At 69.8% G+C, this 57671-nt stretch carries 54 protein-coding genes (1 of these 54 cut by a window edge); 30 read left to right on the top strand and 24 right to left on the bottom strand.

Features of this window, described 5'->3' with window-relative positions; genetic code table 11:
- On the bottom strand, positions 1-163 hold the start of the coding sequence (locus M878_RS70455; RefSeq protein ID WP_023548740.1) for an ATP-binding protein. 284 nt of this gene lie to the left of the window's left edge; only the first 163 of its 447 coding nucleotides appear in the window; its start codon is at positions 161-163; its stop codon lies beyond the left edge, outside the window.
- 186 nt (positions 164-349) lie between these two features.
- Here M878_RS70455 and M878_RS70450 point away from each other — a divergent pair, with 186 nt between their 5' ends.
- The 9 genes from M878_RS70450 (at position 350) to M878_RS70410 (ending at position 10361) form a co-directional block, all read left to right on the top strand.
- Entirely contained in the window at positions 350-1240 is an 891-nt protein-coding gene (locus M878_RS70450) for a hypothetical protein (RefSeq protein ID WP_023548738.1), read from the top strand.
- A gap of 166 nt (positions 1241-1406) precedes the next feature.
- Positions 1407-2144 (top strand): YcnI family copper-binding membrane protein, encoded by a 738-nt coding sequence (locus tag M878_RS70445; protein ID WP_023548736.1) that lies wholly within the window; start codon positions 1407-1409, stop codon positions 2142-2144.
- A gap of 109 nt (positions 2145-2253) precedes the next feature.
- Positions 2254-2907, top strand: coding sequence for an SCO family protein (locus M878_RS70440; protein WP_023548734.1), 654 nt, complete (start codon positions 2254-2256; stop codon positions 2905-2907).
- Positions 2904-3407, top strand: coding sequence for a copper chaperone PCu(A)C (locus tag M878_RS70435; RefSeq protein ID WP_023548732.1), 504 nt, complete (start codon positions 2904-2906; stop codon positions 3405-3407). Before M878_RS70440 ends, M878_RS70435 begins: the two co-directional genes overlap by 4 nt.
- 16 nt (positions 3408-3423) lie before the next feature.
- Positions 3424-5367 carry a copper resistance CopC/CopD family protein gene (locus tag M878_RS70430; protein WP_023548730.1) on the top strand — a complete coding sequence of 648 codons (1944 nt, stop codon included), beginning with the start codon at positions 3424-3426 and terminating at the stop codon, positions 5365-5367.
- An 8-nt stretch (positions 5368-5375) separates the two neighbouring features.
- Positions 5376-6659, top strand: a complete 1284-nt coding sequence (efeB, locus tag M878_RS70425) for an iron uptake transporter deferrochelatase/peroxidase subunit (protein ID WP_023548728.1) — start codon at positions 5376-5378, stop codon at positions 6657-6659.
- Positions 6660-6801: 142 nt separating this feature from the next.
- The gene (gene pheA, locus M878_RS70420) at positions 6802-7734 is read left to right on the top strand and encodes a prephenate dehydratase (protein WP_023548726.1); all 933 of its coding nucleotides are present in this window, start codon (positions 6802-6804) and stop codon (positions 7732-7734) included.
- A gap of 552 nt (positions 7735-8286) precedes the next feature.
- Positions 8287-9564, top strand: coding sequence for a serine--tRNA ligase (gene serS, locus M878_RS70415; RefSeq protein WP_023548724.1), 1278 nt, complete (start codon positions 8287-8289; stop codon positions 9562-9564).
- Positions 9561-10361, top strand: coding sequence for an HAD family hydrolase (locus tag M878_RS70410; RefSeq protein ID WP_023548723.1), 801 nt, complete (start codon positions 9561-9563; stop codon positions 10359-10361). Before serS ends, M878_RS70410 begins: the two co-directional genes overlap by 4 nt.
- 561 nt (positions 10362-10922) lie before the next feature.
- Here M878_RS70410 and M878_RS70405 read toward each other — a convergent pair.
- From M878_RS70405 to M878_RS70385, 5 genes are all read right to left on the bottom strand, one after another.
- A complete protein-coding gene (locus M878_RS70405; protein WP_023548721.1) occupies positions 10923-11165 on the bottom strand; it encodes an SGM_3592 family protein in 243 nt (80 codons plus the stop codon).
- A gap of 99 nt (positions 11166-11264) precedes the next feature.
- Positions 11265-11984: an ABC transporter permease gene (locus tag M878_RS70400; protein WP_023548719.1), complete on the bottom strand. Its 720-nt coding sequence runs from the start codon at positions 11982-11984 to the stop codon at positions 11265-11267.
- 10 nt (positions 11985-11994) lie between these two features.
- Entirely contained in the window at positions 11995-12906 is a 912-nt protein-coding gene (locus tag M878_RS70395; protein WP_023548717.1) for an ABC transporter ATP-binding protein, read from the bottom strand.
- Complete coding sequence (locus M878_RS70390) at positions 12903-13811, bottom strand: ABC transporter permease subunit (RefSeq protein WP_023548716.1); 909 nt, start codon at positions 13809-13811, stop codon at positions 12903-12905. Before M878_RS70390 ends, M878_RS70395 begins: the two co-directional genes overlap by 4 nt.
- Complete coding sequence (locus M878_RS70385; RefSeq protein ID WP_031225387.1) at positions 13801-14796, bottom strand: ABC transporter ATP-binding protein; 996 nt, start codon at positions 14794-14796, stop codon at positions 13801-13803. Before M878_RS70385 ends, M878_RS70390 begins: the two co-directional genes overlap by 11 nt.
- A 246-nt stretch (positions 14797-15042) precedes the next feature.
- On the opposite strand from M878_RS70385, the gene M878_RS70380 reads away from it, so the two are divergent.
- From M878_RS70380 to M878_RS70350, 7 genes are all read left to right on the top strand, one after another.
- A complete protein-coding gene (locus M878_RS70380; RefSeq protein WP_031225386.1) occupies positions 15043-15885 on the top strand; it encodes a M24 family metallopeptidase in 843 nt (280 codons plus the stop codon).
- The gene (locus tag M878_RS70375) at positions 15882-17636 is read left to right on the top strand and encodes an SDR family oxidoreductase (protein WP_031225384.1); all 1755 of its coding nucleotides are present in this window, start codon (positions 15882-15884) and stop codon (positions 17634-17636) included. Before M878_RS70380 ends, M878_RS70375 begins: the two co-directional genes overlap by 4 nt.
- A 123-nt stretch (positions 17637-17759) precedes the next feature.
- The gene (locus tag M878_RS70370) at positions 17760-18707 is read left to right on the top strand and encodes a MerR family transcriptional regulator (RefSeq protein ID WP_023548709.1); all 948 of its coding nucleotides are present in this window, start codon (positions 17760-17762) and stop codon (positions 18705-18707) included.
- Positions 18708-18827: 120 nt separating this feature from the next.
- Entirely contained in the window at positions 18828-19415 is a 588-nt protein-coding gene (locus M878_RS70365) for an RNA 2'-phosphotransferase (protein ID WP_051430102.1), read from the top strand.
- Positions 19416-19437: 22 nt separating this feature from the next.
- A complete protein-coding gene (locus tag M878_RS70360; protein WP_031225382.1) occupies positions 19438-19908 on the top strand; it encodes a hypothetical protein in 471 nt (156 codons plus the stop codon).
- A 42-nt stretch (positions 19909-19950) separates the two neighbouring features.
- Positions 19951-20853 (top strand): LLM class flavin-dependent oxidoreductase, encoded by a 903-nt coding sequence (locus M878_RS70355; protein WP_023548703.1) that lies wholly within the window; start codon positions 19951-19953, stop codon positions 20851-20853.
- Positions 20854-21032: 179 nt separating this feature from the next.
- Complete coding sequence (locus M878_RS70350) at positions 21033-21920, top strand: Cof-type HAD-IIB family hydrolase (RefSeq protein ID WP_023548701.1); 888 nt, start codon at positions 21033-21035, stop codon at positions 21918-21920.
- 46 nt (positions 21921-21966) lie between these two features.
- Here M878_RS70350 and M878_RS70345 read toward each other — a convergent pair whose 3' ends face one another.
- From M878_RS70345 to M878_RS70330, 4 genes are all read right to left on the bottom strand, one after another.
- The gene (locus tag M878_RS70345) at positions 21967-23622 is read right to left on the bottom strand and encodes a sensor histidine kinase (RefSeq protein ID WP_023548699.1); all 1656 of its coding nucleotides are present in this window, start codon (positions 23620-23622) and stop codon (positions 21967-21969) included.
- Positions 23623-23715: 93 nt separating this feature from the next.
- Positions 23716-27315 (bottom strand): thiol reductant ABC exporter subunit CydD, encoded by a 3600-nt coding sequence (cydD, locus tag M878_RS70340; protein WP_023548697.1) that lies wholly within the window; start codon positions 27313-27315, stop codon positions 23716-23718.
- 59 nt (positions 27316-27374) lie between these two features.
- The gene (gene cydB / locus M878_RS70335) at positions 27375-28394 is read right to left on the bottom strand and encodes a cytochrome d ubiquinol oxidase subunit II (protein WP_023548695.1); all 1020 of its coding nucleotides are present in this window, start codon (positions 28392-28394) and stop codon (positions 27375-27377) included.
- Positions 28395-28409: 15 nt separating this feature from the next.
- Complete coding sequence (locus M878_RS70330; RefSeq protein ID WP_023548693.1) at positions 28410-29918, bottom strand: cytochrome ubiquinol oxidase subunit I; 1509 nt, start codon at positions 29916-29918, stop codon at positions 28410-28412.
- Between the two features lie 206 nt (positions 29919-30124).
- Between M878_RS70330 and M878_RS70325 the strand changes: the two genes are divergently transcribed.
- Positions 30125-30502, top strand: a complete 378-nt coding sequence (locus M878_RS70325; protein ID WP_023548691.1) for a cyclophilin-like fold protein — start codon at positions 30125-30127, stop codon at positions 30500-30502.
- Positions 30503-30515: 13 nt separating this feature from the next.
- Here the strand turns inward: M878_RS70325 and hisC are convergent, their stop codons facing one another.
- Positions 30516-31595: a histidinol-phosphate transaminase gene (gene hisC, locus M878_RS70320; RefSeq protein ID WP_023548689.1), complete on the bottom strand. Its 1080-nt coding sequence runs from the start codon at positions 31593-31595 to the stop codon at positions 30516-30518.
- 430 nt (positions 31596-32025) lie between these two features.
- Between hisC and M878_RS70315 the strand changes: the two genes are divergently transcribed.
- From M878_RS70315 to M878_RS70305, 3 genes are all read left to right on the top strand, one after another.
- Positions 32026-33138 (top strand): LacI family DNA-binding transcriptional regulator, encoded by a 1113-nt coding sequence (locus M878_RS70315; protein ID WP_076089901.1) that lies wholly within the window; start codon positions 32026-32028, stop codon positions 33136-33138.
- A 311-nt stretch (positions 33139-33449) separates the two neighbouring features.
- Complete coding sequence (locus M878_RS70310) at positions 33450-34529, top strand: metallophosphoesterase (RefSeq protein ID WP_031225381.1); 1080 nt, start codon at positions 33450-33452, stop codon at positions 34527-34529.
- Positions 34530-34708: 179 nt separating this feature from the next.
- Positions 34709-35569, top strand: coding sequence for a membrane protein (locus M878_RS70305; protein ID WP_023548683.1), 861 nt, complete (start codon positions 34709-34711; stop codon positions 35567-35569).
- Between the two features lie 180 nt (positions 35570-35749).
- Here M878_RS70305 and thiC read toward each other — a convergent pair whose 3' ends face one another.
- Positions 35750-37534 carry a phosphomethylpyrimidine synthase ThiC gene (thiC, locus tag M878_RS70300; protein WP_023548682.1) on the bottom strand — a complete coding sequence of 595 codons (1785 nt, stop codon included), beginning with the start codon at positions 37532-37534 and terminating at the stop codon, positions 35750-35752.
- 242 nt (positions 37535-37776) lie between these two features.
- Here thiC and M878_RS70295 point away from each other — a divergent pair, with 242 nt between their 5' ends.
- Complete coding sequence (locus tag M878_RS70295; RefSeq protein ID WP_031225380.1) at positions 37777-39384, top strand: YibE/F family protein; 1608 nt, start codon at positions 37777-37779, stop codon at positions 39382-39384.
- 164 nt (positions 39385-39548) lie between these two features.
- Here M878_RS70295 and M878_RS70290 read toward each other — a convergent pair whose 3' ends face one another.
- The 4 genes from M878_RS70290 to M878_RS70275 all read right to left on the bottom strand — a co-directional run bounded on the left by M878_RS70290 (position 39549) and on the right by M878_RS70275 (position 41928).
- Entirely contained in the window at positions 39549-39986 is a 438-nt protein-coding gene (locus M878_RS70290) for an SsgA family sporulation/cell division regulator (protein WP_023548678.1), read from the bottom strand.
- A 99-nt stretch (positions 39987-40085) separates the two neighbouring features.
- A complete protein-coding gene (locus tag M878_RS70285; protein ID WP_425347903.1) occupies positions 40086-41027 on the bottom strand; it encodes an IclR family transcriptional regulator in 942 nt (313 codons plus the stop codon).
- Between the two features lie 219 nt (positions 41028-41246).
- Positions 41247-41459, bottom strand: coding sequence for a DUF5326 family protein (locus M878_RS70280; RefSeq protein ID WP_023548674.1), 213 nt, complete (start codon positions 41457-41459; stop codon positions 41247-41249).
- A gap of 151 nt (positions 41460-41610) precedes the next feature.
- The gene (locus tag M878_RS70275; RefSeq protein WP_023548672.1) at positions 41611-41928 is read right to left on the bottom strand and encodes a cupin domain-containing protein; all 318 of its coding nucleotides are present in this window, start codon (positions 41926-41928) and stop codon (positions 41611-41613) included.
- A gap of 59 nt (positions 41929-41987) precedes the next feature.
- On the opposite strand from M878_RS70275, the gene M878_RS70270 reads away from it, so the two are divergent.
- The 5 genes from M878_RS70270 to M878_RS70250 all read left to right on the top strand — a co-directional run bounded on the left by M878_RS70270 (position 41988) and on the right by M878_RS70250 (position 45706).
- Positions 41988-42365: a phage holin family protein gene (locus tag M878_RS70270; RefSeq protein WP_023548670.1), complete on the top strand. Its 378-nt coding sequence runs from the start codon at positions 41988-41990 to the stop codon at positions 42363-42365.
- Between the two features lie 7 nt (positions 42366-42372).
- Positions 42373-42864, top strand: coding sequence for a low molecular weight protein-tyrosine-phosphatase (locus tag M878_RS70265; protein WP_023548668.1), 492 nt, complete (start codon positions 42373-42375; stop codon positions 42862-42864).
- Positions 42861-44009: a cystathionine gamma-lyase gene (locus tag M878_RS70260; RefSeq protein WP_023548666.1), complete on the top strand. Its 1149-nt coding sequence runs from the start codon at positions 42861-42863 to the stop codon at positions 44007-44009. Before M878_RS70265 ends, M878_RS70260 begins: the two co-directional genes overlap by 4 nt.
- A gap of 220 nt (positions 44010-44229) precedes the next feature.
- Positions 44230-45135: a LysR family transcriptional regulator gene (locus M878_RS70255; RefSeq protein WP_023548664.1), complete on the top strand. Its 906-nt coding sequence runs from the start codon at positions 44230-44232 to the stop codon at positions 45133-45135.
- 88 nt (positions 45136-45223) lie between these two features.
- Positions 45224-45706, top strand: a complete 483-nt coding sequence (locus M878_RS70250) for an NUDIX domain-containing protein (RefSeq protein ID WP_023548662.1) — start codon at positions 45224-45226, stop codon at positions 45704-45706.
- 5 nt (positions 45707-45711) lie between these two features.
- Here the strand turns inward: M878_RS70250 and M878_RS70245 are convergent, their stop codons facing one another.
- Positions 45712-47139, bottom strand: a complete 1428-nt coding sequence (locus M878_RS70245; RefSeq protein WP_209445547.1) for a globin domain-containing protein — start codon at positions 47137-47139, stop codon at positions 45712-45714.
- Positions 47140-47333: 194 nt separating this feature from the next.
- Entirely contained in the window at positions 47334-47966 is a 633-nt protein-coding gene (locus tag M878_RS70240; RefSeq protein WP_023548658.1) for an HAD family hydrolase, read from the bottom strand.
- Between the two features lie 150 nt (positions 47967-48116).
- On the opposite strand from M878_RS70240, the gene M878_RS70235 reads away from it, so the two are divergent.
- On the top strand, positions 48117-48983 hold the full coding sequence (locus M878_RS70235; RefSeq protein ID WP_023548656.1) for a GNAT family N-acetyltransferase: 867 nt from the start codon (positions 48117-48119) through the stop codon (positions 48981-48983).
- A gap of 28 nt (positions 48984-49011) precedes the next feature.
- Here M878_RS70235 and M878_RS70230 read toward each other — a convergent pair whose 3' ends face one another.
- Both M878_RS70230 and M878_RS70225 read right to left on the bottom strand, forming a co-directional pair.
- Entirely contained in the window at positions 49012-49431 is a 420-nt protein-coding gene (locus M878_RS70230) for a GlcG/HbpS family heme-binding protein (RefSeq protein ID WP_023548654.1), read from the bottom strand.
- A gap of 116 nt (positions 49432-49547) precedes the next feature.
- Entirely contained in the window at positions 49548-50753 is a 1206-nt protein-coding gene (locus tag M878_RS70225) for an MFS transporter (RefSeq protein ID WP_023548652.1), read from the bottom strand.
- 143 nt (positions 50754-50896) lie between these two features.
- On the opposite strand from M878_RS70225, the gene M878_RS70220 reads away from it, so the two are divergent.
- The gene (locus M878_RS70220; RefSeq protein WP_023548650.1) at positions 50897-51355 is read left to right on the top strand and encodes a MarR family winged helix-turn-helix transcriptional regulator; all 459 of its coding nucleotides are present in this window, start codon (positions 50897-50899) and stop codon (positions 51353-51355) included.
- Positions 51356-51364: 9 nt separating this feature from the next.
- The gene (locus M878_RS70215; RefSeq protein WP_023548648.1) at positions 51365-51817 is read left to right on the top strand and encodes a GNAT family N-acetyltransferase; all 453 of its coding nucleotides are present in this window, start codon (positions 51365-51367) and stop codon (positions 51815-51817) included.
- 79 nt (positions 51818-51896) lie between these two features.
- Here the strand turns inward: M878_RS70215 and M878_RS70210 are convergent, their stop codons facing one another.
- Together M878_RS70210 and dnaB are read right to left on the bottom strand one after the other, a co-directional pair.
- Positions 51897-53282, bottom strand: a complete 1386-nt coding sequence (locus M878_RS70210; RefSeq protein WP_023548646.1) for a serine hydrolase domain-containing protein — start codon at positions 53280-53282, stop codon at positions 51897-51899.
- Positions 53283-53382: 100 nt separating this feature from the next.
- Positions 53383-54861, bottom strand: coding sequence for a replicative DNA helicase (dnaB, locus tag M878_RS70205; RefSeq protein ID WP_031225379.1), 1479 nt, complete (start codon positions 54859-54861; stop codon positions 53383-53385).
- A gap of 481 nt (positions 54862-55342) precedes the next feature.
- Between dnaB and M878_RS70200 the strand changes: the two genes are divergently transcribed.
- On the top strand, positions 55343-56680 hold the full coding sequence (locus tag M878_RS70200) for an MATE family efflux transporter (protein WP_023548642.1): 1338 nt from the start codon (positions 55343-55345) through the stop codon (positions 56678-56680).
- Positions 56681-56819: 139 nt separating this feature from the next.
- On the opposite strand, the gene rplI is transcribed toward M878_RS70200, so the two are convergent.
- The gene (rplI, locus tag M878_RS70195) at positions 56820-57266 is read right to left on the bottom strand and encodes a 50S ribosomal protein L9 (protein WP_023548640.1); all 447 of its coding nucleotides are present in this window, start codon (positions 57264-57266) and stop codon (positions 56820-56822) included.
- Between the two features lie 18 nt (positions 57267-57284).
- Complete coding sequence (gene rpsR / locus M878_RS70190) at positions 57285-57521, bottom strand: 30S ribosomal protein S18 (protein ID WP_003949403.1); 237 nt, start codon at positions 57519-57521, stop codon at positions 57285-57287.
- Positions 57522-57671 lie beyond the last annotated feature (150 nt).

Raw genomic sequence — 57671 nt, 5'->3', positions numbered from 1 at the left:
CATGCTCGACAGCGTTCGCGCAGGCTTCGGTGAGGGCGACGGACAGGTCGTAGGAGATCTCGGGGTCGACGCCGGCCGTCTCCATGGTGCCGATCAGCAGCCGTCGGGCGAGCGGCACGCTCGCGGCCTCGCGGCGCAGATGGAGTGACCACCAGATGCTCATGCTCCAGCCTCCTGGCCGCGGCTCGACATACCGATACGTATTGCCGCCCAAAGCGGGCCGTAAGCACACCGTTGACGTGACTCCGCCCATACAGCCGATGCGCCGCCGGAGGAATCGGTGTATGAGGGGCTATCCCGCGGCCCTGCCGTGGGACGCCGATGGACGCAGTGCGATGATGGGCCCGCCATGACTGCCCCCCACCCGCGCACGGAGTGCCCCGGAGCCGGGCTCCGGATCCTGCGGGCCGCGGTGTTCGCCGCGGTCTGTGTCGCGCTTGCCGCGTGCGGGCACGCCCTCGCCTCCTGTGCGAGCGTGCCGCTGTGGACGCTGGGCGCGGGGTTCGTCGGCTGTCTGCTGCTCGTGGTGCCACTCGCCGGGCGGGCCCGCTCGCTGCCCGGCATCGCCGCGCTCCTCGCGCTCGGCCAGACCGCCCTGCACACGCTGTTCGGGCTGGGCCAGCACGGGGCCGCCATGGTCTCGGGGCAGATGGCGACGGGGTCGATGGGGTCGATGAACCCCGCCGGCTCCACCAGCTCACCGGGCGCGACGGGCTCGCTGGGCTCCTCGCTCAGCGACACCGCGCTGGTCGAGCAGGCCGCGCGGTACCTGTGCGGGTCGAGCCCCGGCGCCCTCACCCCCGGGCGCGCCTTCCACGTCCTGCTCGCCGCGCACCTCATCGACCGCTCCGGCCGGTCCGTGACCGTGCCGGGCGGCCTGTCCCACGCATACGACGTCACCGGCTCCTCCGCCGCGCTGCTGCCTTCGCTGCCGATGCTGCTCGGCCACATCCTCGCGGCCGTCGCCGCCGGCTGGCTGCTGCGCCGCGGCGACCTGGCTCTGATGCGGCTGATCGAGCTGTCGGCGCATGGAGTCGCGGAGGGGGCGCTCGTACGATCCCTGCGCGCGGCGCTCGCGCTGGCGTGCGCCCTGTGCGCCGAGTTGCTGCCCGTCGCCGGGCCCGGCCCGCGCGGCCGTCGCACCGCCGCGGACGAGCCACCCGCCCCGCACACCGGCGCCCTCCAGCACACGGTGATCCGGCGCGGCCCGCCCACCGCCCGCTTCCTTCTCGCCGCCTGACGCGACGCGCGCACCACTCCACGGGAGACCCACAGGAGACCCATGGGAGACCCATGGGAGAGGCCGCCGCCGTCGCTCGGCACGCACGCGTGCGCTGAACGCGCAGAGCAGCAGGGCACGCGCACCCTCTCCGTCACCGGAACTCTCAGAGTGGAGTACCCCTGCCATGCAGGCTTCTCGTATCGCCTCGCGCGTCGCCGCCGCCACCGCTGTCGCGGGCACGGCCGTCCTCGCGCTGTCCGTCCCCGCCTTCGCACACGTCACCGTGCAGCCGGAGGGCACCGCGGCCAAGGGCGGCTACGCGGTCGTCGACTTCAAGGTCCCCAACGAGCGCGACAAGTCCACCACCACCAAGGTCGAGGTCGCCTTCCCGGACGACCACCCGCTCGCCTCGGTCATGCCCGAGCCCGTGCCCGGCTGGAACGTGCAGGTCACCAAGGCCAAGCTGAGCAAGCCGCTGACCATGCACGGCGAGAAGATCGACGAGGCCGTCACCAAGGTCACCTGGACCGCCGCCGACGGCAAGGGCATCCAGCCGGGCTACTTCCAGAAGTTCCCGCTCTCCGTCGGCGCCCTGCCCGAGAACACCGATCAGCTCGTGTTCAAGGCGCTGCAGACCTACTCCGACAACGAGGTCGTGCGCTGGATCGAGGTACCGCAGGCCGGCCAGAACGAGCCTGAGAACCCGGCGCCGGTCCTGCAGCTGTCCACCGCGACCGACGGCCACCACGGCACGGCGGACGCCAAGGGCACCGCCGACAAGACCGAGAACGCGGCCGCCGCCACGGACTCCGGCTCCCATGACACCGACACCACCGCGCGCGTGCTCGGCGTGGTCGGCATCGTCGTCGGCGTCGCGGGCGTCGCCTACGGCGTCCTCGCCGGCCGTCGCCGGACCGCCTGAGCCCACCGTTCCGTACCGCGCACGGGGGCGTACGACGCGTGCGACGCTGTCGAAGCCGTCGTACGACCCCCGGTGCGCGCCGGATTACTCACATCTGGGACATTTTTCTATGCGCAAGAAGACGTTCGCCGCGGCCGCGCTGCTCGCCGCCGCCACCCTGACCCTGTCCGCCTGCGGCAGCAGGAACGACGACAAGTCGCCGGTCTCCGTGGTCTCGGAGGAGTCCGGCTCGGGCAAGGCCGCCACCGTCCTCGACCAGCCCTTCGAGAAGCCGGACCTCGTCCTCACCGACACGCACGGCAAGAAGTACGACCTCCGCAAGGAGACCAAGGGCCATCCGACCCTCGTCTACTTCGGCTACACCCACTGCCCCGACATCTGCCCGACGACGATGAGCAACATCGCCGTCGCCAAGAAGGCGCTGCCCCAGGCCGAGCAGAACGACCTGCGCGTCGTGTTCGTCACCACCGACCCCGGCCGTGACACCCCGGTCCAGCTGGGCAAGTGGCTCAAGGGCATCGACCCCCAGTTCATCGGCCTGACCGGCGACTTCGCCACCATCCAGGCCGGCGCCCGCTCGGTCGGCATCTCCGTGGAGCCGACGACGAAGGACAAGAACGGCAAGCTGGTCTCCGTCCACGGCACCCAGGTCATCGCCTTCTCCCCGAAGACGAACGCCGGTTACGTCCTCTACGGCGAGGACGCCTCGGTCGACGACTACACCAAGGACCTGCCCAAGCTCGTCGAGGGGGCGAACCCGTGAGGCAACCCCTGGGCCGCCGAACCGTCCTGACCGCCGCCGCCCTCGCCGGCACGCTGGCCCTCGCGGGCTGCTCGGACTCCGGGTCGAAATCCCGGTCGAAATCCGGCTCCGGTTCCGGTTCCTCGAAGGCCGAGCTGTCGGTGAGCGGGTCGTACATACCGCAGCCGGTCTCCGCCGACATGGCCGCCGGCTTTCTGACGATCACCAACAAGGGCGGCGCCAAGGACGAGCTGACCTCGGTGACCAGCGACGACGCCGGCCAGGTCACCATGCACAGCACCATGGGCGGCGCCATGCAGGAGCAGAGCTCCTTCGCCATACCCGCCCACGGTCAACTCGTGTTCAAAAGCGGTGGCAACCATCTGATGTTCGAGAAGCTGAAGCGCAAGCCGAAGCAGGGCCAGACGGTCACCGTGAGACTCACCTTCGCCACATCCGGGCCCCTCACCGTCGAGATGCCGGTGAAGTCCGCCACGTACAACCCGTCGACCGGCCACTGAGGGAGGGACCGACACCGTGACGCGGACCATCACCCCCACACGAGGGCGGAGCAGCCTGCGCATCCTGGTGGTGCTGCTCCTCGCCGTCACCGGCGCACTGCTGGCGGGCGCCGGACCGGCCTCCGCGCACGCGGCGCTGACCGGCAGCGACCCCGCGCAGGGGGTGGTGGTCAAACAGGCACCCAGCCAGGTGTCGCTCACCTTCTCCGAGAAGGTGGCGATGAACGACGACTCGCTGCGCGTCCTCGACCCGCGGGGCAAGCCGGTGCAGAGCGGCAAACCCGGCAACGTGAGCGGGACGACGTACGCGGTGCGGCTCAAGAGCGGCCTGGGCAAGGGCACTTACACGGTCACCTACCAGGTCGTCTCGGCCGACAGCCACCCCGTCTCCGGCGCCTACACCTTCTCCATCGGGGCACCCTCGCAGACCGTGGTCTCCGGCACCGGGCCGGTCGCGGGCGGCGGAGTCGTCGGGGGGCTCTACGCGCTCGGGCGGTACGCGTCGTACGCCGGCTTCATCGTTCTCGCGGGCGGCGCCGCCTTCGTACTCGCCTGCTGGCAGCGCGGCGCCGGTGTACGGGCCCTGCAGCGGCTGGTCGTCGGCGGCTGGCTCACACTCACCGCGGCCACCCTGTGGCTGCTGCTCCTGCGCGGCTCGTACACCACCTCAGGGAAGGCCGCCGACGTCTTCGACCTCGGGCTGCTCGGCCAGGTGCTGCAGACCAAGACCGGCGCGGCCCTGGTCTCCCGCCTGCTGCTGCTCGCCGCCGCCGCGCTGTTCATCGCCGTCCTCTTCGGCGCCTACACCAAGCGGGAGGAGGGCCAGGAGAAGCGCGACCTGACCTTCGGGCTCGCGATCGGCGGGGTGGTCGTCGCGGCCGGGCTCGCCACCAGCTGGGCCATGGCCGAGCACGCCTCGGTCGGACTGCAGCCGGGCATCGCCATGCCCGTCGACGTCGTCCATCTGCTCGCCGTCGCCGCCTGGCTGGGCGGGCTCACCGCCCTGCTCGTCGCCCTGTACCGGGCGCCCGCCGAGACACCGGTGGAGGTCACCGCCGTCGCCCGCTTCTCCCGCATGGCCTTCGGCTCCGTCCTCGCACTCGTCGCGACCGGCACCTACCAGTCCTGGCGCCAGCTGGGCTCCTGGTCGGCGTTCACCGACACCCGGTACGGACAGCTGCTGCTGGTCAAGATCGGGCTGGTGGCGCTGCTGGTCGGCATCGCCTCGGTCTCCCGGCGATGGACGGGCCGGCTCGCCGACACGGCCGCCGTCACGCCCGAGCAATCCGAGAGGGAACGGGTCGCCTCCGGCGCGGCCAAACGCTCCACCGGCTCCGGCACGGCCGAGCAGTCCGCCAAGGGCAAGACCAGCGGGGACCCCCGGCGCGCCGAGCAACTCGCCCGGCAGCGGGCCGCCATGGACGCCGCCCGGCAGAAGCGGCTGCGCGACGGTGACACGAACCGCTTCGGACTGCGCCGCACGGTTCTCGCCGAGGCAGGCGTCGCGGTCGTGCTGCTCGCCGTCACCACCTGGCTGACCCAGACCGAGCCGGGCCGCACCGAGCTGGAGGCCAAGGCCGCCGGCTCGTCGTCGAGCCCGGCCACGGCGCCCTCGAACGGCGCGCTGACCCTGGACATGCCCTTCGACACCGGCGGCAGCGACGGCAAGGGCGTCGTCAGCATCGACCTCGACCCCGCGCGCGTGGGCGGCAACGAGATGCACGTATACGTCCAGCGGCCAGGCGGCCAGGCCTTCGACATCCCCGAGGTGAAGGTCGCCTTCACCCTCGAGGCGAAGAAGATCGGCCCGCTTCCCGTGACCCCCGACCACATCACGACCGGTCACTGGTCGGCGAGCGGAGTGCAGATCCCCATGGCCGGCGACTGGAAGATCGCCGTCACCGTACGGACCTCCGACATCGACCAGGTGACCGTCTCCAAGAACGCGCAGATCGGCTGAACGACACCATGCCCGACCAGTCCATCCCCCAGGCCCGCACATCCGCCGAGGTGTCACAGGACCCCGATTCCACCGGCGGCCACGGCGTCTCCCGGCGCGCGCTGCTCGGCACCGCCGGGGCCACCGGGCTCGTGCTCGGCGCGGCCGGCGGGGCCGTGGGCTATGCCGCAGCGCCCGCCCCGGCCACCCCGCTGACCTCGGTCGGCTCCGGCCGGGCGATGTTTCACGGGAAACATCAGCCCGGCATCACCGAGGGCCTCCAGGCGCGTGGCCATCTCGCCGCCTTCGACCTGACGGCGGGCGCGGGCCGCAAGGAGGCCGCGGCATTGCTGCGCCGCTGGTCGGCGACGGCCGAGCGGCTGATGTCGGGCGAGGCCGCGCCGCACGACGACACCGATGTGGCCCGTGACGCCGGGCCCTCCTCGCTGACGATCACCTTTGGCTTCGGGCACGGCTTCTTCGGCAGAACCGGTCTGGAGAAGCAGCGGCCGAGCGCGCTGGACCCGCTGCCGGACTTCTCCTCCGACCACCTGGACAAGGCGCGCAGCGACGGCGACCTGTGGGTGCAGATCGGTGCGAACGACGCCCTGGTCGCCTTCCACGCCCTGCGCGCGATCCAGAGAGACGCGGGCGGCGCGGCCCGGCTGCGCTGGCAGATGAACGGCTTCAACCGCACCCCTGGCGCCACCGCCCACCCCATGACCGCCCGCAACCTCATGGGCCAGCTGGACGGCACCCGCAATCCGAAGCCCACCGACTCCGACTTCGACCGGCGGATCTTCGTGCCCGCCTCGGGCGAGCCGGCTTGGATGGCGAACGGCTCCTACGCCGTCGTACGCCGTATCCGGATGCTCCTGGACGACTGGGAAAAGCTGTCGGTGTCGGCCCAGGAGGCGGTCATCGGACGCCGGAAGTCCAACGGGGCGCCGCTGTCCGGGGGCGGCGAGACGACCCCGATGGACCTGGAGAAGACTGACACCAAGGGCGAGTACGTCGTCCCGCTCAACGCGCACGCCCGGATCACCCGGCCCGACAAGAACGGCGGCGCGGCCATGCTGCGGCGCCCCTTCTCCTACCACGACGGCTTCGACGCGGACGGCACGCCCGACGCCGGCCTGCTCTTCGTCTGCTGGCAGGCGGACCCGCTGCGCGGCTTCGTACCGGTACAGCGCAAGCTCGACCGGGGCGACGCGCTCTCGCAGTTCATCCGGCACGAGGCGAGCGGCCTGTTCGCGGTGCCGGGCGGGGCGGCGAAGGGTGAGTACGTGGGGCAGCGGCTGCTGGAGGGGTAGCCCGGCCTGACGGGGTTCATGAGGTTGCAGGGTTTACGGGGTTTACGGGTTCTCCTGGGCTTTCCCGCATCAAACCACTCGGTCGAGTGGCTCTCGTGAGACACCTGAGCCGGGGCGGCGCGCGGCCATTAGGGTGAGGGACATGCCAGCGAGCTATGCGTATCTCGGCCCCGAGGGCACCTTCACCGAAGTCGCCCTGCGGACGCTCCCGGAAGCCGCCACCCGGGAACTCGTTCCGTTCGTGTCGGTGCAGTCCGCGCTGGACGCGGTGCGGGCCGGCGAGGCCGAGGCGGCGTTCGTACCGATCGAGAACTCCGTCGAGGGCGGCATCACCACCACCCTGGACGAGCTGGTCGCGGGCGAGCCGCTGACCATCTACCGCGAGGTCCTGCTGTCGATCACCTTCGCGCTGCTGGTCCGGCCCGGCACGAAGCTCACGGACATCAAGACCGTCTCCGCGCACCCGGCGGCCCAGCCGCAGGTGCGCAACTGGCTGCGCAAGCATCTCCCGGACGCGGTCTGGGAGTCGGCCGCCTCCAACGCGGACGCCGCCCGCCTGGTCCAGGAGGGCCGCTACGACGCCGCCTTCGCGGGCGAGTTCGCCGCCGCCCGGTACGGCCTCGAGGCCCTGGAGACCGGGATCCACGACGCGGAGAACGCCCAGACCCGGTTCGTGCTGGTCGGCCGCCCGGCCCGGCCCGCCGCGCCGACCGGTGCCGACAAGACCTCGGTGGTGCTGTGGCAGCGCGACGACCACCCCGGTGGCCTGCGCGACCTGCTCGGCGAATTCGCCACGCGCGGCATCAACCTCATGCTGCTCCAGTCCAGGCCGACCGGAGCCGGCATCGGCAACTACTGCTTCTGCATCGACGCCGAGGGCCATATCTCCGACCGGCGGATGGCCGAGGCGCTGATGGGGCTGAAGCGGATCTGCCTCCAGGTGCGCTTCCTCGGCTCCTACCCGCGCGCGGACATCACACCGGGCGAGGCCCGGCCGACGCCGCCGGGGACGTCGGACGGGGAGTTCATGGCGGCGGCGGACTGGGTGACGCGCTGCCAGGACGGCCGTTTCTAGCCAGTCGTACCTGCATATCATCGTTATCCACAGAAGTTATCCACAGGTCCGCTTCTCGACCTGGGGACAAGTCGACAGGGGTGTGTGAGTCGGTCGACAAATCACCTCTCGCAGCCCCCGGGCGGCCACCACTCCACACCTCACCCTTCGTCCACCCGTTTCCGTTGATTCATCTTTTGGGGCGACTACTTTCCACCCAAAAGTGGGTGTGACCCGGGTTTGCCCTGGGAATTCCTCAGTCCGGCGACAACTTCCGGAGTGATCAATTCCGAAGTCCACAGACCTTCCACACAGCCTGTGGATAACTCTTCAGGAGGTGTGGATTTCTGTGGACAACCGGGCCGCGAAGTCCCGCTCTCCACAAGGGAATCCAGTCAATCAGGCGCCTGGGACGTGCCCCGTCCCAGGGAGTGAGACACTTTTCCTTGACGCCGCTCTTATACGTTCCGCATTTTGCCCATAACGGAACGTAAGCGGGCGAACAGTGGCAAATAAGAACTCCGTGGAATAGGGATTCGTGAGCGGCGAGCCCGCACCGGTAGCCTTGGCCTCGTGATTGACCTTCGCCTGCTCCGTGAGGACCCCGACCGTGTGCGCGCGTCCCAGCGCGCCCGTGGAGAGGACGTCGCGCTCGTCGACTCCCTCCTGTCTGCCGACGAGCGGCGCAGGTCCTCCGGCGTCCGCTTCGACGAGCTGCGCGCCGAGCAGAAGCAGCTCGGCAAGCTGATCCCCAAGGCCACCGGCGACGAGAAGGCCGAGCTGCTGGGGCGCGCCGAGCAGCTGAAGGCCGACGTCAAGGCCGCCGACGCCGAGCGGGACGCGGCCGACACCGAGACCCAGGAGCTGCTGCTCCGGCTCGGCAACCTCGTCCACCCCGACGTGCCCGTCGGCGGCGAGGAGGACTTCGTCACGCTGGAGACGCACGGCACCATCCGTGACTTCGGCGCCGAGGGCTTCGAGCCCAAGGACCACCTGGAGCTGGGCCAGACCCTCGGCGCGATCGACGTCGAGCGCGGCGCCAAGGTCTCCGGCTCCCGCTTCTACTTCCTCACCGGTGTCGGCGCCCTGCTGGAGCTGGCCCTGGTGAACGCGGCGATCGCCCAGGCCACGGCGGCCGGCTTCACGCCCATGCTCACCCCGGCGCTGGTCCGCCCCCAGTCCATGGCGGGCACCGGCTTCCTCGGCCAGGCCGCCCAGGACGTCTACCACCTCGACAAGGACGACCTGTACCTGGTCGGCACGTCCGAGGTGCCGCTGGCGGCCTACCACATGGACGAGATCATCGACGCGGACCGCCTTCCCCTGCGCTACGCGGGCTTCTCGCCCTGCTTCCGCCGCGAGGCCGGCTCGCACGGCAAGGACACCCGGGGCATCTTCCGTGTGCACCAGTTCGACAAGGTCGAGATGTTCTCGTACGTCGCGCCCGAGGACTCCCAGGCCGAGCACCAGCGCCTGCTGGAGTGGGAGAAGCAGTGGCTGACCTCGCTGGAGCTGCCGTTCCGCGTCATCGACGTCGCCAGCGGTGACCTCGGCGCCTCGGCCGCCCGTAAGTACGACTGCGAGGCGTGGATCCCGACCCAGGGCAAGTACCGCGAGCTGACCTCGACCTCGGACTGCACCGAGTTCCAGTCCCGCCGCCTGTCGATCCGCGTCCGCGACGGCAAGCAGGTCAAGCCGCTCGCCACGCTCAACGGCACGCTGTGCGCCGTACCGCGCACGATCGTGGCGATCCTGGAGAACCACCAGCAGGCCGACGGCTCGGTCCGGGTCCCCGAGGTGCTGCGCCCCTACCTGGGCGGCCGGGAGGTCCTGGAGCCGGTCGCCAAGTGACCGGCTTCCCCTACCGGCTGATCGCCACCGATCTTGACGGAACGCTTCTGCGCTCCGATGAGTCGGTCTCGCAGCGCACCCGTGACGCGCTCGCCGCGGCCACCGCGGCGGGTGCGGCCCACATCGTCGTCACCGGCCGCGCGGTCCCGTGGACCCAGCACATCCTGGACGACCTCGGCTACGACGGCCTCGCCGTCTGCGGCCAGGGCGCACAGGTCTACGACGCGGGGACGCACCGCCTGCTGACCTCGGTCACCCTGGACCGGCAGCTGGCGGGCGTGGCCCTGGCCAAGATCGAGGCCGAGGTGGGCCCGCTGTACCTGGCGGCCAGCCGCGACGGCCTCGACGGCGACGTCTTGATAGGCCCGGGCTACGCGGTCACCGGTTCCCTCCCCGCCACCCCGTTCACGGACGTCTCCGACCTCTGGACGGCTCCGCTGAACAAGATCTACATACAGCATCCGACGCTGTCCGACGACGATCTGGCGGACGCGGCCCGGCGAGCGGCGGGTGGCTTCGTCAACGTGGCCATGGCGGGCGAGGGCATCGTGGAGCTGCTGCCGCTCGGCCTGTCCAAGGCCACGGGGCTGTCTCTGGCGGCCCGCCGCCTGGGCCTGAAGGCGGCCGACACGATCGCCTTCGGCGATATGCCCAACGACATCCCGATGTTCGCCTGGGCGTCCCGGGGCGTGGCGATGGCCAACGCACACGACGAGCTCCGCGAGGTCTCTGACGAGGTCACGGCCTCCAATGAGGAGGACGGCATCGCGGTGGTACTGGAGCGACTGCTGGCATAGCCGCGGGGCCGCGCCCGGCCCGCCCGCGCCCTGTTGGGTCTGCGGTCCATCGCCGAGTGCGGGTGCGTCGTGGCTTGTCGCTCCCCCATCGCGGCGGAGCCGCATATCGATACAGCCCCGCGCCCCTAGGGGTTGCACTGCTGTCGGCTGCACAGCGCCGATGTCGCTGCGGGCAGTCGTGCCGCTGGGGCGGCACGGGTGGGCGCAGGGGCACCTCGTGGCGCCGAGTTGCGCGACTCACCCGGCCACCCCAGCGCAGGGTGCCCCCTAGAACTGGGGGCCACAGGGAAGGCGGCCCACGCAAGCGCAGCGCATGCGCTCGCGTGCTCGAAGCGGCCGCCCCGGGCTGCCCCTGGGGCTCGACGGTGGGGTAACTACACCGGAGCCGGCCTCGGGCTGCCCTGGCGGGAGCTGGGCGTACTGTCGTGCATCGACATCGCCCGGCTCCTCTCCCGGATCGTGACGCCGGGACGTTCCCGGCGGATGGGGCACAACCACTCTGCCCCGCCGCCGAGTTGGACGCCACTGAATTAACCGGTACCGGGATACCGAGAGCCCGCGCTACCGGCGGCGCCACCTGCGGCGCCGCGCCTTGCTGAAGAACCAGCCCGCCGGCGGCTCGTCGGAGCGCCACGGCTGCGGCTCGGGCTCCTCGGCCCGCCAGCGCGCGGCGAGCATCCGGGCTCTCGCGGACGGCTCGGAGGTCCCGGCGGCGTGGACGAAGGCCTCGTCCAGGACCAGCTCGTCCCAGGCGTCGCCCTCGGACCGCCCACGCCCGTCGTTCTGCGGTATCTCCTCTGCCATCACCGGCCTCCTAGCCGTACATCCGCTTTGCCCAGTGTGCCCGGACCGAGGTGAAGCCCCCGTCAAAGCCGCCGGCCCGGACGGGAACCCGCCCGGTGCCTACTCCTCGCCCGCCAGCTTCAGCGTCCGCAGCTTCTGCCCGGCGTACCAGGTGGCCAGCGCGGTGACCGCGACCAGCAGCACGGTGGCCGTCCCCAGACTCACGTCCGAGGTCACCAGATCCCCGCCGGCGATCTTGTGGGCGACGGCCAGCGACCACTGCTGGACACTGAGCGTGCGCGCGCCGGGCACCAGTGAGCCGAACAGCGCCTCCCAGACCAGCGCGTAGACGAGCCCGAAGACCACCGCGTGCCGGGAGACCGTGCCGAGCAGCAGGAACAGCGCCGAGTAGGCGATGGAGGAGACCAGCGCGGCGACCGTGTAGGCGACGGCGATCTGCTGGCCGTTGCCGTTGAGGATCAGGCCCGCGATCAGGGTCGGCACCGCCGAGAAGACCATGGTCACGGCGATGGCGACGATCAGCTTGGTGAAGATGATCGTGGGCCGCTTCAGCGGCTTGGACAGCAGATAGACGACGGAGCCGTCGTCGATCTCCGGCCCGATCGCCCCCGTGCCCGCGATGACGCCGATGATCGGCACCATCGTGGCGATCGCGAAGCCGCCGAGCACGTCGGAGGCGGTCTGGTCGTCGGCTCCGGTCAGAGCCCGCACGGCCACGGAGAGCACGATCAGCAGCAGCGGCAGCGCGCCGAGGATGAGGGCCCGGCGTCGGCCGAGCAGGGCCCGATAGGTGAGCCGGGCGACAGTGGGGTCGTACATCTTCGGCCTCCTACGCCGCGACCAGGTACGAGAAGACGGACTCCAGGGACTCGTCGGACGGCGAGACCGTGAGGAGCCGGATGCCGTGGTCCCGGGCGACCTTCGGCAGCAGGGCGGTGAAGCGGCCGAAGTCGACGGCCTGGATGCGCAGCGCGCCCTCGCTCATGTCGACCTCGATGCCGGCCGTCGAGGGATCGGCGATCAGCGCGGCCGCAAGCGCGCGGTCGTCGCTGGAGCGGACCAGATAGCGGTGCGGGCGGTCGGTCATCAGCCGGCGGATCTTGCGGAAGTCGCCGCTGGCCGCGTGCCGTCCGGCGACCACGACCTCGATATGCCGGGCGAGCTGCTCGACCTCTTCGAGGATGTGCGAGGAGAACAGCACGGTGCGGCCCTCGTCGCCCATCTTCCGCAGCAGGTCCATCAGTTGCATGCGCTGTCGCGGGTCCATGCCGTTGAACGGCTCGTCCAGCAGGAGCAGCGAGGGGTCGTGGACCAGCGCGCTCGCCATCTTCACGCGCTGGCGCATGCCCTTGGAGTACGTGGCGATCCTGCGGTCCTGCGCGTACTCCATCTCGACCGTGGCCAGCGCCTTCTGCGCCGCCTTGGCGCCGAGGCCGTGCAACTCGGCGTTGGCGACGACGAACTCCCGGCCGGTGAGGAAGTCGTACATCGCCTCGCGCTCGGGGACGATGCCGATGTGCCGGTAGATCTGCTCGTTGCGCCACACCGGCTGTCCGTCGAGGGTGACCGTGCCGGTGGAGGGGGCGAGGAAGCCGCCCATCATGTTGATCAGGGTGGACTTTCCGGCGCCGTTGGGGCCGAGCAGGCCGGTGACACCGGGGCCGATGGTCATGGTGATGTCGTTGACGGCGACCACGTTGCCGAACCAGCGGGAGACGTGGTCGATGCTGAGCGTGGTCACAGTCCCACCTTCTTGTAGCGGCGCACCAGCAGGCCGTAGCTGCCGGCGATCAGGGCGAGCACGACCAGGACGTAGACCACGCCCTGCCCGGCCGACGGGTTGATCGCTCCGGGGTTGCGGGCGGTCGCGCCCAGGAAGGCCGACTGGACGCCGTCGATGAGTGTGACGGGCGAGAACAAGCCGATCCACGGGATGGCGGAGGTGTGGTTCTGCACGTTGGCGATGGCCTGGAGCGTGCTGACCGCGCCGTAGGAGATGATCAGCACGGCGATCACGGCGGCGATGCCGAAGCCGCGGCGCGGGGTGACGGCGGCGATGACCAGGCCGATGCCGGCGAAGAGCAGGGAGAGCAGCGCCACGGAGACCAGTCCCTCGGCGAATTCCTTCGTCTGGTGGGCGAAGCCCAGCTTGGACAGCAGCGCGCCCACGTACATCACGAGCAGGGGAGCGGCGGTCAGGATGAAGATCGCCGAGGCGAGTGACGCGAATTTGGCGCGGACGTAGTCGGCGGTCTCGATGGGCCGCGAGAAGTACAGCGGCACGGTCTTGAAGCGCAGGTCGCGGGAGACGGCCTGGGGTGCCTGCGCGGCGACGTACAGGCTGATCACGGCCTGCATCATGATCGCGTAGCGGGTGTAGGCCACCGGCAGTTCGTGCGCCTTGGTGGCGACCGCGACGGCCACCATGATGGCCGCGGGCACGCACATCACCGTGAACAGCAGCATCGGCAGCACCTTGGACTTGGCCGAGCGGCCGAGGCCGTAGGCGCCGCGCAGGGACTGCGAGTACAGCGAGCGGCGGGCGTAGGCGCGGCCGAGGCGGGGGCCGTCGTAGCCGCGGTAGCCGATGTCGTGGATGCGGGTCTGGTCGCCCGCGGGGGTGGTCAGGGGCTGCTCAACCGCCATGGCCGACGGCCTCCTTCCGCTGCTCGTCGCTGCCGTGCTCGTCGCTGCTGTGTTCGTCTGTGCTGGTGAACACCTCGGAGATGTGGTGCCGGCGCTGCTCCATGCGGACCAGGCCCAGTCCGAGGTCGGCGACCACGTCCCGGACCAGGTCGTACGTCTGCTCGCCCTGGGCGGTGAGCAGCAGGATGTGCCCGGCGCCGGGCAGGCCCGCGCCTTCGGCGTGCGTCTCCGCCCCGCGCGCGTGGAGCTCGTCGCGGACCGCGCGGGTGCCGTCGGGGTGGGCGTCGCTGTCGGTGACCTCGATCGCGAGTGTGGTCGTGGTCTGCGTGAAGTCGGTCGTGGAGCTGGAGCGCAGGAGCTTGCCGCCGTCGATGACGACGACGTGGTCGCAGGTGCGCTCCAACTCGCCCAGCAGATGGGAGGTGACCAGGACCGAGATGCCGAACTCGGTGTGAATGCGGCGGATCAGGCCGAGCATCTCGTCCCGGCCGACCGGGTCGAGGCCGTTGGTCGGCTCGTCCAGGAACACCAGCTGCGGGTCGTGCACCAGCGCCTGGGCGAGCTTGACGCGCTGCTTCATGCCGGTCGAGTAGCCGCCGATGGGGCGGTAGCGCTCCTCGTACAGACCGACGTGGCGCAGGGTGTCCGCGGTGCGCTCGCGCGCGGCGGTGGGCGGCAGGCCGGACATGCGCGCCATGTGGACGACGAACTCGGTGGCCGAGACGTCCGGGGGCAGGCAGTCGTGCTCCGGCATGTAGCCGACGCGCTCACGGATGGTGCCGCCCTTGGTGGCGACGTCGAGGCCGAGCACCTCGGCGCGGCCCTCCGTGGCGGGGGAGAGACCCAGCAGGATCTTGATCAGGGTGGACTTGCCGGCGCCGTTGGCTCCGACGAGTCCGGTCACACCGGGCCCGATGTCCACGGACAGCCGGTCGAGAGCGGTCACCCGGGGGAACCGCTTGCTCAGGCTTTCGGTCGCGATCACAGTCACGCCTACGACGGTAGTGATCCCGGCCACGCCGGTCGTCAGACCACAGAGCCGTCTTCGCGTCAGACCCAGGTATTACGGGACCCTAGGGGTCACCCTGCCTAGGAGTTACCGCGGGTTTTCCACAGCCTGCCGCCCCTCCTATTGACGCGGCCTCTAACAACTGTCACATTCACCAGTGTCAAGTTACGGACGCGTACCGCAGTCGACGGACGAGTCGGCGGCACGACGGGACGGGGCGGCATGACGACGGCAGTGAGCAGCGAACTCCCCGTGGAGCTGCGGGGGTTCAGGCGGGTGCAGCGCCTCGCCTACGAATGCGCGGAGGCAGTCGCGGCACGGCTGGAGCCGGGCGTGACGGAGCGCGAGGCGGCGCGGATGCAGCGGGAGTATCTGCGCGAGCGCGGGGTGCGGGACTGGTTCCACCTGCCCTTCGCGTGGTTCGGCGACCGCACCGCGTTCGTGAACTTCCGCATCCCCCTGCAGTTCTTCCCCACTGACCGGGCCCTTGAGCCCGGCATGCCGTTCATCCTGGACATGGCGCCGGTGTACGAGGGATACACGGCGGACATCGGCTACTCGGGCTCGCTCGGGGTGAACCCGGTGCAGGACCGGCTGATGGCAGACCTGGAGGCGCATCGCGAGCTGATCCTGCGCGAGGTGCGCGAACGGCGCCCGCTGCGCGAGATCTACGAGGACGTGGACCGGCTCATGGTCCGCCAGGGCTACGCCAACCGGCATCGCGCGTACCCGTTCGGCGTGATCGCCCACAAGGTGGACCGGGTGAAGCAGCGCCGCTTCTCTCCCCACCTGTTCGGGTTCGGTGCGCAGTCCCTGAAGGGCCTGGCCGCCGACGCGCTGCACGGCCACCGCGAGGGCTGGTCGCCGCTGTGGTCGCCGTACCGCTTCTCGGACCACCCGCCGCAGCCGGGCCTGTGGGCGGTCGAACCGCACCTCGGCTTCCGGGGTACGGGCGCGAAGTTCGAGGAGATCCTCGTGGTCACCGACTCGAAGGACCCCGGACAGAGCGCGTTCTGGCTGGACGACGATCTGCCGCACGTGCGGCGCTGGGCGGAGGAGAAGTGACGCTGAAAGGTGCGCGGGAGCGCAGGGTGGCGACCGGCGGGGTCGAGCTGTGCGTGGCCGAGCTGGGCGATCCCCAGCAGCCGACGGTGATGCTGGTGCACGGCTACCCGGACAGCAAGGAGGTCTGGTCGGAGGTCGCCGTCCGCCTCGCCGACCGCTTCCACGTCGTCCTGTACGACGTCCGGGGCCACGGCCGCTCCACGGCGCCCCAGCCGCTGCGCGGCGGCTTCACCCTCGCCAAGCTCACGGACGACTTCCTGGCCGTGGCGGACGCCGTGAGCCCGGACCGCCCGGTCCACCTGGTCGGCCATGACTGGGGCTCGGTGCAGTCGTGGGAGTTCGTGACGGTGGGCCGCACGGAGGGCCGTATCGCCTCCTTCACCTCCATCTCCGGGCCGTCTCTGGACCACTTCGGGCACTGGATCAACGCGCGCGTGAAGCGTCCGACGCCCCGCCGGGTGGGCCAGCTCCTCGGCCAGGGCGCCAAGTCCTGGTACGTGTATCTGCTGCACACACCGGCCCTGCCGGAGCTGGCATGGCGCGGCCCGCTGGGCAGACGCTGGCCGGGGATCCTCCAGCGGGTCGAGAAGGTCCCCGCCGGGGACTACCCGACCTCCTCCCTTGCCTCGGACGCGGCGCACGGCGCCTGGCTGTACCGGGACAACGTCCGCGCCCGGCTGACCAGGCCGCGCCCCGACGCGTACGCGCACGCGCCCGTGCAGCTCATCACGCCCCAGGGGGACGCGTTCCTCTCCCCGCGTCTCTACGACGACCTGGAGCAGTGGGTGCCCCAGCTGACCCGCCGTACGCTCCCCGCCAAGCACTGGGTCCCGCGCACCCGCCCCGATCAACTCACTTCCTGGATCGAGGAATTCGTCATGTCCGTGGACGGCGGCCGCCCCGAACCGAAGGCCACCGGCCGCCACGCCGACCGGTTCGGCGGGCAGTTGGTGCTGGTCACCGGTGCGGGCAGCGGCATCGGCAGGGCCACGGCGTTCGCGTTCGCGGAGGCGGGCGCGCGCGTGGTGGCCGTCGACCGTGACACCGAGGCCGCCGCCCGCACCGCCGAACTGTCCCGGCTGATCGGCGCGCCCGAGGCCTGGGCGGAGACGGCCGACGTCTCCGACGAGCAGGCGATGGAGAAGCTGGCCGAGAAGGTGCACCGCGAGTACGGCGTGCTGGACGTGCTGGTCAACAACGCGGGCATCGGCCTGTCGGGCTCCTTCTTCGCCACGACGACCGGCGACTGGCGCAAGGTTCTGGACGTCAACCTCTGGGGCGTGATCCACGGCTGCCGGCTCTTCGGCGCGCGGATGGCCGAACGCGGCCAGGGCGGCCACATCGTCAACATCGCCTCGGCGGCGGCTTTCCAGCCCTCTCGCGCCCTGCCCGCCTACAGCACCTCCAAAGCGGCGGTGCTGATGCTCTCCGAGTGCCTGCGCGCCGAACTCGCCGGTCAGGGCATCGGGGTGAGCGCGATATGCCCCGGAATCGTCAACACGAACATCACGGCCACGGCCCGCTTCGCCGGCGTGGACGAGGCCGAGGAACGCCGCCGCCAGAAGAACTCCGCCCGCCTGTACGGCCTGCGCAACTACCCACCGGAGAAGGTGGCCGGGGCAATCCTGGACGCGGTGACCCGCAACCGAGCGGTCGTCCCGGTGACCCCGGAGGCCAGGGGCGCCCATGCGTTGTCCCGGTTCATGCCGGGGGCGCTGCGCAGGCTGGCGCGGGTGGACCCGAAGGTGTGAATCTCGGTGCGGTTCCGTCGGCTGGACGGTGCCGCCGCTGCGGGCGGTCGTGCCTGCCCCGGTGTCTTCAGGGCCCACCTCCACCCCAGCTCCAGGAAAGGCCCACCAGCCAAGGAGCCGCACATGCCCGACCCCCCGGCCGAGAACACGTACCGCATAGAAGATCTGGCCCACCAAACCCGCACCACCGTAAGAACCATCCGCGCCTACCAGGACCGCGGCCTCCTCCCTCGCCCCGAGCGCCGAGGCCGCGCGAACCTCTACTCCGAGACCCACATCACCCGCCTCCACCAGATCGCCCACCTCCTCGACCGCGGATACACCCTGGCCTCGATCAAGGAGCTGCTGGACGCCTGGGACACCGGCCGCGGCCTGGGCGGCGTCCTCGGTCTGGTCACCGAGGTGGACGGACCGTGGACGGACGAACGCCCCGACCGCGTCACCCGCACCGAACTGAACGCCCGCTTCGGCGGCACCCCCGACGACGACGCCGTGAGCGAGGCGGTCGACCTCGGCGTGCTGGAGCGGATCGACGGCGACCCCGACACGTTCCTCGTACCGAGCCCCCAAGAACTCTCCGTGGCCGTAGAGTTGCACGCCGCCGGAGTCCCGCTGTCCGCGATCTCGGGCCATCTGCGGGAGTTGAGGGGCCAGGTCGAGTACATCGCCGCCCGTTTCCTTGAGTTCACCACGGAGTACGTCTTCGCACGCTATCTGGACGACCCCGAGCACCGTACGGACGCACACGCCGCGGAAGCCGCCTCCCTGGTGCGCCGGCTGCGCCCGCTGGCCCGGCAGACGATGGACGCCGAACTGGCGCGTGCAATGCGCTCGTTGGCGACCCGGCATCTGCGCACACACCTCGGTGCGGAGCAACCCGCCGAGGAGCGGTCCGGCGACCGCTGCGTCGCTCTTCCCGCCGACACGGTCGCCGCTGTGGAAAGCCTCGTTGGCCGGGAACACGTCTGCGAGTTCATCGCATTGGCCGCCGAACGCGAGCTTCGGGCACGCGCCTTGGACCGCCTCACCTCAGGCGCCGTACAGAGTGAGGAAGTTCGCGAATCATCCTAATAGGTGCGTCATTTGTCCACAGATTCGTCAATTCCCCTGTGGATAACCTGACTTGGTTGTGGATCAAACCTGTGAACAAAAAAACCTGCGTGATCCGCGCCTCTCCCGCACGCTGGACACATGAACGCAAGACACGACGAACGACACGACGCGCGATACATCGACGAAAGACGCACAGTGAAGGTGTCGAAGTACCTCTCCAAACACCTGCGTCACCAACCCGAGCGCATCGGGCTCACCCTGGACCCGGCCGGCTGGGTGGAGATCGACACACTGATCGCCGCGGCCGCCGCCCACGGCTTCCGCTTCACACGCGAGGAACTGGACCACGTGGTGGCCACCAACGACAAGCAGCGCTTCGCCATCCAGGGCAGCCGGATCCGCGCCAGCCAGGGCCACAGCATCGAGATCGACCTCGGCCTGCCCCCGGTGACCCCGCCGACGTACCTCTACCACGGCACCGTCGCCCGGAACCTGGACGCGATCCGCACGGACGGCCTCCGGCCCATGAAGCGGCACGACGTGCACCTCTCCGCCGACCGCGAGACCGCGACCCGGGTCGGCGCCCGCCGCGGCCGCCCCGTGGTGCTCACCGTCGACGCCGGCGCCATGCACCGCGACGGCCACGTCTTCCACGTCAGCGCCAATGGAGTCTGGCTGACCCAGGCCGTACCACCGCGCTACCTGCGGTTTCCCGGCCCCCGCTGACACTGCGCGGCGCACTGCGGTCATGATCGGTGCCATGGATCACCCGAACGAGCGTCTGCCGACCACCGAGGCCGCCGTCACCGTACTGCGCACCCTCGCCGCCCAGTACGGGCGCGAGATCGAGGTGACCCACGACATCGGCGCCGACCAGACCTCCCGCCGCAGTGCCGCGGGCATCGGCGTGACCACGGACCCGGACGGCTCCCTGCCGCACGAGGCATACGTCGAGTTCGGCGGCGTGCCCCGGGTGAGCGTGCAGCTCTTCCCGGACGATGACGCGCTGATCACCGTCGAGGGCATCGAATGCCACGACGTCCCGCGCGACGACGTGCCCGCCTTCCTCCGCTCCGTCTTCGGCGACCTCGCCCACGTCAAGGCGCGCCGCTTCCCGCCCGGCTACCGCCTGGTCGTCCCGCTGCCCGGCGACCGCACATACAAGGAGTACGTCCCGATGATCCTGCTCAGCCCGTGGCTGAGCAGCCGCGTTCGGTGACCGTTTGGTCCGTTGTCAGTGGGGCCGCTTACTCTCGAACGCATGAGTCTGCGTCTGAGCACCGTGATCCTGCCCTACCGCCGCTGGAGCGAAGGCGGCCGTTCGGCCTGGCTGCGGGCCGAGCAGCTCGGCTTCCACACGGCGTACACGTACGACCACCTGTCCTGGCGCAGCTTCCGTGACGGCCCGTGGTTCGGCGCGGTCCCGACGCTGACGGCCGCCGCCGGCGTCACCGAGCGGCTGCACCTCGGCACGCTGGTGACCTCGCCGAACTTCCGGCACCCGGTGACCCTCGCCAAGGAGCTGATCTCCCTGGACGACATCTCCGGCGGCCGGATCACCCTCGGCATCGGCGCCGGCGGCACCGGCTTCGACGCCACCGCGCTGGGCCAGGAGCCGTGGAGCCCGCGCGAGCGCGCCGACCGCCTCGCCGAGTTCGTGCCGCTGCTGGACCGGCTGCTCAGCGAGGACGCGGTGTCGTACGAGGGCCGCTTCTACTCGGCCCACGAGGCGCGGAACATCCCGGGCTGCATCCAGCGGCCCCGGCTGCCGTTCGCCGTGGCCGCCACCGGCCCGCGCGGCCTGAAGCTCGCCGCGCGCTACGGCCAGGCCTGGGTGACCACGGGCGACCCGAAGCTGTACGAGTCCGGTACCCCCGAGCAGTCCGTAGAGGCCCTGCGCGGCCAGTTCGCCAAGCTGTCCGAGGCCTGCGCGGACGCCGGGCGGGACCTGGCCGGCCTGGAGAAGGTCCTGCTCACGGGCTTCACCCCGGACCGCGCCCGTCCGCTTCAGTCCCTGGACGCCTTCGTGGACTTCGCCGGCCGGCACCAGGAACTGGGCTTCACCGAGATCGTGATCCACTGGCCCATCCAGGACTCCGACTTCGCCGCGGACGAGAAGGTCTTCGAGCAGATCGCCATGGAGGCCGCGGCCCAGCTGGGCTGACCGGACCGCTGCGGGGGCTCACCGGATCACCGCAAGGCCGCAGGGCTCACCGGATCCCGCAAGGCCCGCGGGGATCACCGCAGGGCCGGGGGAATCGCCGCAGGGCCGACGGGATCCCCGTGTAGCCGAGCGTCATCTGTGTCTCATCTGTGCGGAGTCCCGCACGGCCGTGCTGGCATATGCGCGAGAATGGCCCGGTGACCTCAGCGACCAGACAGCCCGGGACCCCGTCCGCCGCCCTACGGCCGCGGCTGATCGCCACCGACCTCGACGGCACACTGCTGCGGGACGACAAGTCGGTCTCCCCGCGCACGGTCACCGCGCTCGCCGCCGCGGAAGAGGCCGGCATCGAGGTCTTCTTCGTCACCGGCCGCCCGGCCCGCTGGATGGACGTCGTCAGCGACCACGTCCACGGCCACGGCCTGGCGATCTGCGGCAACGGCGCCGCCGTGGTCGACCTGCACGGCGGCCCCGGCACCCACCGCTTCGTGAAGGTGCGCGAACTGGCCCGCGCGAACGCCCTGGACGCCGTACGGCTGCTGCGCGAGGCGGCACCCGGCACGGTGTACGCGGTCGAGCAGACCTACGGCTTCCACCAGGAGCCTGACTATCCCCAGCTGCACATGGAGATACCGGACCACCTGCTGCCCGCCGAGCAGCTCCTCGCCCCCGACGGCCCGGACGCCGACCAGCCCGTGCTCAAGATCCTGGCCTACCACCCGGATCTCGACCCGGACGCCTTCCTCACCCTCGCCCGGCTGGCGATCGGCGACCGCGCCAACGTGACCCGCTCCAGCCCCAGCGCCCTGCTCGAACTGAGCGGCCCCGACGTCTCCAAGGCCAGCACGCTCGCCCTGTGCTGCGCCGAGCGCGGTATCTCGCACGAGGAGGTCGTCGCCTTCGGCGACATGCCCAACGACGTCGAGATGCTGACCTGGGCCGGCCAGTCGTACGCGATGGGCAACGCCCACCCGGACGTCATCGCCGCCGCGTCGGGCCGCACGGTCGCCAACAACGAAGACGGCGTCGCGGTCGTCATCGAGCAACTGCTCACGGGACGTTTCTAGCGCCTGAGGGCGCCTTGGTGCGGGAGTTTCCAGCGCCTGAGGGCACTCAGTACGGCGCCTCCCACACCACCGCCGTCCCGCCGCCGCTCTCCCCGATACCCGGGCCGATCCGGCTGTCCCCGCCGAGAGACTCGGCCCGACGCTTCAGGTTCCGCAGCCCGCTGCGCCGGCCGCCCTCGGGGATGCCGGCGCCGTCGTCCGCGACGGTGAGCCGTACCCCGCGGTCCCCGCCGGCCAGGGTGACCGTCGCATCGACCACGACGTCGATACGGGAGGCGCCGGCATGCCGGAACGCGTTGGACAGCGCCTCCCGCAGCGCCGCGATCAAGTTCTTGCCCGTGAGGTCACCGACGGTGTCGACCGGACCGAGGAAGCGGTGCGACGGCTTGAACCCCAGTGGTACGGCAGCCATGTTGATCTCCCGCAGCACCCGCGTCCGCAACCCCGACGGCACCTCCGCCGGGCCCTGCTGCAGCGCGAAGATCGCGGTTCGGATCTCCTGGATGGTGACATCGAGTTCGTCCACCGCCTTGCCGACGCCCTCACGCACTTCCGGCACCACGGACCGCCGCAGTGCGCTCTCCAGCATCAGCCCCGTGGCGAACAGCCGCTGGATGACCAGGTCGTGCAGATCCCGGGCGATCCGGTCGCGATCCTCGAACACCGCCAGCCGCTCCCGGTCCCGCTGTGCCTCGGCCATCATCAGCGCCAGCGCCGCCTGCGAGGCGAACTGCACGGCCAGCGTGCGCTCGGCCCGCGTGAACGGCCGTCCGCCGCGCGCCCGGGGCGTGACCAGCGTGCCCAGCACCCGGCCGTCGCTCTGCAGTGGCACCATCATCGCCGGGCCGTAGCCGCTCGCGTACTGCGTCAGCATCCGGGAGTCGGTGGCCGCGTCCGCGACGAACACCGCCTGCCCGTCGAGGAGTTCGGCGACGATCCGGCTCTCCGGCGGAATCACCGCGCCCAGCATGCCCGTCGGCTCGTCCGAGGCCACGGCCACCACCTCCAGGCCGCCCTCCTCCGCGGGCAGCAGCACGACCCCCGCTGCCGCTCCGGACAGCCGGCGCGCCTGCTCCGCCACGACCTGCAGGGCGTCGTCGGCGTCCCCGCCCGACAGCAGCGCCGTGGTCACGGCCACGGACCCGTCGATCCAGCGCTCCCGCTGCATGGCCGCCTCATACAGCCGGGCGTTGCCGACCGCGATACCGGCCTCGGTGGCCAGCACCTGGACCATCGCGAGGTCATCGCCGTCGAAGGGCCGGCCGTCGCGCTTCTCGGTCAGATAGAGGTTGCCGAAGATCTCGCCCTGCACCCGGATGGGGACCCCCAGGAAGCTGCGCATCGGCGGATGGTGCCGGGGAAAGCCGCACGAGCGCGGATCCTCGCTCAGATCGGCCAGCAGGACCGGTTCCGGCTCCCTGATGAGTGCGCCGAGCAGCCCCCGGTGCCCGTCGGGCAGCCGGCCGATCCGGCGGGCGGTCGCCTCGTCCACCCCCTGGTAGACGAAGTCGGAGAGCCCGCCGTCCTCCTCGGCGACGACCCCGATCGCCGCGTACCGGGCGCCGGTCAGATCGGCGGCGGTCTCGCAGATCCGGTCCAGCGTGGAGTGCAGCTCCAGCCCGCTGCCCACGGACCGCATCGCCTCCAGCAACTGCGGCACCCGCAGAGCCGGCTCGGGGTCGGGCGAGGGCGAGGCACACATGCCCCGAGAGTAATTAGTCCCTTTTGTCACCGAAACCGGAGCCGAGAACCGGGGTGACACCAGGTCGGCACCGGGTTGGCACGGGAGCGCCCGTCAGACCGCCCCCACCAGTGACTCCACCTCCGCCTCCCGCAGCGCCAGCGCCCGCAGGGGCCCGTCCACCGCGAGAAGCTCCGCGTAGGTGCCCCGCTGCACCGCTCGCCCGGCGTCGAGCACGATCACCTCGTCCACCGCCTCCAGCCCGGCCAGCCGGTGGGTGATCAGCAGCGTCGTACGGCCCTCCGTGGCGGCCAGCAGATCGGCGGTCAGCGCGTCGGCCGTCGGCAGGTCCAGGTGCTCGGCGGGCTCGTCGAGGACCAGGACGGGGAAGTCGGCCAGCAGCGCCCGAGCCAGCGCCAGCCGCTGCCGCTGCCCTCCGGACAGCCGCGCCCCGTGCTCGCCGACGAGCGTGTCCAGGCCGTCGGGCAGCACGTCCACCCAGTCCAGCAGACGGACCCGCGCCAGCGCCCGGCGCAGATCGGCCTCGGTGGCGTCCTTCCGGGCCAGCAGCAGGTTCTCGCGCACCGAGCTGTCGAAGAGATGCGCGTCCTGCGCACACAGTCCGACGAGCCGCCGTATGTCGTCACCGGCCAGCGCGTACGCGTCCACACCTGCGAGCGTGTACGCGCCCTCTTGCGGGTCGAGGAAGCGCAGCAGCACCTGGGCGAGGGTCGTCTTGCCGGAACCGGACGCACCCACCACCGCGATCCTCCGCCCCTCCCGCAGGGTGAGATCGAAGGCGGCCAACGCCTCCCGCTGCTGCCCCTCGTACCGCGCGGCCAGCCCCTTGACCACCACGGGGAACGGCGAGGCGGGCGCCTGCCGGGGCCGCTCGGGCTCGCGCACGGGCTCCGCAGCGTCGACCACCTCGTAGACACGCTCCGCGCTCCGCCGCACCCGCTGCCGGTGGCGCACGGCGAGCGGCATTCCCAGTACGGCCTCGAAGGCGGCCAGCGGAGTGAGGACGACCACGGCCATCGCCACGCCACCTAGCCGGCCCGCAGCCACCGCCTGGGCGCCGAGCAGTGCGGTCGCCGTGACGGTCAGCCCGGAGATCAGTGCGGTGAGCCCGTCACCCAGCGCCGTCACGGCGGCGGCCCGCGAGGCGATCCGGGTCAGTGCGCCGTCGGCTTGCCGGGCCGCGTCCGTACGGGCGGGCAGCGCACCGGCGACGGTCAGCTCCGCGGTGCCGGTGAGCAGGTCGGTGACCCGGGTGGCGAGGGCACCCCGGGCGGGGGCCAGCCGTCGCTCGGTCCGCCGGGCCACGGTCGCGGTGACGAGCGGAACGCCGACACCGGCCGCCACGAGGCCCGCCGCGAGGACGGCACCGGCCTCGGGCAGCAGCCAGGCCGTGAAGCCGACGGAGGCGGCCGAGACGGCCACGGCGACCGACGCCGGCAGCAGCCAGCGCAGCCAGTAGTCCTGGAGCTCGTCCACGTCCGCGACCAGCCGGGTGAGCAGATCACCGCGCCGGGCGCTCCGCAGCCCGGCGGGCGCGAGCCGCTCAAGCCGCCGGTACACGGCGACCCGGGTGTCCGCCAGCATCCGCAGCACCGCGTCATGCGACACCAGCCGCTCGGCATACCGGAATACGGCCCGCCCGATCCCGAAGGCGCGCGTGGCCGTCACGGCGACCATCAAATACAGCACAGGAGGCTGCTGCGAGGCCCGCGAAATAAGCCACCCGGACGTCGCCATGAGCCCCACGGCACTACCAAGCGCCAGACTCCCGAGCACCAACGCCAACAACAGCCGCCCCCGCCAAGGCCCAGCGAGCCCCCGAACTCGCGCAAGCACACCGGCGGACCGCCCGAAACGACGCCCCGAACCGCCACCCTGGCCCTGCCCTACGGCACCGCTCCCCAGCTCACCGAGTCGAGACCCAGCCGAGGCCTGCCCCGCCGGGCTCAGCCCCGCACGGCCACCATCCAGCCCAGCGAGTCGGGTGGCGAGTGGGCGAGGCCGGGGGGCCAGGGGGTGGAGCCTTCTGGCGGGCCGGCTGCAGCCCCGGTCGGCCAAAGGCTCCGCGCTGTCCAGCCGCACCACCCGGTCCGCAACCTCCAGCAACGCCGGCCGGTGCACCACCAACAGCACCGTACGACCCGCCGCAAGCCTCCCCACCGCAGCCACGACCTCCGCCTCGGTCGCCCCGTCCAACCCCGCCGTCGGCTCATCCAGCACCAGCACAGGCCGGTCCGCGAGAAACGCCCGCGCAAGAGCCAACCGCTGCCGCTGCCCCGCCGACAGCCCGGCCCCGTCCTCCCCGAGCACGGTCTCGGCCCCCTCGGGCAGCGCATCCACGAACTCCAGCGCCCCGGCATCCCGCAGCGCCCGCCGTACGGCGACATCGTCCGCGTCGGGCCGCGCCAACCGCACATTCTCCGCGATGGTCCCGGCATACAGATGCGGCCGCTGCGGCACCCACGCGATCCGCGACCGCCATTCCTCCACATCGAGGCCGGCAAGATCCACTCCCCCGATCCGCACCCGCCCCTCGGTGGGCGCGACAAATCCGAGCAGCACGTTCACCAGCGTCGACTTGCCCACCCCGCTCGGCCCGACGAGCGCGACCGTCTCACCGGGCTCGACGGTGAACGACGTCTCCGTCACGGCATCCGTGGACCGGCCGGGATAGCGGACGGTGACCCCGTCGAAAGCCACCGCACCCGCGGGCACGGCACCGGAACCGCACGCCGGAACCGGCGTCTGCAGCACGGTGAAGATCTCCTCCGCGGCGGCAAGCCCCTCGGCGGCCGCGTGGTACTGCGCACCTACCTGACGCAACGGCAGATACGCCTCGGGCGCCAGCACCAGGATCACCAGACCGGTGTACAGATCCATGTCACCGCGCACGAGCCGCATTCCGATCGTCACCGCGACCAGGGCGACCGACAGCGTGGCGAGCAACTCCAGTGCGAAGGAGGAGAGAAAGGCGATCCGCAGGGTCCGCAGGGTGGCCCGCCGGTACTCGCCGGTGATCCGGCGGATGGACTCGGCCTGCGCCTTGGCCCGGCCGAAGACCTTCAGCGTGGGCAGTCCCGCGACCACATCCAGGAAATGCCCGGACAGTCGGGACAGCAGCCGCCACTGGCGGTCCATCCGGGACTGGGTGGCCCAGCCGATCAGCATCATGAAGAGCGGGATGAGGGGCAGGGTGCCGACGATGATCGCCGCCGACACCCAGTCCTCGGTGACGATCCGCGCCAGCACCGCCACCGGCACGACCACCGCGAGCCCCAGCTGAGGCAGATAGCGCGAGAAGTAGTCGTCGAGGGCATCGACCCCACGCGTGGCCAGAGTGACCAGTGAACCTGTGCGCTGCCCGGCCAGCCACCCGGGACCCAGCGCCGCCGCCCGGTCGAGAAGCCGTCCCCGCAATTCGGACTTCACCGCCGCGCTCGCCCGGTGGGCGGCGAGCTCGGTGAGCCAGGCGACGACTGACCGACCGACGGCAACGGCCGCCAACTGCAGCAGGGGGGTGCGCAGTTCAGCGACGGACTGCCCATGCTGGAAAGCACCGACGACGACCTCGGCGATGAGCATCGCCTGGGCGATGACCAGCCCCGCACCGACGGCACCCAAGCCGACGACCGCCACGAGGAAGAGACGGGTGGCGCGGGCGTACTTCAGCAGGCGTGGATCGATTGGTTTCACGTGAAACGTGCCCTTCGGTCCAGAGGGTGTGTTTCACGTGAAACACACCCTCGGCGGACTCAGTGAGCGGCGCCGGCCGCAGCATCGGGAGCGATGTGCTGCGTGCCGATCCGCTTGCGGAACACCCAGTAGGTCCAGCCCTGATAGAGCACCACCAGGGGCGTGGCGATGGCAGCCAGCCACGTCATGATCTTCAGGGTGTACGGGCTCGACGAGGCGTTGGTGACCGTCAGGCTCCAGTCCCCGTTGAGCGTGGACGGCATGACATTCGGGAAAAGCGACAGGAAGAGCATCGCCACAGAAGCCACGATGGTGACACCCGAGAGCGCGAACGCCCAACCCTCACGCCCGAGTTGATTGGCCACCAGAGCGGCCACCAGGGCGACGACCGCCACGAGCAAGGCCACCAGGCTCTTGCCGTTACCGCTGTGGGCCTGCGTCCACAGCAGGAATCCGAGCGCCACGACGGCCGTGACCAGACCGACCCACAGGGCCAGCTTCCGTGCCCGCACCCGGATGTCGCCCACGGTCTTGAGCGCGGTGAAGACCGCTCCGTGGAAGGTGAACAGCGTGAGCGTCACCAGACCGCCGAGCAGGGCGTAGGGGTTGAACAGGTCCCCGAGGCTGCCGACGTACTCGAAGTGCTGGTCAATCTTGACGCCCCGCACGATGTTCCCGAAGGCCACGCCCCACAGGAACGCCGGGATCAGCGAGGTCCAGAAGATCGCCGTCTCCCAGTTGCGCTGCCAGTCCTCCTCGGGTCGCTTCGCGCGGTACTCGAAGGCGACGCCTCGGATGATCAGACAGACCAGGATGACCAGCAGCGGCAGATAGAAGCCGGAGAAGAGAGTGGCGTACCACTCCGGGAACGCGGCGAAGGTCGCGCCGCCGGCCGTGAGCAGCCACACCTCGTTGCCGTCCCAGACGGGCCCGATGGTGTTGATCAGCACCCGCCGCTCCGGCCGGTTGCGGGCCAGCAGTTTGGTGAGGATGCCGACCCCGAAGTCGAAGCCCTCCAGGAAGAAGTAGCCGGTCCACAGGACGGCGATCAGGACGAACCAGACGTCGTGAAGTTGCATGACTGTTCCCCCGGCCTAGTACGAGAAGGCCATCGGCTTGTCGGCGTCACGGGTGTCGCCGCCGATCTTCGTGGGCGGATTGAGGTCGGCCTCGGTCAGCTCGGGCGGGCCGGCCTTGACGTACTTCGCGAGCAGCTTGACCTCGACCACGGCGAGGATCGCGTACAGCGAGGTGAAGACGATCATCGAGGTGAGGACCTCGCCCTGGGAGACACCGGGGGAGACCGCGTGCCGGGTCTGCAGGACGCCGTAGACGACCCACGGCTGGCGGCCCATCTCGGTGAAGATCCAGCCCCAGGAGTTGGCGATCAGCGGGAAGGCCAGGGTCCAGGTCGCGATGCGCCAGTACCAGGGCGTGAGCTTCGGGCTGAGCGCCTTGTTCTTGAACAGCACCAGATGCGGCACCTCGTCCTCGCCGACCCGCAGATGCTTCGGCAGCATGAACTTCTTCCGGGTCAGCCACAGTCCGGCCAGCCCGATGGCGAAGGAGAACATGCCGAAGCCGATCATCCAGCGGAAGCCCCAGAAGGCGACCGGGATGTTGGGCCGGTAGTCACCCGGGCCGAACTTCTGCTGCTCGGCCTTGTTGACGTCGTTGATGCCGGGGACGTACGAGGTGAAGTCGTCGTCGGCGAGGAAGGACAGCAGACCGGGTATCTCGATGGCCACGGTGTTGTGGCCCTTCTCCACATCGCCGTAGGCGAAGATCGAGAAAGGTGCCGGCTTCTGCCCGTCCCACAGCGCTTCGGCGGCCGCCATCTTCATGGGCTGCTGCTTGAACATGACCTTGCCGAGGGTGTCACCGCTGATCGCGGTGAGCAGGCCGGCGATGACCACCGTGACCAGGCCGAGCCGTAGCGAGGTCTTCATCTCGCGGATGTGCTTCTTGCGGGCCAGATGGTAGGCGGCGATGCCCACCATGAAGGCACCACCGGTCAGGAACGCCGCGGACAGGGTGTGGAAGGCCTGGCTGAGTGCGGTGTTCTGGGTCAGTACGGCCCAGAAGTCGGTCAGCTCGGCCCGGCCCTTCGCCTTGTCGATCTTGTATCCGACCGGGTGCTGCATCCAGGAGTTGGCCGCGAGGATGAAGTACGCCGACAGGATCGTGCCGATCGAGACCATCCAGATGCAGGCCAGATGGATCTTCTTGGGCAGCTTGTCCCAGCCGAAGATCCACAGTCCGATGAAGGTGGACTCGAAGAAGAACGCGATCAGCGCCTCGAAGGCGAGCGGGGCACCGAAGATGTCGCCGACGAACCGCGAGTAGTCGGACCAGTTCATGCCGAACTGGAACTCCTGGACGATGCCCGTGACCACGCCCATGGCGATGTTGATCAGGAAGAGCTTGCCCCAGAACTTCGTCGCCCTGAGGTACTTCTCCTTCTCCGTGCGCACCCAGGCCGTCTGCAGCCCGGCCGTGAGGGCGGCCAGGGAGATGGTCAGCGGGACGAACAGGAAGTGGTAGACGGTGGTGATGCCGAACTGCCAGCGCGCCAGTGTCTCCGGCGCCAAAGCCAGGTCCACGTCGTCACTCTCCTTACCGGCGTGGTACAGCGGCGGTTTGCCCCGTTCATGTCGCTCATACAGGGCAATCGGGACGCGCTTGTGAACGCGTTCACATTCACAAGCCATTATGACGCACTGATTTTCGGCAACCGACGGGGGGTCCCCCCTCCGCCTTCCCGTCAAGACCTTGGCAGCGACTTCAACATATTGTTGAATTGCGCGGCATGCAGATATGTATCTCCTGGCCCGCGGGAAACATCACCGCGACCCTCGACGCAGACACACCGACCACCCAGGCCCTCACCAAGGCACTGCCGCTCACCTCCACTGCCTACACATGGGGCGAGGAGGTCTATTTCGACACAGGTGTTGCCGTTTCACGTGAAACGGACGCCCGGCAGGTCGTGGAACCGGGCACGGTTGCCTTCTGGACGGACGGCAACGCGCTCGCCCTCCCCTACGGCCCCACGCCGATCTCGCGAGGCGACGAATGCCGCCTCGCGAGCCCGTGCAACATCCTGGGGCGCCTCGACGGAGACGCCCGGACACTGGCGACCGTCCGCGACGGCGACCCCGTCCGTGTGGAACTGATCGGCGAGTAAAACCGCCGCTGCGCTAGAGCTCCTTGCGGAACGCCTCTGTCACCTTCAGGAAGATGTCGTTCGCCTCGGTCTCTCCGACCGTCACCCGCACACCCTCGCCCGGGAACGGCCGGACCACCACACCGTGCTGCTCGCAGGTCTGAGCGAACGCGACCGTACGCTCCCCCAGCCGCAGCCAGACGAAGTTCGCCTGCGTCTCCGGCACCTTCCAGCCCTGGGCGCGCAGCGCGTCGACCACGCGCGCCCGCTCGCACACCAGCGAACCGACCCGGCCGAGCAACTCGTCCTCGGCCCGCAGCGAGGCGATCGCCGCTTCCTGCGCGAGCTGGCTGACGCCGAAGGGCACCGCCGTCTTGCGCAGCGCGGCCGCGACAGGCTCATGGGCGATCGCGAAACCGACGCGCAGCCCCGCGAGCCCATAGGCCTTGGAGAAGGTGCGCAGGACACAGACGTTGGGCCGGTTCCGGTACAGCTCTACGCCGTCGGGCACCTCGGGGTCGCGGATGAATTCGCGGTAGGCCTCGTCCAGCACGACCAGGACATCGCCGGGAACCCGGTCGATGAACCGCTCCAGCCCGGCCCGCCGCACCACCGTGCCGGTCGGGTTGTTGGGGTTGCAGACGAAGATCAGGCGCGTCCGGTCGGTGATCGCGTCCGCCATCGCGTCCAGGTCGTGCACATCGCCGGGCGTGAGCGGCACCTGCACCGACCGGGCGCCGCTGATCTGCGTGATGATCGGGTATGCCTCAAAGGACCGCCAGGCGTAGATCACCTCGTCGCCGGGACCGCTGGTGGCCTGGATGAGCTGCTGGGCGACGCCGACCGAGCCGGTACCGGTGGCCAGGTGGGAGAGCGGGACGCCGAAGCGCTCCGACAGTTCGTTCATGAGCCCCGTGCAGGCCATGTCCGGGTAGCGGTTGAAGTTGGAAGCGGCCGCGGTCACGCTCTCCATCACCCCGGGCAGCGGCGGATACGGGTTTTCGTTGGAGGACAGCTTGTAGGCGACCGGCCCTTCGGCCGCGGCGGGCTTGCCCGGCTTGTAGGTGGGAATACCCTCCAGCTCGGCGCGCAGCTTGGGGCTCGTCTCGCTCACCGCAGTCCTCCTCGCGACCACCGGCGGACCGTCGACGCCGCCGGCTTCCAATGCTCCTCACCTTATGAGGATTCGGCCCCGGTGCGTACAGGTGGAGGGCCTGCAATACGCGAGCCACGTCCGACTCGGCGCCATCGGGGGCATCACCGTACGAAGGCGTATGTATCAAGGGGCGCGCCGTACATATATCTATGCGCCGGTGGCTCACGCCGTGGCGCGCATCCCTCGTGCAGGTGAGTTGAGACCTCTTCGAAACATCGGGCACTTGGCAGGCCCATACGCGTTGACAAGTCACGTCCTGGCGATTGATCGGTCAACTCCCTCTATTTCTAAGGCGGTTGACCCAAACTGACCATGCAGAAACGTGCCTGTCAACGCGTGCATATGCGTCCGCACTACCCCACCTCATGAGCCCTACTATCGGCTCGCCATGACAGCAGCAGGGAAGCACCAGGTGAGCCGCGCGGAAACCTCACGTCGAGGCAGTAGGCCGGGCCGGGCGGGCATCAGAGACGTGGCCGCCGCCGCCGGGGTCTCCATCACAACCGTCTCCGACGCCCTCAACGGCAAGGGCCGACTCCCGGATGCCACCCGGCGCCATGTCCGCGAGGTCGCCGACCGGCTGGGGTACCGCCCCTCGGCCGCCGCCCGCACCCTCCGTACCGGCAAGTCGGGCCTGATCGGCCTGACGGTGACGACCTACGGGGATGAACCTTTCACCTTCACGGAGTTCGCGTACTTCGCCGAGATGGCCCGGGCCGCCACCTCGGCCGCGCTCGCCCGCGGCTACGCCCTCGTCATCCTGCCCGCGACGTCCCGCCACGACGTGTGGTCCAACGTCGCCCTGGACGGCACGGTCGTCATCGACCCGTCCGACCAGGACCCGGTGGTCAGCGAGCTGGTCCGGCAGGGGCTGCCGGTCGTCTCCGACGGGCGCCCGGCCGGCTCGCTGCCGGTCACCGCGTGGGTCGACAACGACCACGAGGCCGCCGTCCTCGGCATCCTCGACCACCTCGCCGACGCCGGCGCCCGCCGCATCGGCCTGCTCACCGGCACGACGACGGACACGTACACCCACCTGTCCACCACCGCCTACCTGCACTGGTGCGAGCGGGTCGGCCAGGACCCGGTCTACGAGGCCTACCCGGCGCACGACCCGTGCGCGGGCGCCGTCGCCGCCGACCGGCTGCTCGCCCGGCCCGACCGTCCCGACGCGGTCTACGGCCTGTTCGACCCCAACGGCACCGACCTGCTGGCCGCCGCCCGGCGCTACGGGCTGCGCGTCCCCGACGACCTGCTGCTCGTGTGCTGCAGCGAGTCCATGGTGTACGCCAGCACCGAGCCGCCCATCACCACGCTCTCCCTGAAACCGCGCCGCATCGGCACCGCGGTGGTCCAGCTGCTCATCGACGCCATCGAGGGCGTGGAGTCGGACCAGCCGGTCGAGCAGGTGATACCGACGGAGCTGATCGTGCGCACCTCCTCCCAGCGGCGCCTGCCGCGCACGACGGTCAGCCCGCCTCGGACGCCGGACGACAAGTAGCGCGGACGAGCAGCCCCGAGACGGGAAACAGCGCCAGAAAGCGGGCGATCACCCCGTGCCTGCACCCGCCGATGGAGCAGGCACGACGGCCCGACGATCGTCGGGCCGGGTGTCCGGTCGGCGCGGAGCCGGCCGAACACCTGCCCAAACGGGGCGAAAGCCGCGGTGAACTGGAGTCTTGTTCCGATTCACCGCCCCTGGGTCATCACACGGCGCGACGCTCATTCCTATGATGGGCCCACGACACCGTGGACCGCTGCGACCAGGCAGTCCGAAGCGGTGCAGATGCGGCGCGATGGTGGAGGGGTCTGATGACTCAGGGGGCCGGTCAGGGACCCGAAGTGGAGCGGACGGCGACGCTGCGCGACTTCCGGGTACCGGCGTACGTCCATGAGACCGGTCCCTACGTCCACACCGCCCACCCGGGCGACACCGCGCCACCCGCCGACGAGACGGGCCCCGACGGCTACACGCCCACCCAGCGCGACCTTCCCGTCGTCAGCCGGACGCCGACCCTCCAGGTCTCCGTCGAACCGGCGCCCGCCGCCCCGGCCTCGCAGCCGGCGACCGGCCCCGGACCGCTGTTCGTCGTCGGAGACGTCCACGGATACCTCGACGAACTGGTGACCGCCCTCCAGGAGCAGGGGCTGATCGACGCCTCGGGCCAGTGGTGCGCCGGCACCGCCCGGCTGTGGTTCCTCGGCGACTTCACCGACCGCGGACCCGACGGCATCGGCGTCATCGACCTCGTGATGAGGCTGTCCGCCGAGGCCGCGGCGGCCGGGGGCTACTGCAAGGCCCTCATGGGCAACCACGAGCTGCTGCTGCTCGGCGCCAAACGGTTCGGCGACACCCCCGTCAACTCCGGCGCGGGCACCGCCACCTTCCAGGCGGCCTGGCTGCTCAACGGCGGCCAGAAGACCGACATGGACCGCCTCCAGGACCACCATCTGCAGTGGATGGCCCGCCTCGACGCCCTTGAGGTGGTCGACGGCTATCTGCTCGTGCACTCGGACACCACCGCCTATCTCGACTACGGCGACTCCGTCGAGGCGGTCAATGACACCGTCCGCGAGACCCTCACCCGCAACGACGCGGACGAATGCTGGGATCTGTTCCGCAAGTTCACCAAGCGCTTCTCCTTCCGCGACGAGGGCGGCGCCGACGCCGTACGCTCTCTTCTCGATACGTACGGCGGCACCCGCGTCGTTCACGGCCACAGTCCGATTCCGTACCTCCTCGGTGAGGTCGGCTCCGAGGACGGAGAGGAGGAGACCGGCCCGGTCGTGGAGGGACCGCACATCTACGCCGACGGGCTCGCCATCGCGATGGACGGCGGGGTGACCATGGCCGGAAAGCTACTGGTCCGGCAACTCCCTCTGACTACCTGAACGTTCCGTGGGCAGGCGTCCCCCGGCGGAGTTCACGCAGGCGAGGGCAATTTCCGGCAACCCCCTGTCACCGCGTGCCGTCACGGCTCTACCATCGGCTTATCCGTAGCAGGCTCCCCTCCGTTTCTGCCCGACGGCTCGCCGGCGTGCGAGCCCCAAGCCCTACGGAGCATCGGGGGATGCACATGAACAGCGTTCCGCAGTACCTGCAGAGCGAGGACCGCCAGGAATTCGAGCGGCTCCTCGATGAGGCGCTGCGCTCCGCACCACACCGTCCGGAACTGGCCGCTGTCGGACAGCGGCTCAACCTCGAACAGCTGCGCACCATGGCGCTCAACGCCTCCGCTTTGATCACGGCCGCCGCTACGGCCGAATACCAGCACTATGTGAAGGTCCGCGAGCAACTGCGGCACCCGGCGATGGCCACCTCGGCCACCGGAGACTCCGGTTCCACGGAGCCGGGTTCAGCCACGGCCGGGCTTGTCACCAGCTTCGGCGATGCGGCCGAGAACACCGGCGCGGGCGCCATCGCGGTCATCGCCGTGCTCGCTCCCGTCCTCTCGGGAACCGCGGCGGCGATCTTCCTGCTCGTCGGCTACATCCTGAAGACGCTGGGCCCCGGTCAGGCCTTCGCTCAGACCATGCTCACCGCCGGCTGGGTGTTCGGCGCGGTGACCGCGGCCGCGATCCTCGTCGCCGCCGTCGGACTGCTCCTCACCGCCTTGCGCAACGGCAACTCGCCACAGGCCCAGGCGCTGGACGCTGCGCACCGGGAACTGGACAAGGCCAGAGCGGCCTGGCGGGACGCCCTGCTGGAGCGCGGCATCCTGCCGTTCCTGCGGGAGGCACTCGCCGAGCCCGGACCGGCCGCCCTGCACCGCACCACCCCGCCCGCCCCGAACGGCCGTATGCCCCGACTGGGATACGACCGTCCCGGCTTCAGCAGCCCCGGCGACGGCACCGACTCCGACCGCCCGAGCTTCACCAGCCCGGACTACACGAGCCCGGACTTCGGCGGCCCGGAGCACCAGCCCGAGTAACCCCGCATCCAGGGCTGAACAGCCCCGGCTCGCGCCCCGGAACAGCAGGGGCCCGACCGGGTGGACCGAGCGGCCAACCGGCGTGGTGCCCCCACCCCGGTCAGCCGCCATCCCACCGTTCCTCGACCGCACCGGCCGCCTCGACAGGCGATCCGGCGCGGCGAGTTCAGCCCGTCCGGCTCAGTCGGCGATCGGCAGGTACACCCTGTTCCCGCTCGCCGCGAACTCCTTCGACTTCAGGGCCATGCCCTCCTCGATCTCGGTCCGACTGCCGCCGTGTTCGCGACGGATGTCCTGCGAGATCTTCATGCTGCAGAACTTCGGCCCGCACATGGAACAGAAGTGGGCCGTCTTGGCGGGCTCGGCCGGCAGGGTCTCGTCGTGGAACTCCCGTGCCGTGTCCGGGTCCAGGGCGAGGTTGAACTGGTCCTCCCACCGGAACTCGAAGCGAGCGTCGGACAGCGCGTCGTCCCACTCCTGGGCACCCGGGTGTCCCTTGGCAAGGTCGGCCGCGTGTGCGGCGATCTTGTAGGTGATGACGCCGGTCTTGACGTCGTCCCGGTTGGGCAGGCCCAGGTGTTCCTTGGGCGTGACGTAGCAGAGCATCGCCGTGCCCCACCAGGCGATCATCGCGGCGCCGATGCCGGAGGTGATGTGGTCGTACGCCGGCGCGATGTCCGTGGTCAGCGGGCCGAGCGTATAGAACGGAGCTTCATCACAGATCTCCTGCTGAAGGTCGATGTTCTCCTTGATCTTGTGCATCGGGACGTGACCGGGGCCCTCGATCATCGTCTGTACATTGAAACGCTTGGCGATCTGGTTGAGTTCCCCGAGCGTGCGCAACTCCGCGAACTGCGCCTCGTCGTTGGCGTCCGCGATCGAGCCCGGCCTGAGGCCGTCGCCCAGCGAGTATGTGACGTCGTAGGCTGCGAGGATCTCGCAGAGTTCCTCGAAGTTCTCGTACAGGAACGATTCCTTGTGGTGCGCCAGGCACCACGCGGCCATGATCGAGCCGCCACGCGAGACGATGCCGGTCTTACGGTTGGCGGTGAGCGGCACATACGGCAGACGCACGCCCGCGTGGACGGTCATGTAGTCCACGCCCTGCTCTGCCTGCTCGATGACCGTGTCCTTGTAGATCTCCCAGGTCAGCTCCTCGGCCTTGCCGTCGACCTTCTCAAGGGCCTGGTAGAGCGGCACCGTGCCGATGGGGACGGGGGAGTTGCGCAGCACCCACTCGCGGGTGGTGTGGATGTTGCGGCCGGTGGAGAGGTCCATGACCGTGTCGGCGCCCCAGCGGGTCGCCCAGGTCATCTTCTCCACCTCCTCCTCGATGGAGGAGGTCACCGCGGAGTTGCCGATGTTGGCGTTGACCTTCACCAGGAACCGCTTGCCGATGATCATCGGCTCGATCTCCGGGTGGTTGACGTTGACCGGCAGCACCGCACGACCCGCCGCGATCTCCTCGCGGACCACCTCGGGGGAAACGTTCTCCCGAATGGCCACGTACTCCATCTCCGGGGTGATCTCGCCCCGGCGGGCGTACGCGAGCTGCGTCACCGCCTGGCCGCTGCGGCCCCGACGCGGCTGGCGCGGCCTTCCAGGGAAGACCGCGTCCAGGTTGCGCAGCCCGCCGCGCGGCGAGGTGTGCTTGATCCCGTCGTCCTCGGGACGTACGGGACGGCCCGCGTACTCCTCGGTGTCGCCGCGGGCGATGATCCAGTTCTCCCGCAACGGCGGAAGGCCCCTGCGGACATCGGTGTCGACGAGTGGATCGGTGTATGGGCCCGACGTGTCGTACAGCGTGACCGACTGCCCGTTGGTGAGGTGCACCTGGCGGACCGGCACGCGCAGGTCGGGGCGCGAGCCCTCGACGTACGCCTTGTGCCAGCCGATGGACTTCCCGGCCTCCTGGGACATGTCGTCCTGAACAGAGGCAGGCGTGCGTGCGTCCTTGTTGGTCATAAGACCTACTCCCTACGCCGGCATTACCCGGTAACAGGTTCGGCGGTCGACGCAGCGATTTCCGTCTGGCGACGTTTCCTGCGGAACATCGCCTGTTCCACGTGAAACATCGCACTTACGGAGGTCAGCGCCCTCTCAGCCCGGTGCTCCGAGCTCCCGCGTGTGCAAAGGTGCCTCCACGCTAGCGTCATATGTGGCGCGGTGAACAGTGGGCCCCCTAGCGTTCTTGCGATGATCGGGCGGTGACCAGGATGGAGCAGTACCCGTATCGACCGCCCGAGCCGCGCCGCCCAGGCGTCTCGGGGCAGGGCGGCGGCTACGGCCAGGACGGCCTTACGGGCGGCGACCTGTACGGCCACGACTCCCGGACGAGCGGCGCGGCCGGGCAGAGCCGCGGGCACCCTCATGCCCCCTCAGCGGCCGGTCACCAGCAGAGGGCGGCCGACTTCGACGGAGGCGAGGGGCACAGTCCGGAGCGGCGATCCGGCGGGGACGACGACGGCGGTGGTCACGGCCATGGACAAAGGCAGGGCCACGGGCATGGGCATGGGCATGGGCACAGTCATAGCCACGGTCCCGCCGCCCCCGTTTCCAAGCACCTGCGCAAGGTCATCGCCGCGATCCTGGTCCCGTTCACCGCGGCGGTCGTCGTCGGCCTGCTGGTGCTCTGGCCCGGGGGAGCCCCGCCGCACAAGCGCACCGGCGTCGGCTTCGACCGGGAGACGCAGCAGGCCACGGTCACCAAGGTCGTCGAGGTGAGCTGCGCATCGGTGAACGCCTCCGGTGACACCCCGACCGGTGACACCTCCACCGCCGAGGGCAACTCGGCGGAACAGGAGGCGAAGGGAGCCTGCAAGAAGGCGACCGTCCGGGTCGACACCGGCAAGGACGAGGGCCGTACGTTCACCGAGATCGTGCAGCCGGACCAGCCCCGGCAGTTGCACCAGAGCGAACAGGTGGTGGTCGCCTACGAGCCCTCGGCACCGAAGGACCTGCAGTACTCGGTGACCGATGTGAACCGGAAGTTCCCCATGACTCTGCTCGCGGGAATCTTCGCGCTCGCCGTCGTGGTGGTCGGCAGGCTGCGCGGTGTCATGGCGCTCGTCGCACTGGCCGTGAGCTTCCTGGTGCTGACCCTGTTCATCCTGCCCGCGGTCCTTCAGGGTTCGAATCCCCTGCTCGTGGCCGTGGTCGGGGCGAGCGCCATCATGCTGATCGCCCTCTACATGTGCCACGGCCTGTCGGCCCGGACCTCGGTGGCGGTGCTGGGCACGCTGATCTCTCTGTCGCTGATCGGCCTGCTCGGTTCCCTGTTCATCGGCTGGGCTTCCCTGACCGGGAACACCGACGACAACACCGGCCTGATCCACGGCCTGTATCCGTCGATCGACATGAGCGGTCTGCTGCTGGCCGGCGTCATCATCGGCTCGCTCGGCGTCCTCGACGATGTGACCGTGACACAGACGTCGGCCGTCTGGGAGCTGCACGAGGCCAATCCGTCGATGGGCTGGCGCGGGCTGTACCGGGCGGGCATCCGCATCGGCCGCGACCACATCGCCTCCGTGGTCAACACCCTCGTCCTCGCCTACGCCGGCGCCGCGCTGCCGTTGCTGCTGCTGTTCTCGATCGCGCAGAGCGGTGTGGGGACCGTGGCCAACAGCGAACTGGTGGCCGAGGAGATCGTGCGCACGCTGGTGGGCTCGATCGGTCTGGTCGCCTCGGTCCCGGTCACCACCGCGCTCGCCGCCCTGGTGGTCTCGGCCGACCGCCCCGGCCCGGGCAGCCCGGCACCCGCAGCGGCACAGTCCGTCCCGGCACGCGGTGGGCGGGGACGACGCCGGAAGCGGTGAGTGAGGCCGACCCGGCCGACGTGGCACGCGGTCGGCAATGACCCGCTGACGGGCCGGGGGCGATGCCCCCGGCCGGGCCCGGTACTTTCCGCTCCCCGGCAGAAGCGTTCCTGCACGGTGCCACGCGGCACGGCGGAGCGCCTGGCGCCCCCTGCCGTAACGCTTCAGCCGGCGCTCTGCTCCTCGGCCAGGATGCGGTCCAGAGCCTCTTCCAGATGGGCGTCGAAGTCCGCCAGCGCACCCTCCTGTCCGAGTGGCACCAGCTTGTCCGTACGGTCCAGGAAGGCCACGAGCGGCGGTACGGAGGAGCGGAACAGGGCCTGGTCGCAGCCGACCTGAAGCCTGATCAGAACCTCGCCCAGCATCTCGGAATCGGCGGGAGCGATGTGCACATCCCCCTCGCCGCACGGCCGGCCGACGCCGTCGATCAACAGCTCGCGTCCAAACGCCCAGGTCACCGGGGCATCACCGGGCAAATGAAAGGTGAGCCGCACCGCATAGGGATCGCTGGTTTCGTAGCGCAACTCCACCGGAATGCGGAAGGCGAGCTCCTCCGACACGAGAAAGCTCATCATGACTTCTGCCTGTACGGACTCGCGCATCGGTTACCCCGTCATATGACATCGGCTGGCCGGGATTGATCCCTCTAACGGTGGTCAAATCTTGCTGAACGTACACAGCAGATCACAAGGAGTAAGTTTTCAGATACTGATAGAGAGCGTGAGCGTCCCCAGATGCCGCCCGATCTCCGTCTGCAGCCGATGCGCCGAGGGCAACAGCCGGTCGGCCTGGTGGACGGGCAGCGACATGGCCATCGTGGCCACGGTCGTACCTACCGTGATCGGAACCGCCGCACAGACCGTCCCCAGCACGTACTCCTGACGCTCCACCACCGGTTCCATGCGCGGCATCCGGGCCAGCCGCCGCAACAGGGCGTCGTTGTCACGCACCGTGTACGGAGTGAGGGACTGCACGGGATAGCGGGCGAGATGGTCGCGGCGGGCGTCCTCGTCCAGCTGGGACAGCAGGCACTGCCCAATGGCGTGCGCATGACCGGTCGCGCGGAAGTCGGCCCACTCCTCGACCGCCGGTGCCTCGGGGGAGTCGGAGACGCACATGACCTCGATCTCGCCGTCCCGGTACATCGCGTAGTACACCGGCACACCGATGGAATCGCGCCAGTGCGCCAGCGTGTCGGCCACCGCGCTGCGACGTTTCTGCTGTGCTCCACTGCTGCCGAGCCGTTCGGCCGCGTCGCCGAGGAAGAACAGCCCCTTCTCACGGCGCAGATAACCCTCGTGCACCAGGGTGCGCAGCAGGTGGTACGTCGTCGGGAGGGCGAGGCCGGTCTCGCGGGCGAGTTGTTTGGCGGGGGCGCCGTAGCTGTGTTCGGCGACGGTCTCCAGCAGGCGCATGGCGCGCTGGACGGACCCGATGAGCGTCGCGGCGGCCGGCGGGCCCGAGGCGTCGGTGGGGCGCGAGGGCCCAGAGGCGCCAGTCAGGTGCGGTGGGCCGCAGGGGCCGGTCGGGTGCGGTTGTTCCGGGACCACGACGGCCGGTGGCCGTTGGGCGGGGGGTGCGCAGGAGCGCGGTGAGGTGGAGGCTGTGTGCGGTTCTGCCGGTGCGGTGTCAACCGTGGCCAAGGGTCACTCCCGGAGCACGAGGGGCAGCCCGTGCGGAGGAAAAGCACGGAGGGGATCTGCGCCGCCCGCGGGGCCGGACCCCGCGGGAGTTCCGGACTCTAACCGTCTGCCACCGCACGCAGACGGCGTCACGGGGAAACTTCCCTCCCCCGAGGGAAACGCGTGCTCGCCTTGCCGGGAACCGGTGGCGCCGTTGCCGGTCACCGGTCCCCGCGTCCGTCACCAGTCGCTGCGTGACGAGGAGTTCGACAGGAACTTGCGCACGATGTAGATGAGTCCGCCGACCAGCGCGACGAAGATCAGCGCCTTGAAGAGCAGAGTGATCACGAATCCGACCACGGTCGCTATCAGGCCGCCGAACACGACCAGGGCGATGACCGGCACCGCGACCCACTTCACCCACCACGGAAGTCCCGCGAAGATCTCTCGCATCGCCCTTGTCCTTTGCGTTGTCGTACGTCTGGGTTCTCGGTACAGCGTTTGGTGTTCTGCACTCGATGCTAGGGCCGGCAGGGGGTCCCGCGGGGGCCTCGCGTCCCTTGTCCTCCCCTGACCTGTCCCCTAGGGAACCCCGGATCCGGACTCACGCCTCGGGCGGAGAGAAGACGACGAGAACCCTCAGGTCCTCGCTGATGTGGTGGAACTTGTGGGCGACTCCGGCCGGTACGTACACGACGCTGCCCCGCGCCACCTCGGTCGTCTCCAGTCCGACCGTGATCGACGCCCGGCCGCTCACAACGAAGTACACCTCGTCCTGGTTGTGCGGCTTCTGCGGGTCGTGCTCGCCCGCATTGAGCGCGTACAGGCCGACGGACATGTTCCGCTCCCGCAGGAACTGAAGGTAGGCCCCCTCGTTGGCGGCGCGCTCCGCCTCCAGTTCGTCCAGCCGGAATGCCTTCATCGCCGCTGTCGCCCTCATCTCACTGCTCGGTTCGGATCCGGTCTGCCACGATCAGACACATGAAGAATTTTGTAGTCAAGACGATCGCCAACGCGGGCGCCCTGGCGGTTGCCGTGTGGCTGCTGGACAAGATCACTCTTACCGGTGACAGCACGGCCAAGAAGGCCGGAACGCTGATCGTCGTCGCGCTGATCTTCGGCCTGGTGAACTGGCTGGTCAAGCCCATCGTGAAGGTCCTCACCTTCCCGCTGTTCATCCTGACCCTGGGCCTGATCACCCTGGTCGTCAACGCGCTGATGCTGCTGCTGACCTCGTGGGTGTGCGGCAAGCTCAACCTGAGCTTCCATGTGCAGGGCTTCTGGACGGCCGTCGTCGGCGGTCTGATCGTCTCCGTGGTCTCCTGGGCGTTGCACGTCGTCCTGCCCGACGAGGACTGAGCACACCATGACCTACCGCGTCTGCTTCGTGTGCACCGGAAACATCTGCCGTTCCCCGATGGCCGAGTCCGTCTTCCGCGCGAGGGTGACGGAGGCCGGGCTTGAGGACCGGGTGGAGGTCGACAGCGCCGGCACCGGCGGCTGGCACGAGGGCGAGCCCGCCGACCCGCGCACCATCTCGGTCCTCGAAGAACACGGTTACGACAGTGATCACATCGCCCGCCAGTTCGAGCCTTCGTGGTTCTCCCGCCTCGATCTCGTGATCGCCCTCGACACCGGCCACCTCAAGGCCCTGCGCCGCCTCGCACCGACCGAGGAGGACGCGCGCAAGGTCCGCCTGCTGCGCTCCTACGACCCCGCTGCCGATGACGACCTCGACGTCCCAGATCCGTACTACGGACGCCGGGACGGCTTCGAGGAGTGCCTCAAGATGGTGGAGACGGCGAGCGCCGGTCTGCTCACCGCCGTACGCGAGCAGCTGGGAGGGCGGGCCGCATGAGCAACTCCCCCGAGGACGCGGGTCGCACCGGCGACGGCACGCGCGCGGTACGCGCGGGACTGCCCGAGCCGGTCAAGCACGAGCCGACCCTGCCCGGACCGGTGTTCGCGGCGCACTTCCACCTGCCCGGCGAGGTGACGGTCCCGTACGCGTACGGCCGTGACGACAACCCGACCTGGACCCTGCTGGAGCGAGCCGTCGGCGAGCTGGAGGCGCCCGGGCAGGACGACGTCGAGACGCTCGTCTTCGCCTCCGGCATGGCGGCGATCTCCTCCGTGCTGTTCTCCCAGCTGCGCGCCGGGGACGCGGTCGTGCTGCCCTCCGACGGCTACCAGGTGCTGCCGCTGGTCCGCACCCAGCTGGAGGCGTACGGCATCGAGGTGCGCACGGCGCCCACCGGTGGCGACGGCCAGCTGGAGGTCCTCGACGGCGCCCGGCTGCTGTGGATCGAGTCCCCGTCGAACCCGGGGCTGGACGTGTGTGACATCCGGAGGCTGGTGGCGGCGGCCCATGCGCAGGGCGCCCTGGTGGCCGTCGACAACACCCTCGCCACTCCGCTCGGGCAGCGCCCGCTGGAGCTGGGAGCCGACTTTTCCGTGGCCAGCGGCACCAAGCAGCTCACCGGCCACGGCGATCTGCTGCTGGGCTACGTCGCCGGCCGCGACGCCGAGGCGATGACCGCCGTACGGCGCTGGCGCAAGATCGTCGGCGCGATCTCCGGGCCCATGGAAGCCTGGCTCGCACACCGGTCCATCGCCACGCTCCAGCTGCGCGTCGACCGCCAGAACGCCACCGCCCTCGAGGTCGCGCAGACCCTGAAGCAGCGGCCCGAGGTGTCCGACCTGCGCTATCCCGGGCTGCCCGGCGACCCCTCGCACAAGATCGCCTCACTGCAGATGCGCCGCTTCGGCTGCGTGGTCTCCTTCACGCTGCCCACGCGCGCGCGTGCGGAGCGATTTCTCCAGGCCCTGCGCCTGGTGGAGGACGCGACGAGCTTCGGCGGCGTGCGGTCCACGGCCGAGCGCCGCCGCCGCTGGGGCGGGGACGCGGTCCCGGAGGGCTTCATCCGAATGTCCGTGGGTGCCGAGGACCCCGAGGACCTGATCGCCGATGTGCTGCGGGCCCTGGACGAGTCCGCCGAGTGAGCCCCTGCCCACCCGCCCGCTGAGCGCGCACGACGGTCCGAGCCTCCCCCCTCGTGGCTCGGACCGTCTTCGGTTCCCGCCCGCCAAGAACCGCGCGAACAAGGCTAGTTGACTCTCTGTCAGTGTCCAATCACGCTAGCGACAGAGACCTATCGACTTATTTATAGTTAGGGCCTGCCTGGGGGCCGAAGGAGGGCAGAGATCTAGGGGAGGGCACGCCATGGACCTGGCCTTGCTGCGCACCTTCGTCACTGTGCACCGGGCTGGTTCCTTCACCCGCGCCGCCGCTCTGCTCGGCCTCTCCCAGCCCGCCGTCACCTCGCAGATCCGCACGCTGGAACGACAGCTGGGCAAGCCTCTCTTCCTCCGCCAGGCGCGCGGAGTCACCCCGACGACCATCGGCGACGAACTCGCGCACAAGGCAGCGCCCCATCTCGACGCCCTGGTGGAGATAGCCGAGAGCGGCCTGGACGACGATTCCTCCCTCAGAACCCTGCACCTCGCCGGCCCGCCCGAGTTCACCGCCGAACGCGCTCTGCCCGCTCTGACGGAGCTGACCGGTGACGACGGCCAGGGGTTCGCGCTCCGCGCCTCCTTCGGTACGGCAGAAGAAGCGCTTGAGGGACTGGCCTCCGGACACCATGATCTGGCCATCAGCACGGCCCGCCCGCGCGGTGCTCTGCTCACCGCGACTCCGCTCTGCGACGAGGAGCATGTGCTGGTCGCCGCCCCTCGCTGGACGGAGCGGATCGATGCGGAGGCGCTACGCCTCAAGGGCGCGCAGGCACTGGAAAACCTGCCCGTCGTCGAGGTCCACGAATCGCTGCCCTTCGTCTCGCGCTACTGGGCCTCCGTCTTCGACTCCCGCCCGGCCGCCTCGGGCACGGTCATCGTCCCGGATCTCCGGGCGGTGCTCGCCTGTGCGATCGCGGGTGCCGGATTAGCGGTGCTGCCCCGCTATCTGTGCGCCGCAGCCCTCGACAACGGCACGGTCGCGCCCCTTAACGACCCGGTGGTACCACCGCTGCGCACCTACTTTCTGGTGGTGCGCACCGGCACCCTCGCCATGCCGCATATAGCGCGGGCCCACGAGTGGCTTCTGCGGGCCGGTGCGGCCTGGTGCTGAGGCCCTCCGGCACAGCACGCACCCACGGCGGTCGAGCAGTGCCGTCTTGCGATGTTTCACGTGGAACCAGCCGGGCCACATTTCTCCCATGACCGTCCGACCCGTGGTCAAGCGCACCGCCCGTGCCGTTCTTCTGGACGGTGACGACCTGATCCTGATCAAGCGCACCAAGCCCGGCGTCGATCCCTACTGGGTCACTCCCGGTGGCGGGGTCGAGCCCGGGGACCCGACCGTCGTCGACGCACTGCACCGGGAGGTGTCCGAGGAACTCGGCGCCAAGATCACGGACGTGGTGCCGTGCTTCGTGGATACCGTCGAACACATCGGCGAGGACGGCGGCGCGACCGGCGTGAAGGTGCAGCACTTCTTCGTCTGCCGGCTGGAGTCCATGGACCCGGCCCTGCGGCACGGCCCCGAAGTGGAAGAGCCAGCCGGTGAGTACGAGATCGTCCGCGTCCCCTTCACCCGCGTCGGCATCGCCTCCGTCCACCTCGTCCCGCTCTCGCTGCGCCACTATCTGGACGGCAACATCGAGGGGGTGCGCGCCATGCACGCTCCCGATCTCGGTTAGGGCGCTCAGTTTCCGACGACGAGCAGTTCCTCCACCGCGTCGTGCCGTATGCGGCTCGACGGGATGCCGAAGCCCCGGAGCATGTCGACGCCGCTGCGGATCATGCCTGGCGGGCCGGAGAGATAGGCGTCGTACTCGTTCCAGGGGCCGTAGTCGCGAAGAGCTTCGGGAAGCTGGAGGCGCGCCTGCTGGTCGATGATCGCCCGGACCGACAGCCAGGAGTGGCTCTGCTGGAGCCGGAGCATGGTGTCGATCTCGTAGAGGTCGTGGTCGGTGCGGGCGCCGTAGAACACCTCGACAGGTCTGCGTGCTCCATGCTCGGCGACATCCTCGACCAGGGCCTTGATGGGCGCTATGCCGGTGCCGCCGCCCAGGCAGAGCAGGCCGCTGTCGGTCGTGTGGTCGACGGTCATGGAGCCGGTGGGCGGGCCGAGGCGGATGACGTCTCCGGGCCGGGCACGGTGCACCAGCGCGTTGGAGACCCAGCCGGCCGGCACTGCCTTCACATGGAAGGTCAGCAGGCCGTCCGAGCGGGGCGCGGAGGCGAAGGAATAGTGCCGCCACACCCGTGGCCACCAGGGTGTCTCGATGCTCGTGTACTGGCCGGCGAGGAAGGGATAGGGCTGGTCCGGGCGGACGGTGAGGATCGCCACGTCGGGGGTTCTGAGGTCATGGGTGACGACCTCGGCGTGCCACCAGGCCGGGGACCGCAATGCGTCCGCCGCCGCAGAATCGATCATGACCTGGGAGATCGTTGTGTAGGCCCGCACCCAGGCCGCCTCGGTCTCCGGGTCCCATACGGCGGCGGCGTACTTGCTCAACGAACCGATCAGGCACTCCCCGACGGCCGGATAGTCCTCGGCACGTGTCCCGTACTTACGGTGCCCACGGCCGAGGTTCTGCAGGTAGTCGACGAGGACCGGCGTGTTGTCCAGGTGCTCGGCCGCGGTGAGCAGCGCCTTCAGCAGGCGGTCCCGCTGCATGTCCATCGCGGGCGGAAACAGCACGCGCAGATCGGGACGGCGGACGAAGAGCAGCGCATAGAAATAGGAGGCGACCTTGTCGGCGACCGGGCCTATCTCGGACATCGTGCGGCGTATGAGGATCGCGTCCGGAGAACCCTCCTCGTCGGCCACCGCCACCCGCTGCGCCGGCACACGCTCTCTGGCCGGTGCAGCCATCGGCTGCGGGGCGAGTGGGTCCGCCGGGTGCGGAACGGGTACGGCCACCGGCTGCCGGGCGGCTGCAGCCGCCGACTGCGTGGCGGGTGCGGCCATCGGCTGCCCGGAGGGTACGTCCGCCGGGCGCGGGCTTGCTTGGTGCCTCTCCTGGTCAGAGTGCGGGGGCGAGGCCGGTGCTGTCTTGCGTGGCGTAAACCAATCGCCCCCGCCCGACATGCCGTTCTCCCCCGACGTGGTGGTCGGAGTGTCCATGGTGTGCCCTCGCCTCGAACGTCTTGCGGTCGGTCTGCGCACCTCCACCCCGGAAGGTGCATGCTTCCCCCGGCGGACGGTCAGCCGTAGGACGGCGTGAACCGGACTCGACCCTACCGGCCGTCGCCGCACACACAAGTCCCCCCTCACTCCCTCACGAATCGGGCAAGAGGGCATACCGCGAAGTCCTTCAGCTAGCGGGCACAGCGAACCAATTCATAGGCATCCCACAGATCCCGCCCTGTGTAGGAGTGCGTCGCGAGCCCGGTCAGATGGGTGTCCGCATTCACCGCCACGGAGATGGGTACGGCAGCGAACAGGTCCTTGTCCGACGACGAGTCGCCGTATGCCACACAGTCCGCCCGCGCCACTCGGAACTCCTCGCAGAGCCGGTCCGCTATGGTCACCTTGGCTGCGGCACTGAGCACCCCGGACGGATCGACGGGCTCGGTGAACGGCACGGCCGGGAAGCGGGATCCGTGCGCCGCGTGCGCACCCCAGTCGAGAAGACGCTCCACGAAGAAGGACGGTGAGAGCGACACCACCGCACAGTATTCGCCCGCGTTTCTGATCTCTGCCCAGACCTCACAGATGCGGGCCAGCCAAGGAGCCGCCTCGAATGCGGCGCTGACCTGCGCCTCGGTCAGATCGACCCACAGGTCGTACACCTGCGCCGCGTACTCCGGCGGACCGATCCGTCCCTCCGCGATCTCCCGGTCCAGTGCCACGGTCTCCGCTTCCAGTCCCAACTGGCGGGAGATTTCCACCGGTGCCGTACTGCCGTGCAGCAACGTGCCGTCGAGATCGAAGAGATGAAGTCTCGCCATGGCGTGAGGCTAACCGCCTGCTTGTGTTTCACGTGAAACACATCCTGCTTGTCCATGGGCTGTGCATATGGCCACGGCATGGCCAAAAGCACGTGTGTCTGCGGCGAAACGGGTGGACGCCGGGGCTGCCGGTCGGACAGCCTGACCTGCGTGTCGACTCCTTCCCTCGCCGCTCTGCCCATCCGCCGCCTGACGCTTCGCGATCTCACCGCCTGCGCCGACTTGTCCGAGGACCGGGGGTGGCCACGCGAGGAGCACAAGTGGGGACTCCTCCTTGCCGCCGGGAAGGGACTCGGCATCGACGACCCTGAGGGTGGTCTCGTCGCCGCGTGTGTCGTCACGGAGTACGGCTCGTGGGAGCGCACGGATCTCGGTGCCATCGGCATGGTTCTGGTGGCCGGACGTCATGCCCGCCGGGGCGTCGGGCGCCGTTTGATGCGCCATGTCGTGTCGACCATGGGCACCACTCCGCTCACCCTGCACGCCACGCCCAACGGCCTTCCGCTGTACGAAGAACTGGGCTTCAAGGTGACGGGCCGGGCGGAGATGCTGAGGGGCCGCTTCACTCCGGGCGGGCCGGAACCCCGCGTACTCACCCGCACCGCTACGGCGGAGGACCTCCCCTCGGTCCTGCGGCTCGACGAGGAGGTGTTCGGCGTCGACCGCACTCCCCTGATCACCCGGCTGCCCGCCTTCGCCGACCAGTTGCGGGTGGCTGAGGAGGACGGCCGGATCATCGGCTACGCGGCCGCATGGCCGAACATGGACACCCATGTCGTCGGTCCGCTGATCGCCCGGGACACGGAGACCGCCCAGGCTCTCATCACCTACCTGGCCGCCGGTACGGACCGCCCGCTGCGCACCGACATCGACATGCGCCATGAGGAGCTGCTGACCTGGGCGAGGGCGCGAGGGCTGGCCTCCGTGGCTTTCAACGCGGTGATGACGTACGGCATCACGGATCTCCCGGGGGACTGGACGCGGCGCTTCGCACCGCTGACCGTGGCCGCCGGCTGAGCCGGCGTAGTCCCTGGGCGGTGGGCGATCAGGCGAGAGCCTGCACGGCCGCGGTGGCGAAGCCGTGGTCCTGCTCGGGCGCACCGCCGCCGACGCCAATCGCGCCGATCAGCCTGCCGTCTCGGTGGACGGGCACACCGCCCGCGATGAACAGCAGGGGCCGGTCGAGGGCCGTGGGCAGCGTGTGGAAGAGGCCACCCGGCTGGACGGCGTCGACCAGGTCGGCGGTGGGGGCGTTCAGCTGCAGCGCCGTGTAGGCCTTGCGAGTGCTGGTCTCGCCGGAGATCAGCACGGCACGGTCGTCCCGGCGGAAGGAGAGCAGATGGCCGCCGGCGTCCAGGACGGTGACGCTGACGGTGACCCCGGCGTCCTCGGCCGCGCTGCGGGCCGTGGCGACGAGAAGTTCGGCGTCCTCGATGGACAGCGGGGCGACGGCGGTGGTGTTCATGGAGATTCTCTCCTCGGGTGTTGCTGAGACGGGGTGCTCGCCGTACCGGGGATGCGCCCCCCGGCATGGACGTCTGTGAACTGCGGGCGGCGTGGCGCTCTGTGGGTCCGAAGGACTCAGTGGTGGACCGGCGTCTGCTGCCCGGCGGGCGTCGCTGAGGCGACCACGGTGCTGTGGCCGGCGCGGCGTTCCAGCGCCGCCGAGAGGACGGCGAGGACCAGGGCGGCCGCGGCGAGGGCGGCACCGACCCAGCTGGGGGCCGTGTAGCCGTAGCCGGCCGCGATCACGATGCCGCCGAGCCAGGCGGAGAGCGCATTGCCCAGGTTGAAGGCACCGATGTTCACGGCCGACGCGAGCGTCGGCGCACCGTGCGCCTGGTCGAGCACGCGCTTCTGCAGCGGCGGTACGGTCGCGAAGCCCAAGGCGCCGATCAGGGCGATCGTGGCAGCCGCCGCGATTTTGTTGTGGGCGGTGAGTGTAAAGAGAGCCAGGACCACGGCCAGGGCGCCCAGGGAGACGTACAGCATCGGCATCAGGGCGCGGTCGGCGAACTTGCCGCCGATGAGGTTGCCGCCGACCATGCCGAGGCCGAACAGGACCAGCAGCCAGGTGACCGAGCCGTCGGCGAAGCCCGCGATGTGGGTCATCATCGGCGCGATGTAGGTGATGGCCGCGAAGACGCCGCCGAAGCCGAGGACGGTCATCGCCATGGCGAGCAGCACCTGAGCGTTCTTGAAAGCGGCCAGCTCATGCCGCAGGTGTACCCCCTCGGGCCTCGGCATCTCGGGCACCAGCTTGGCGACGCCGGCGAGACCGACGACCCCGAGAGCGGCGACGATGCCGAAGGTCACGCGCCAGCCGACATGCTGGCCGATGAGCGTGCCCAGCGGGACACCGACGACATTGGCGACGGTCAGACCGGTGAACATCATGGCGATGGCGCCGGCCTTCTTGTGGGACGCCACCAGCTCGGCCGCGACGACCGAGCCGATGCCGAAGAAGGCGCCGTGCGCGAGCGAGGCCACCACGCGTCCGAGCAGCATGATCACGAAGGTGGGGGCCACCGCGGAGAGCAGGTTTCCGGCGATGAAGAGGCCCATCAGCAACATCAGCATGCGCTTACGGGAGACCTTTGTACCGAGCACGGTCATCACCGGAGCGCCGATGAGCACACCGAGCGCGTAGCCCGTCACCAGCAGTCCCGCCGTGGGGATGGAGACCCCGAAGTCACTCGCGACCTGGGGCAGCAAGCCCATGATCACGAACTCGGTCGTTCCGATTCCGAAGGCCCCGATCGCGAGGGCCAGAAGCGCGAGAGGCATGGAGGGGTACACCTTCCCAGACGATTGCAGGGGCGCTTTGAGCGCGTCCACAATAATTGCATACGCTGGCTAATGGCAAACGCGCACTATTGCAGACTTGCTCTATCCTTGATGCAGCCGCTCCGGGACGGAGGAAAACGCCAATGACAGCGACGGACCCCGCGCTCACCGCCCTCGCGCAAGGCTGGTGCGCCCTCTCTGCGCTGCACGGAAGGATCGAGGCGCTTATCGAGCGCGCCCTGCAGGCGAAGCACGACCTGAGCGTGCGCGAGTATTCCCTGCTCGATGTGCTGAGCCGCCAGCACGACGGCGAGGGCGGCCATCTGCAGATGAAGCAGGTCGCCGATGCGGTCGTCCTCAGCCAGAGCGCCACCACGCGTCTGGTGACCCGGCTGGAGGACCGCGGCCTGCTGGAACGCTATCTGTGCCCCACCGACCGGCGCGGCATCTATACCAACGTCACCGAGACGGGCCTGCGGCTGCTCGAAGAGGCACGGCCCACCAATGATGCCGCCCTGCGCGAGGCCCTGTACGAGGCCTCCAGGAACCCCGAACTGGCACCGCTCGTACGGGCCGTGGAGTCTCTGAACGTGCCCGCATAGGGTGCGCGTATGGGAGATCTTGAAATACGCCGCGCGACCGCCGACGACCTTCCGGCGATCGTCGCGATGCTCGCCGACGATTCTCTGGGCGCTCAGCGCGAGTCCACCGACGATATGACGCCCTACCGCGCCGCGCTGGAACGCCTGGACGCCGACCCGAACCAGCACCTCGTCGTCGCCGTCCGTGAGGGCCGCGTGATCGGAACCCTCCAGCTCACGATCATCGCTGGGCTCTCCCACAAGGGGACTACCCGCGCGCTCATCGAGGCTGTGCGCATCCACGCCGACGAACGGGGCAGCGGGCTGGGCAGCCGGCTGATCGAGTGGGCGATCGACACCTCTCGGCAGATCGGCTGCCGGATGGTGCAGCTGACGTCCGACAAGACACGCACCGACGCCCACCGCTTCTACGAACGGCTCGGCTTCAGCGCCACGCACGAGGGCTTCAAACTGCGGCTCTGAGGATCGCGGGACCACATCGCGATGGGGGTGTGTTTCACGTGAAACACACCCCCGCCGCACGTCCCCGTCGCCGAGGGCCCTAGCGGATGCCCCGCCATCCCTCCGGGTCCACTCCACCCGGGACCGCGGCCTCGGGGTCGTACGGCTGCCGCGTGAACACGAACGAGCCGAGGTCGAGGTGACTCACCGCCCCGTCCGGGCGTCGTACGGGCCGCAGCAGTTCTCCGGCGAAGTAGCCCTCCAGGCCGGTCCAGGTGCCGTCACCATTCGAGCGGAAGCGGGCACGCCGGCCACTGCCCGTCAGCGGGCCGAGCGCGAGAAGGCCGTCCGCGGACACCCGCAGACCGAAGGCGTTGGTCCCCCAATACCAATGCCCCGCCAGCTCCAGGACCGCCGGATCGACCTCACGCAGCGGCCGCCAGGGCTCCGGGATCCGCGGCTCCGCCTCTGCGACGATCCGCACGAGGTCGGCGCCCACGGCCCCCAGCAGCGGTCCACTGGTGCAGTTGGCAAGCACCACCGCCGCCACGTCGTCCTCCACGCTGAGGGTGAGGTTCGCCAGGAAACCCGGCAGTGAACCGGAGTGCCCGACCAGAAGCCGATCGTCGCGGCGCTGGATCTGCAGACCGAGGCCGTAGGTGACCCCGTCCAGCACATCGGCCGCCTCTGCCGGCGCCGCCGGTGTACGCATCTCCCGCACTGATTCCGCGCTCAGTACCCGATCGTCCCCCGCGGCCAGGAACGCCGCGAACCGCGCCAGATCCCCCGTGGTCGACCACAGCTGACCGGCCGGCGCCATCCTGCCCAAGTCCTCCAGCGGCTCCGGCAGCATCGCGTCCGCCCACGGATGCACGGCCCATCCGCCGGCGTGCGGGGCTTGCGGTTGCGTGCTCGTACGGTGCAGGCCGAGCGGCTCGAGGATCTCGCTGCGCAGCACCTCCTCCCAGGGAGCGCCTCGCAGCTCCTCCACCAGCGCGCCGAGCACCGTGTAACCGGGGTTGGAGTAGTGGTGCCGTCGGCCGACGGGGTGCAGGAGGGGTTGCTCGCCGAGCACATCGCTCAGCTCGGGGCGGAGGGTGCCGGGGGTCCGCTCCCACCAGGGCGCAGGCGACTCGGCCGCCAGTCCCGCCGTGTGCGCGAGCAGTTCGGCGATCGTCGCTTCGCCCGCGCCGGTGCCCGGCAGATGTTTCTCCAGCGGATCACCGAGGTCAAGCAGGCCCTCGTCACGCAGCCGCATCACCAGGACGGCGGTGAAGGTCTTGGTGATGGACCCGATCCGGTACTGCACCGTCTCGTCCGGGCCGTGCCCGTCCACCGAGGTCCGCGCCCCGTGCCACACGGCCCGCCCACCCCGCACAACGGCCGCGACCAGCGACGGGACCCGCCCGTCGGCCTGCGCGACGGCGATCCGGTGAAGCAGGGTTCGTCGGGTCGTGGGGAGCAGCTCTTCCTGAGGTGTCGTCATGGCCCCAGTCCACCGGGTCGGGCTGCGGCCGTCGAGTTCATTTCACGGACGCCGTCCGTCTGGGAGAGCCGCCCCCATCGAGATCCTGCAGGCGGGCCGATCAGGTCTGGGCCATATCCACGAAGCGGGAGTAGTGGCCCTGGAAGGCGACCGTGATCGTGGCTGTGGGGCCGTTTCGGTGCTTGGCCACGATCAGGTCGGCCTCGCCCGCGCGCGGGGACTCCTTCTCGTACGCGTCCTCGCGGTGCAACAGGATGACCATGTCGGCGTCCTGCTCGATGGAGCCCGACTCACGCAGGTCGGAGACCATGGGCTTCTTGTCGGTGCGTTGCTCGGGGCCACGGTTGAGCTGGGAGAGCGCGATGACCGGGATCTCCAGCTCCTTGGCGAGCAGCTTGAGGTTACGGGACATGTCCGAGACCTCCTGCTGACGGCTCTCGGCGCGCTTGGAGCCGCCGGACTGCATCAGCTGGAGGTAGTCGATGACGACCAGCTTCAGGTCGTTGCGCTGCTTCAGGCGCCGGCACTTGGCGCGGATCTCCATCATCGACAGGTTGGGGGAGTCGTCGATGTAGAGCGGTGCGGCCGAGACATCAGGCATCCGGCGGGCGAGCCGGGTCCAGTCCTCATCGGTCATCGTGCCGGACCGCATGTGGTGCAGAGCGACCCGGGCCTCGGCGGACAGCAGACGCATCGCGATCTCGTTGCGGCCCATTTCCAGCGAGAAGATGACGCTGGGAAGGTTGTTCTTGATCGAGGCGGCCCGCGCGAAGTCCAGCGCGAGCGTCGACTTACCCATGGCGGGTCGGGCGGCGATGACGATCATCTGGCCCGGGTGCAGACCGTTCGTCAGCGAGTCGAAGTCGGTGAAGCCGGTCGGCACACCGGTCATCTCGCCGCTGCGCGAGCCGATCGCCTCGATCTCGTCGAGGGCGCCTTCCATGATGTCGCCGAGCGGCAGATAGTCCTCGCTGGTGCGCTGCTCGGTGACGGCGTAGATCTCGGCCTGCGCGCTGTTGACGATCTCGTCGACGTCGCCGTCGGCCGCGTATCCCATCTGTGTGATGCGCGTACCGGCTTCGACCAGGCGGCGCAGCACTGCCCGCTCATGGACGATCTCCGCGTAGTACTCGGCGTTGGCCGCCGTCGGCACGGTCTGGACGAGGCTGTGCAGATAGGCGGCCCCGCCGACCTTGTTGATCTCGCCGCGCTTGGTGAGTTCGGCGGCGATGGTGATCGGGTCGGCCGGCTCGCCCTTGGCGTAGACGTCCAGGATTGCCTGGTAGATCGTCTCGTGCGCGGGCTTGTAGAAGTCGTGGCCCTTGAGGATCTCGACGACGTCGGCGATGGCGTCCTTGGACAGGAGCATGCCGCCCAGCACCGACTGCTCGGCGTCCAGGTCCTGCGGCGGCACCCGCTCGAAGGAGGAACCCCCTTCGTCCCACGAGGCGTTTTCCCGGCCCCGGTCGTGCTGTTCGTCACGGCCCCGGCCGCCGTCACCGCGTCGACGGGAGGCCGGCAGACGATCACTGGGTCCGGCGTCGGCCCACGGATCGTCCAAGGGCTCGGAAATGCTCACCGAGACACCTCCTCCCGTCCGCGCAGCGGACCTCGCCGTGTCCTCTTTTGTACGGCACGACACTGACAATTGAGAGGCCCAACTCCGGTTCCGGCGCGCCGGATTTATGACGGTTCCAGGGCCAGGGAAAGGGCGTTTCCCAGGCCGAGGGAAGGAGGGGGCGCCGGACAACGGTAGGCCCCTCGGCACCGTCAGCCAATCTGGTTATCCACAGGCCATGTGGACGACGGCCCGGATGCTGTGGAGAACTCGCCGAAACCTGTGCACGACCCGGTGGACAGCGCTGTGAACAAGCCCTCCCCCCTACCGAGCAGGCTTCCCTGACCTGTATCTTTGCCGTCCACCGGCTGTGCAGAAGAAAAACTTCCCCGGTCGGACCAAGATCGCTTCGAACGGTGCGCGAAGGGACACGACCTGAGAGGGAAGGTAAGGGGCAGTCCTCAGTTGCATCACTTACCTGTGGACGATTAGATTAGCACTCGTGACCCAGGCTCCCGCGATACCCACGGCCACCCGTCGTCGGCACGACAGAGAGATCGTCGTGCTGGCCGTCCCGGCCTTCGGCGCCCTCGTCGCTGAGCCTCTCTTCGTCATGGCCGACAGTGCCATTGTCGGCCACCTCGGGACCGCTCAGCTCGCGGGCCTGGGCATCGCTTCCGCCCTCCTCACCACCGCGGTGAGCGTCTTCGTCTTCCTCGCCTACGCCACCACCGCCGCCGTGGCTCGACAGGTCGGCGCCGGCCATCTGCAGTCGGCCATTCGCCAGGGCATGGACGGCATCTGGCTGGCACTGCTCCTCGGTATCGGCGTGATCGCCGTCGTCCTTCCCTTGGCGCCCGGCATCGTGGACCTCTTCGGCGCCTCCACGACCGCGGCCCCCTTTGCCACGACGTACTTGCGCATCTCCGCGTTGGGCATCCCGGCCATGCTCATCGTCCTCGCCGCCACCGGAGTGCTCCGCGGACTGCAGGACACCAGGACCCCGCTCTACGTCGCCGTCGCAGGATTTGTCGCCAACGGCGCACTCAATGCGGCCCTCGTCTACGGTGCCGGGCTCGGCATCGCCGGTTCGGCCTGGGGCACGGTCATCGCCCAGTGCGGCATGGCGGCCGTCTATCTGACCGTGGTCGTACGCGGGGCCCGTCGGCACGAAGCTTCCCTCCGTCCGGACGCCGACGGGATCCGGGCCTCGGCTCAGGCAGGCGTTCCGCTCCTGGTCCGCACGCTGTCGCTGCGGGCGATCCTGATGATCGCCACGGCGGTCGCGGCACGTCTGGGGGACGCCGATATCGCTGCTCACCAGATCATCCTGTCCCTGTGGAGCCTGCTCGCCTTCGCTCTCGACGCGATAGCGATCGCGGGACAGGCCATCATCGGCCGCTATCTCGGCGCGAACGACCCCCATGGAGCGCGTGAGGCCTGCCGTCGCATGGTCCAGTGGGGCATCGCGACCGGTGTGGTCCTCGGTCTGCTCGTGGTGGCCGCCCGGCCGCTCTTCCTGCCGCTGTTCACCACTGACTCCGTAGTCAAGGACGCGGCGCTCCCCGCACTGCTGTTGGTGGCGCTCTCGCAACCCGTCTGCGGGATCGTCTTCGTGCTGGACGGAGTCCTGATGGGCGCCGGCGACGGGCCGTACCTGGCCGGGGCGATGGTCGTGACGCTGGCGGTGTTCGCTCCCGTGGCCCTGCTGGTCCCCACGCTCGGCGGCGGTCTCACCGCGCTGTGGGCGGCCATGACGCTGATGATGACGGTCCGTATGGTGACGCTGTGGCTGCGCACCCGGTCGGGCAGGTGGATCGTGACGGGCGCGACCCGCTGAACCGATCGGCGGGGTCAGACCATCCCGGTTTCACGTGAAACATGCCGCGCCTTCGTGTAGCGAACCCCGATACCGGACGCGAAGAGGGGCCGCCCACACGGGGCGGCCCCTCTCTCAGCTGCTCAAGCCGAGCGCAGCGTTACGCCGCGATGACCTCGATGTTGACCTTGGCGGCAACCTCGGGGTGCAGACGCACGGACGTCTCGTGGGCGCCCAGGGTCTTGATCGGGGCGGACAGCTCGATACGACGCTTGTCGACCTCGGGGCCACCGGAAGCCTTGATCGCGGACGCGATGTCGGCCGGGGTGACGGAACCGAAGAGACGGCCGGAGTCGCCGGAGCGGACGGCCAGACGGACCTTCACGCCCTCGAGCTGGGCCTTGACCTGATTGGCCTGCTCGATGGTCTGGATCTCGTGGATCTTGCGAGCGCGACGGATCTGCTCGACGTCCTTCTCGCCACCCTTGGTCCAGCGGATAGCGAACTTCCGCGGGATCAGGTAGTTGCGAGCGTAACCGTCCTTGACGTCGACGACGTCGCCGGCGGCACCGAGGCCAGTGACCTCGTGGGTGAGGATGATCTTCATGAGTCGGTCACCCTTCCCTTAGCGCGCGGTGGACGTGTAGGGCAGCAGCGCCATCTCACGGCTGTTCTTGACGGCCGTGGCGACGTCACGCTGGTGCTGCGTGCAGTTGCCGGTCACGCGGCGGGCACGGATCTTGCCGCGGTCGGAAATGAACTTCCGCAGCATGTTCGTGTCCTTGTAGTCCACGTACGTGACCTTGTCCTTGCAAAAAGCGCAGACCTTCTTCTTCGGCTTGCGCACAGGCGGCTTCGCCATGGTGTTTCTCCTGTGTGATCAAGAAGTTTGGGGTACGGCCCGCCCCTGGTCCGAGGACCTAGAAGGGGGGCTCTTCCGAGTAGCCGCCACCGCCGCCGGAGCCTCCGCCCCAGCCGCCGCCGGCCTGGCCGCCGCCCTGGTTGCCACCGG

The organism is Streptomyces roseochromogenus subsp. oscitans DS 12.976 (assembly GCF_000497445.1).
GTDB classification, from domain to species: domain Bacteria; phylum Actinomycetota; class Actinomycetes; order Streptomycetales; family Streptomycetaceae; genus Streptomyces; species Streptomyces oscitans.
Note: the sequence above shows the minus strand (reverse complement) of the source record. Positions and strands in the feature narration are given on the sequence as shown.

What these genes read in the sequence shown, in the direction of transcription:
- M878_RS70305 (WP_023548683.1), top strand. Translation starts at nt 34,709, where the DNA reads ATGCACATGAACAGCGTTCCGCAGTACCTGCAGAGCGAGGACCGCCAG.
- M878_RS70345 (WP_023548699.1), bottom strand. Translation starts at nt 23,622, where the DNA reads ATGTGTGCCTCGCCCTCGCCCGACCCCGAGCCGGCTCTGCGGGTGCCG.
- M878_RS70245 (WP_209445547.1), bottom strand. Translation starts at nt 47,139, where the DNA reads ATGGACACTCCGACCACCACGTCGGGGGAGAACGGCATGTCGGGCGGG.
- M878_RS70365 (WP_051430102.1), top strand. Translation starts at nt 18,828, where the DNA reads ATGAACGCAAGACACGACGAACGACACGACGCGCGATACATCGACGAA.
- M878_RS70355 (WP_023548703.1), top strand. Translation starts at nt 19,951, where the DNA reads ATGAGTCTGCGTCTGAGCACCGTGATCCTGCCCTACCGCCGCTGGAGC.
- M878_RS70370 (WP_023548709.1), top strand. Translation starts at nt 17,760, where the DNA reads ATGCCCGACCCCCCGGCCGAGAACACGTACCGCATAGAAGATCTGGCC.
- M878_RS70360 (WP_031225382.1), top strand. Translation starts at nt 19,438, where the DNA reads ATGATCGGTGCCATGGATCACCCGAACGAGCGTCTGCCGACCACCGAG.
- thiC (WP_023548682.1), bottom strand. Translation starts at nt 37,534, where the DNA reads ATGACCAACAAGGACGCACGCACGCCTGCCTCTGTTCAGGACGACATG.
- M878_RS70270 (WP_023548670.1), top strand. Translation starts at nt 41,988, where the DNA reads ATGAAGAATTTTGTAGTCAAGACGATCGCCAACGCGGGCGCCCTGGCG.
- M878_RS70315 (WP_076089901.1), top strand. Translation starts at nt 32,026, where the DNA reads ATGACAGCAGCAGGGAAGCACCAGGTGAGCCGCGCGGAAACCTCACGT.
- M878_RS70290 (WP_023548678.1), bottom strand. Translation starts at nt 39,986, where the DNA reads ATGCGCGAGTCCGTACAGGCAGAAGTCATGATGAGCTTTCTCGTGTCG.
- pheA (WP_023548726.1), top strand. Translation starts at nt 6,802, where the DNA reads ATGCCAGCGAGCTATGCGTATCTCGGCCCCGAGGGCACCTTCACCGAA.
- rplI (WP_023548640.1), bottom strand. Translation starts at nt 57,266, where the DNA reads ATGAAGATCATCCTCACCCACGAGGTCACTGGCCTCGGTGCCGCCGGC.
- M878_RS70405 (WP_023548721.1), bottom strand. Translation starts at nt 11,165, where the DNA reads ATGGCAGAGGAGATACCGCAGAACGACGGGCGTGGGCGGTCCGAGGGC.
- M878_RS70210 (WP_023548646.1), bottom strand. Translation starts at nt 53,282, where the DNA reads ATGACGACACCTCAGGAAGAGCTGCTCCCCACGACCCGACGAACCCTG.
- M878_RS70230 (WP_023548654.1), bottom strand. Translation starts at nt 49,431, where the DNA reads ATGAACACCACCGCCGTCGCCCCGCTGTCCATCGAGGACGCCGAACTT.
- M878_RS70380 (WP_031225386.1), top strand. Translation starts at nt 15,043, where the DNA reads ATGACGACGGCAGTGAGCAGCGAACTCCCCGTGGAGCTGCGGGGGTTC.
- M878_RS70260 (WP_023548666.1), top strand. Translation starts at nt 42,861, where the DNA reads ATGAGCAACTCCCCCGAGGACGCGGGTCGCACCGGCGACGGCACGCGC.
- M878_RS70255 (WP_023548664.1), top strand. Translation starts at nt 44,230, where the DNA reads ATGGACCTGGCCTTGCTGCGCACCTTCGTCACTGTGCACCGGGCTGGT.
- M878_RS70265 (WP_023548668.1), top strand. Translation starts at nt 42,373, where the DNA reads ATGACCTACCGCGTCTGCTTCGTGTGCACCGGAAACATCTGCCGTTCC.
- M878_RS70225 (WP_023548652.1), bottom strand. Translation starts at nt 50,753, where the DNA reads ATGCCTCTCGCGCTTCTGGCCCTCGCGATCGGGGCCTTCGGAATCGGA.
- M878_RS70215 (WP_023548648.1), top strand. Translation starts at nt 51,365, where the DNA reads ATGGGAGATCTTGAAATACGCCGCGCGACCGCCGACGACCTTCCGGCG.
- M878_RS70350 (WP_023548701.1), top strand. Translation starts at nt 21,033, where the DNA reads ATGCGCGAGAATGGCCCGGTGACCTCAGCGACCAGACAGCCCGGGACC.
- M878_RS70240 (WP_023548658.1), bottom strand. Translation starts at nt 47,966, where the DNA reads ATGGCGAGACTTCATCTCTTCGATCTCGACGGCACGTTGCTGCACGGC.
- rpsR (WP_003949403.1), bottom strand. Translation starts at nt 57,521, where the DNA reads ATGGCGAAGCCGCCTGTGCGCAAGCCGAAGAAGAAGGTCTGCGCTTTT.
- M878_RS70325 (WP_023548691.1), top strand. Translation starts at nt 30,125, where the DNA reads ATGCAGATATGTATCTCCTGGCCCGCGGGAAACATCACCGCGACCCTC.
- M878_RS70440 (WP_023548734.1), top strand. Translation starts at nt 2,254, where the DNA reads ATGCGCAAGAAGACGTTCGCCGCGGCCGCGCTGCTCGCCGCCGCCACC.
- M878_RS70390 (WP_023548716.1), bottom strand. Translation starts at nt 13,811, where the DNA reads ATGGCGGTTGAGCAGCCCCTGACCACCCCCGCGGGCGACCAGACCCGC.
- efeB (WP_023548728.1), top strand. Translation starts at nt 5,376, where the DNA reads ATGCCCGACCAGTCCATCCCCCAGGCCCGCACATCCGCCGAGGTGTCA.
- M878_RS70310 (WP_031225381.1), top strand. Translation starts at nt 33,450, where the DNA reads ATGACTCAGGGGGCCGGTCAGGGACCCGAAGTGGAGCGGACGGCGACG.
- M878_RS70220 (WP_023548650.1), top strand. Translation starts at nt 50,897, where the DNA reads ATGACAGCGACGGACCCCGCGCTCACCGCCCTCGCGCAAGGCTGGTGC.
- M878_RS70400 (WP_023548719.1), bottom strand. Translation starts at nt 11,984, where the DNA reads ATGTACGACCCCACTGTCGCCCGGCTCACCTATCGGGCCCTGCTCGGC.
- M878_RS70450 (WP_023548738.1), top strand. Translation starts at nt 350, where the DNA reads ATGACTGCCCCCCACCCGCGCACGGAGTGCCCCGGAGCCGGGCTCCGG.
- cydB (WP_023548695.1), bottom strand. Translation starts at nt 28,394, where the DNA reads ATGCAACTTCACGACGTCTGGTTCGTCCTGATCGCCGTCCTGTGGACC.
- M878_RS70280 (WP_023548674.1), bottom strand. Translation starts at nt 41,459, where the DNA reads ATGCGAGAGATCTTCGCGGGACTTCCGTGGTGGGTGAAGTGGGTCGCG.
- M878_RS70250 (WP_023548662.1), top strand. Translation starts at nt 45,224, where the DNA reads ATGACCGTCCGACCCGTGGTCAAGCGCACCGCCCGTGCCGTTCTTCTG.
- M878_RS70275 (WP_023548672.1), bottom strand. Translation starts at nt 41,928, where the DNA reads ATGAAGGCATTCCGGCTGGACGAACTGGAGGCGGAGCGCGCCGCCAAC.
- M878_RS70445 (WP_023548736.1), top strand. Translation starts at nt 1,407, where the DNA reads ATGCAGGCTTCTCGTATCGCCTCGCGCGTCGCCGCCGCCACCGCTGTC.